At 66.9% G+C, this 55,024-nt stretch carries 59 protein-coding genes (1 of these 59 cut by a window edge); 25 read left to right on the forward strand and 34 right to left on the reverse strand.

The features are described 5' to 3' along the window. Positions 1–69: 69 nt before the first annotated feature. Positions 70–669 (forward strand): hypothetical protein, encoded by a 600-nt coding sequence (locus tag AO057_RS08295; RefSeq protein WP_057675180.1) that lies wholly within the window; start codon positions 70–72, stop codon positions 667–669. A gap of 12 nt (positions 670–681) precedes the next feature. Here AO057_RS08295 and AO057_RS08300 read toward each other — a convergent pair whose 3' ends face one another. Next, positions 682–1,107 (reverse strand): hypothetical protein, encoded by a 426-nt coding sequence (locus AO057_RS08300; protein ID WP_057675181.1) that lies wholly within the window; start codon positions 1,105–1,107, stop codon positions 682–684. 126 nt (positions 1,108–1,233) lie between these two features. Between AO057_RS08300 and AO057_RS08305 the strand changes: the two genes are divergently transcribed. Further along, on the forward strand, positions 1,234–2,787 hold the full coding sequence (locus AO057_RS08305; protein WP_057675182.1) for an alkaline phosphatase D family protein: 1,554 nt from the start codon (positions 1,234–1,236) through the stop codon (positions 2,785–2,787). Between the two features lie 21 nt (positions 2,788–2,808). Here the strand turns inward: AO057_RS08305 and AO057_RS08310 are convergent, their stop codons facing one another. Continuing rightward, positions 2,809–3,507: a glycine zipper 2TM domain-containing protein gene (locus tag AO057_RS08310; RefSeq protein ID WP_082605473.1), complete on the reverse strand. Its 699-nt coding sequence runs from the start codon at positions 3,505–3,507 to the stop codon at positions 2,809–2,811. 155 nt (positions 3,508–3,662) lie between these two features. Between AO057_RS08310 and AO057_RS08315 the strand changes: the two genes are divergently transcribed. Next, the gene (locus tag AO057_RS08315; protein ID WP_156404512.1) at positions 3,663–4,481 is read left to right on the forward strand and encodes an SGNH/GDSL hydrolase family protein; all 819 of its coding nucleotides are present in this window, start codon (positions 3,663–3,665) and stop codon (positions 4,479–4,481) included. A gap of 173 nt (positions 4,482–4,654) precedes the next feature. Then, positions 4,655–5,209 carry a hypothetical protein gene (locus AO057_RS08320; RefSeq protein ID WP_057675183.1) on the forward strand — a complete coding sequence of 185 codons (555 nt, stop codon included), beginning with the start codon at positions 4,655–4,657 and terminating at the stop codon, positions 5,207–5,209. Positions 5,210–5,223: 14 nt separating this feature from the next. Here AO057_RS08320 and AO057_RS08325 read toward each other — a convergent pair whose 3' ends face one another. Together AO057_RS08325 and AO057_RS18030 are read right to left on the reverse strand one after the other, a co-directional pair. Beyond that, positions 5,224–6,294, reverse strand: a complete 1,071-nt coding sequence (locus AO057_RS08325) for a ketopantoate reductase family protein (protein WP_057675184.1) — start codon at positions 6,292–6,294, stop codon at positions 5,224–5,226. A gap of 86 nt (positions 6,295–6,380) precedes the next feature. After that, positions 6,381–6,521: a hypothetical protein gene (locus AO057_RS18030; protein WP_168163359.1), complete on the reverse strand. Its 141-nt coding sequence runs from the start codon at positions 6,519–6,521 to the stop codon at positions 6,381–6,383. A 153-nt stretch (positions 6,522–6,674) separates the two neighbouring features. On the opposite strand from AO057_RS18030, the gene AO057_RS08330 reads away from it, so the two are divergent. Further along, positions 6,675–7,544 (forward strand): DUF3014 domain-containing protein, encoded by an 870-nt coding sequence (locus AO057_RS08330; protein WP_057675185.1) that lies wholly within the window; start codon positions 6,675–6,677, stop codon positions 7,542–7,544. A 6-nt stretch (positions 7,545–7,550) separates the two neighbouring features. On the opposite strand, the gene AO057_RS08335 is transcribed toward AO057_RS08330, so the two are convergent. Next, positions 7,551–8,675 (reverse strand): DUF2855 family protein, encoded by a 1,125-nt coding sequence (locus AO057_RS08335; protein ID WP_057675186.1) that lies wholly within the window; start codon positions 8,673–8,675, stop codon positions 7,551–7,553. A gap of 167 nt (positions 8,676–8,842) precedes the next feature. Between AO057_RS08335 and AO057_RS08340 the strand changes: the two genes are divergently transcribed. Then, the gene (locus AO057_RS08340) at positions 8,843–9,304 is read left to right on the forward strand and encodes a hypothetical protein (protein ID WP_156404513.1); all 462 of its coding nucleotides are present in this window, start codon (positions 8,843–8,845) and stop codon (positions 9,302–9,304) included. Positions 9,305–9,308: 4 nt separating this feature from the next. Here the strand turns inward: AO057_RS08340 and AO057_RS08345 are convergent, their stop codons facing one another. The 7 genes from AO057_RS08345 to AO057_RS08375 form a co-directional block, all read right to left on the reverse strand. Then, a complete protein-coding gene (locus AO057_RS08345) occupies positions 9,309–10,418 on the reverse strand; it encodes a hypothetical protein (protein WP_057675188.1) in 1,110 nt (369 codons plus the stop codon). A gap of 387 nt (positions 10,419–10,805) precedes the next feature. Further along, on the reverse strand, positions 10,806–11,222 hold the full coding sequence (locus AO057_RS08350) for a DUF6691 family protein (protein WP_057675189.1): 417 nt from the start codon (positions 11,220–11,222) through the stop codon (positions 10,806–10,808). After that, on the reverse strand, positions 11,222–11,692 hold the full coding sequence (locus AO057_RS08355) for a YeeE/YedE family protein (protein ID WP_057675190.1): 471 nt from the start codon (positions 11,690–11,692) through the stop codon (positions 11,222–11,224). Before AO057_RS08355 ends, AO057_RS08350 begins: the two co-directional genes overlap by 1 nt. Positions 11,693–11,741: 49 nt before the next feature. Beyond that, a complete protein-coding gene (locus tag AO057_RS08360; protein ID WP_057675191.1) occupies positions 11,742–12,971 on the reverse strand; it encodes a GGDEF domain-containing protein in 1,230 nt (409 codons plus the stop codon). Between the two features lie 102 nt (positions 12,972–13,073). Then, entirely contained in the window at positions 13,074–14,276 is a 1,203-nt protein-coding gene (locus AO057_RS08365; protein ID WP_057675192.1) for a hypothetical protein, read from the reverse strand. Between the two features lie 151 nt (positions 14,277–14,427). Further along, positions 14,428–15,669 carry a sensor domain-containing diguanylate cyclase gene (locus AO057_RS08370; protein ID WP_168163360.1) on the reverse strand — a complete coding sequence of 414 codons (1,242 nt, stop codon included), beginning with the start codon at positions 15,667–15,669 and terminating at the stop codon, positions 14,428–14,430. Between the two features lie 52 nt (positions 15,670–15,721). Continuing rightward, positions 15,722–16,330 carry a DUF938 domain-containing protein gene (locus tag AO057_RS08375; RefSeq protein WP_057675194.1) on the reverse strand — a complete coding sequence of 203 codons (609 nt, stop codon included), beginning with the start codon at positions 16,328–16,330 and terminating at the stop codon, positions 15,722–15,724. 186 nt (positions 16,331–16,516) lie between these two features. Here AO057_RS08375 and AO057_RS08380 point away from each other — a divergent pair, with 186 nt between their 5' ends. Then, entirely contained in the window at positions 16,517–18,205 is a 1,689-nt protein-coding gene (locus tag AO057_RS08380; protein ID WP_057675195.1) for a hypothetical protein, read from the forward strand. Between the two features lie 80 nt (positions 18,206–18,285). Then, positions 18,286–18,972 (forward strand): SOS response-associated peptidase, encoded by a 687-nt coding sequence (locus AO057_RS08385; RefSeq protein WP_057675196.1) that lies wholly within the window; start codon positions 18,286–18,288, stop codon positions 18,970–18,972. A 31-nt stretch (positions 18,973–19,003) separates the two neighbouring features. Here the strand turns inward: AO057_RS08385 and AO057_RS08390 are convergent, their stop codons facing one another. The 5 genes from AO057_RS08390 to AO057_RS08410 form a co-directional block, all read right to left on the reverse strand. Then, positions 19,004–19,252: a hypothetical protein gene (locus AO057_RS08390; protein ID WP_057675197.1), complete on the reverse strand. Its 249-nt coding sequence runs from the start codon at positions 19,250–19,252 to the stop codon at positions 19,004–19,006. 39 nt (positions 19,253–19,291) lie between these two features. Then, entirely contained in the window at positions 19,292–19,534 is a 243-nt protein-coding gene (locus AO057_RS08395; RefSeq protein ID WP_057675198.1) for a hypothetical protein, read from the reverse strand. Positions 19,535–19,537: 3 nt separating this feature from the next. Beyond that, positions 19,538–20,707, reverse strand: coding sequence for a GGDEF domain-containing protein (locus tag AO057_RS08400; protein WP_057675199.1), 1,170 nt, complete (start codon positions 20,705–20,707; stop codon positions 19,538–19,540). Between the two features lie 112 nt (positions 20,708–20,819). Further along, positions 20,820–22,697 (reverse strand): MORN repeat-containing protein, encoded by a 1,878-nt coding sequence (locus tag AO057_RS08405; protein WP_057675200.1) that lies wholly within the window; start codon positions 22,695–22,697, stop codon positions 20,820–20,822. A 101-nt stretch (positions 22,698–22,798) separates the two neighbouring features. After that, a complete protein-coding gene (locus AO057_RS08410) occupies positions 22,799–23,125 on the reverse strand; it encodes a hypothetical protein (protein ID WP_057677228.1) in 327 nt (108 codons plus the stop codon). A 219-nt stretch (positions 23,126–23,344) separates the two neighbouring features. Between AO057_RS08410 and AO057_RS08415 the strand changes: the two genes are divergently transcribed. Beyond that, positions 23,345–23,869 (forward strand): hypothetical protein, encoded by a 525-nt coding sequence (locus AO057_RS08415; protein WP_057675201.1) that lies wholly within the window; start codon positions 23,345–23,347, stop codon positions 23,867–23,869. Between the two features lie 21 nt (positions 23,870–23,890). Here AO057_RS08415 and AO057_RS08420 read toward each other — a convergent pair whose 3' ends face one another. The 8 genes from AO057_RS08420 to AO057_RS08440 are packed head-to-tail and all read right to left on the reverse strand — an operon-like array spanning position 23,891 to position 28,988. After that, on the reverse strand, positions 23,891–24,310 hold the full coding sequence (locus tag AO057_RS08420) for an OsmC family protein (protein ID WP_057675202.1): 420 nt from the start codon (positions 24,308–24,310) through the stop codon (positions 23,891–23,893). Then, positions 24,307–24,453: an addiction module protein gene (locus AO057_RS17465; protein ID WP_082605475.1), complete on the reverse strand. Its 147-nt coding sequence runs from the start codon at positions 24,451–24,453 to the stop codon at positions 24,307–24,309. Before AO057_RS17465 ends, AO057_RS08420 begins: the two co-directional genes overlap by 4 nt. Positions 24,454–24,502: 49 nt before the next feature. Further along, positions 24,503–24,667, reverse strand: a complete 165-nt coding sequence (locus tag AO057_RS17775; RefSeq protein ID WP_156404515.1) for a hypothetical protein — start codon at positions 24,665–24,667, stop codon at positions 24,503–24,505. Then, complete coding sequence (locus AO057_RS08430; protein ID WP_082605476.1) at positions 24,631–25,236, reverse strand: AAA family ATPase; 606 nt, start codon at positions 25,234–25,236, stop codon at positions 24,631–24,633. Before AO057_RS08430 ends, AO057_RS17775 begins: the two co-directional genes overlap by 37 nt. Before the next feature lie 6 nt (positions 25,237–25,242). Further along, entirely contained in the window at positions 25,243–25,524 is a 282-nt protein-coding gene (locus AO057_RS08435) for a DUF427 domain-containing protein (RefSeq protein WP_057675205.1), read from the reverse strand. Next, positions 25,521–26,228: a hypothetical protein gene (locus AO057_RS17780; protein WP_156404516.1), complete on the reverse strand. Its 708-nt coding sequence runs from the start codon at positions 26,226–26,228 to the stop codon at positions 25,521–25,523. The genes AO057_RS08435 and AO057_RS17780 overlap by 4 nt, the downstream gene beginning before the upstream one ends. Further along, on the reverse strand, positions 26,225–26,860 hold the full coding sequence (locus AO057_RS17470; RefSeq protein WP_168163361.1) for a biosynthetic peptidoglycan transglycosylase: 636 nt from the start codon (positions 26,858–26,860) through the stop codon (positions 26,225–26,227). The genes AO057_RS17780 and AO057_RS17470 overlap by 4 nt, the downstream gene beginning before the upstream one ends. 40 nt (positions 26,861–26,900) lie before the next feature. Then, positions 26,901–28,988 (reverse strand): glutamine--tRNA ligase, encoded by a 2,088-nt coding sequence (locus AO057_RS08440; protein WP_057675206.1) that lies wholly within the window; start codon positions 28,986–28,988, stop codon positions 26,901–26,903. 68 nt (positions 28,989–29,056) lie between these two features. Between AO057_RS08440 and AO057_RS08445 the strand changes: the two genes are divergently transcribed. The 11 genes from AO057_RS08445 (at position 29,057) to AO057_RS08495 (ending at position 40,031) form a co-directional block, all read left to right on the forward strand. Beyond that, entirely contained in the window at positions 29,057–30,151 is a 1,095-nt protein-coding gene (locus AO057_RS08445; RefSeq protein ID WP_057675207.1) for a hypothetical protein, read from the forward strand. Between the two features lie 132 nt (positions 30,152–30,283). Beyond that, positions 30,284–30,736 carry a hypothetical protein gene (locus AO057_RS18035; protein ID WP_057675208.1) on the forward strand — a complete coding sequence of 151 codons (453 nt, stop codon included), beginning with the start codon at positions 30,284–30,286 and terminating at the stop codon, positions 30,734–30,736. Positions 30,737–30,947: 211 nt separating this feature from the next. Continuing rightward, positions 30,948–32,567, forward strand: coding sequence for an efflux RND transporter periplasmic adaptor subunit (locus AO057_RS08455; protein WP_168163362.1), 1,620 nt, complete (start codon positions 30,948–30,950; stop codon positions 32,565–32,567). Between the two features lies 1 nt (position 32,568). Then, complete coding sequence (locus AO057_RS08460; protein WP_082605479.1) at positions 32,569–33,351, forward strand: ABC transporter ATP-binding protein; 783 nt, start codon at positions 32,569–32,571, stop codon at positions 33,349–33,351. Then, positions 33,348–34,577, forward strand: a complete 1,230-nt coding sequence (locus AO057_RS08465; protein ID WP_057675210.1) for an ABC transporter permease — start codon at positions 33,348–33,350, stop codon at positions 34,575–34,577. The genes AO057_RS08460 and AO057_RS08465 overlap by 4 nt, the downstream gene beginning before the upstream one ends. A gap of 135 nt (positions 34,578–34,712) precedes the next feature. After that, a complete protein-coding gene (locus tag AO057_RS08470; RefSeq protein WP_057675211.1) occupies positions 34,713–34,955 on the forward strand; it encodes a hypothetical protein in 243 nt (80 codons plus the stop codon). 138 nt (positions 34,956–35,093) lie between these two features. Beyond that, a complete protein-coding gene (locus tag AO057_RS08475; RefSeq protein ID WP_057675212.1) occupies positions 35,094–36,719 on the forward strand; it encodes an ATP-binding protein in 1,626 nt (541 codons plus the stop codon). After that, positions 36,712–37,317: a response regulator transcription factor gene (locus AO057_RS08480; RefSeq protein WP_057675213.1), complete on the forward strand. Its 606-nt coding sequence runs from the start codon at positions 36,712–36,714 to the stop codon at positions 37,315–37,317. The genes AO057_RS08475 and AO057_RS08480 overlap by 8 nt, the downstream gene beginning before the upstream one ends. A gap of 296 nt (positions 37,318–37,613) precedes the next feature. Further along, positions 37,614–37,862, forward strand: a complete 249-nt coding sequence (locus AO057_RS08485; protein ID WP_156404518.1) for a hypothetical protein — start codon at positions 37,614–37,616, stop codon at positions 37,860–37,862. Further along, positions 37,859–39,109: a putative Na+/H+ antiporter gene (locus tag AO057_RS08490; RefSeq protein WP_057675215.1), complete on the forward strand. Its 1,251-nt coding sequence runs from the start codon at positions 37,859–37,861 to the stop codon at positions 39,107–39,109. The genes AO057_RS08485 and AO057_RS08490 overlap by 4 nt, the downstream gene beginning before the upstream one ends. 88 nt (positions 39,110–39,197) lie before the next feature. Further along, a complete protein-coding gene (locus AO057_RS08495) occupies positions 39,198–40,031 on the forward strand; it encodes an undecaprenyl-diphosphate phosphatase (protein ID WP_057675216.1) in 834 nt (277 codons plus the stop codon). A gap of 46 nt (positions 40,032–40,077) precedes the next feature. Here AO057_RS08495 and AO057_RS08500 read toward each other — a convergent pair whose 3' ends face one another. From AO057_RS08500 to AO057_RS08525, 6 genes are all read right to left on the reverse strand, one after another. Continuing rightward, entirely contained in the window at positions 40,078–40,920 is an 843-nt protein-coding gene (locus AO057_RS08500; protein WP_057675217.1) for an alpha/beta fold hydrolase, read from the reverse strand. Further along, entirely contained in the window at positions 40,917–43,481 is a 2,565-nt protein-coding gene (gene mutS / locus AO057_RS08505) for a DNA mismatch repair protein MutS (RefSeq protein ID WP_205630008.1), read from the reverse strand. Before mutS ends, AO057_RS08500 begins: the two co-directional genes overlap by 4 nt. Before the next feature lie 65 nt (positions 43,482–43,546). Next, positions 43,547–44,329, reverse strand: coding sequence for a GntR family transcriptional regulator (locus tag AO057_RS08510; protein WP_057675219.1), 783 nt, complete (start codon positions 44,327–44,329; stop codon positions 43,547–43,549). Beyond that, positions 44,313–45,503 (reverse strand): amidase, encoded by a 1,191-nt coding sequence (locus tag AO057_RS08515; RefSeq protein ID WP_057675220.1) that lies wholly within the window; start codon positions 45,501–45,503, stop codon positions 44,313–44,315. Before AO057_RS08515 ends, AO057_RS08510 begins: the two co-directional genes overlap by 17 nt. After that, positions 45,500–46,423 carry a polysaccharide deacetylase family protein gene (locus tag AO057_RS08520; RefSeq protein ID WP_057675221.1) on the reverse strand — a complete coding sequence of 308 codons (924 nt, stop codon included), beginning with the start codon at positions 46,421–46,423 and terminating at the stop codon, positions 45,500–45,502. The genes AO057_RS08515 and AO057_RS08520 overlap by 4 nt, the downstream gene beginning before the upstream one ends. An 11-nt stretch (positions 46,424–46,434) precedes the next feature. Then, the gene (locus tag AO057_RS08525) at positions 46,435–46,866 is read right to left on the reverse strand and encodes a nuclear transport factor 2-like protein (RefSeq protein WP_057675222.1); all 432 of its coding nucleotides are present in this window, start codon (positions 46,864–46,866) and stop codon (positions 46,435–46,437) included. 230 nt (positions 46,867–47,096) lie between these two features. Between AO057_RS08525 and AO057_RS08530 the strand changes: the two genes are divergently transcribed. The 4 genes from AO057_RS08530 to hpxZ all read left to right on the forward strand — a co-directional run bounded on the left by AO057_RS08530 (position 47,097) and on the right by hpxZ (position 52,185). Then, a complete protein-coding gene (locus tag AO057_RS08530; RefSeq protein ID WP_057675223.1) occupies positions 47,097–48,281 on the forward strand; it encodes an ABC transporter substrate-binding protein in 1,185 nt (394 codons plus the stop codon). 80 nt (positions 48,282–48,361) lie between these two features. After that, a complete protein-coding gene (locus AO057_RS08535) occupies positions 48,362–49,240 on the forward strand; it encodes a branched-chain amino acid ABC transporter permease (protein ID WP_057675224.1) in 879 nt (292 codons plus the stop codon). Then, positions 49,237–51,768: a branched-chain amino acid ABC transporter ATP-binding protein/permease gene (locus tag AO057_RS08540; protein ID WP_057675225.1), complete on the forward strand. Its 2,532-nt coding sequence runs from the start codon at positions 49,237–49,239 to the stop codon at positions 51,766–51,768. Before AO057_RS08535 ends, AO057_RS08540 begins: the two co-directional genes overlap by 4 nt. Positions 51,769–51,789: 21 nt before the next feature. Continuing rightward, positions 51,790–52,185, forward strand: a complete 396-nt coding sequence (gene hpxZ / locus AO057_RS08545) for an oxalurate catabolism protein HpxZ (RefSeq protein ID WP_057675226.1) — start codon at positions 51,790–51,792, stop codon at positions 52,183–52,185. A gap of 3 nt (positions 52,186–52,188) precedes the next feature. Here the strand turns inward: hpxZ and AO057_RS08550 are convergent, their stop codons facing one another. Genes AO057_RS08550 through AO057_RS17475 form a run of 3 tightly spaced genes read right to left on the reverse strand, consistent with a single transcriptional unit; the run spans position 52,189 to position 54,338 of the window. After that, a complete protein-coding gene (locus AO057_RS08550; RefSeq protein WP_057675227.1) occupies positions 52,189–52,575 on the reverse strand; it encodes a DUF2237 family protein in 387 nt (128 codons plus the stop codon). A gap of 54 nt (positions 52,576–52,629) precedes the next feature. Continuing rightward, positions 52,630–54,180, reverse strand: a complete 1,551-nt coding sequence (locus AO057_RS08555) for a cryptochrome/photolyase family protein (RefSeq protein WP_057675228.1) — start codon at positions 54,178–54,180, stop codon at positions 52,630–52,632. Next, the gene (locus tag AO057_RS17475; protein WP_082605637.1) at positions 54,177–54,338 is read right to left on the reverse strand and encodes a DUF2256 domain-containing protein; all 162 of its coding nucleotides are present in this window, start codon (positions 54,336–54,338) and stop codon (positions 54,177–54,179) included. Before AO057_RS17475 ends, AO057_RS08555 begins: the two co-directional genes overlap by 4 nt. A gap of 262 nt (positions 54,339–54,600) precedes the next feature. Here AO057_RS17475 and AO057_RS08560 point away from each other — a divergent pair, with 262 nt between their 5' ends. After that, positions 54,601–55,024, forward strand: the 5' portion of a protein-coding gene (locus tag AO057_RS08560; protein ID WP_057675229.1) for a sensor domain-containing protein. The gene runs 2,546 nt beyond the window's last position; the window shows 424 of its 2,970 coding nt (coding positions 1–424); its start codon is at positions 54,601–54,603; the stop codon falls past the right edge of the window.

A 55,024-nucleotide genomic window follows, 5' to 3' on the forward strand; every position in this document is an offset into this window, starting at 1 on the left:
CGTCGCGCGCCTAGATTGGCGCGGTTTTAACCACGTTCGCACTTGAGAAATCAGTGTGAACAGGCCCTAATGCAAAAGCCGACCGACTGCCTGCTGCTGCAGTTCACGCTGGAGCCTGCGCCCGCCGACCGCCTGGCCGCCGCCGCGGCCCAGTGCTGCGCCGACAGCGGGCTGTCGCTGCAGCGCCTGGCCCGTGCGCAGCAGGACGGGTTGGCGTATCTCTACGCGCGCCTGCCGCAGCGCACGCTGCTGGGCGAGGAGGCCCTGCCGCCCCTGGCCGCCCTGCTGGGGCGGCGCATCCCCGTGGCACGCGACATCCGCGTCTCGCGCCTGCAGCAGGTCTACACGGCACCGGGTCATGCCCACGGCGAAACCGCTGTTTTCCACTACGTGGTCGAGACCGATCCGGAAGCCGGCTGGTTGCCCGAACTGGAACGCTGGTACGACCAGGAGCACATGCCCGGCCTGGCCCGCGTGCCCGGCTGCATCCTGGCCCAGCGTTATTACAACCACGACCAGGGCCCGCTCTCGCTGGCCTGTTATGACCTGGTCTCCGAGCAGGTGCTGGGCTCGCCGCCCTGGCTGGCCGTGCGCGGCACCCCCTGGAGCGACATCGTGCGTCCGCATTTCACCAACACCAGACGCACCATGTTCCGCGCGCTGGGCTGAATCGGAAGGATCTCAACGCGCCCGGCGCAGGCAGTCCATGCGGGCGTCCAGGATGCGGGTCTCCGCCTCGCGGTAGGCGCGCTGCTGCTCGAAGCTGGGTTTGGGAGGCAGCTTGATCTGATCGATCTCCCGGTTCGCCGTGTCCGTGCACTGCCTTTCGCGGGCCACGGCTGCCTGGGCCGCCGGGCTGCCGGGCCTGGGCCGGCTGGCCTCTTCGCAGGCACGAGCCTTTGCTCCTGCGGCTTCCAGCGCGGCATGGATGGGCGCCATGAACTGCCGCTGTGTCTCTTGATCGCTGCCGGGGGCCGGCGCACGGGCCATGGCCTCGCGCTGGATGCGTGCCGATTCGGCCTCGAATTCGGCGATGCAGCGCGGGTTCTCGGCCCGGGCCGTGGTGGCCAGCAGCAGGCTGCAGATAAGGGCAAGGACGTACTTCATCGCGGGTCGCTCCCGTGAGGGTGATGGGGAAACATTGTGCGTTATGGCGACACCTCCCACGTTCAGGGGATGACGGCTCAGGCTCGAGAGGCTAAGCTCGCGCGAACTCGCAACAGGGAGCACACCATGAAACGACTCGGACCCGTCCTGCAATTTCTCGGCTGCGAACAAGGCCAGTGGCGTGTCAGCGCCCTGTGGGCGCAGGACAGCGCCGACGCTGCGCCTGTGCTCACGGCCGGTGGACGGCCGGTGCAGCTTGCGCAGGCCAGCGTGCCCGGCAGCACCTGCACCGCCTGGCGTTTCGAGTTCGCGGTGGCGCAGACGGCCGCGGTGCAGGAGGTGGCCTACAGCATCGGCGGCGAGCAGCACGGTTTCTGCGTGCCGGCGCGCGACACCATGCCCTCGATGGCCTATGCCTCGTGCAACGGCTTTTCCGATCCGACCCTGATGAAAAAGGTCAAAGAGCCCAACGCGCTGTGGGCACGCCTGGGCCGGCTGCACGCAGGCACGGACCGCGTCGATAGCCAGAGCTACGGCCCCCTGCACCTGCTGCTGCTCGGCGGCGACCAGGTCTACAGCGACGCCATGTGGGCCGTGATTCCCGAGCTCAAGGCCTGGTGCGCGCTGCCGCGCGACAAGCGCTTCAAGGCCGCTTTCACCGCCACCTTGCGCCGCAAGATCGAGGCGCATTTCAGCAGCATCTACCTGGACCGCTGGTCCCAGCCCGAGGTGGCGACCATGCTGGCCCGCCTGCCCACCGTGATGATGTGGGATGACCACGACATCATGGACGGCTGGGGTTCCTACCCGGCCGAGCAGCACCAGTGCCCCGTCTACCAGGGCATCTTCGAGGTGGCGCGCAATGCTTTCGCGCTGTTCCAGCGGCAGGCCCTGGGCGCGCTGCCGCCGGCCACGTTGCCGGGGCAGGACCAGCACAACAGCGCCTGGCGCATCGGCGAGCTGGGCCTGCTGGTGCTGGACATGCGCAGCGAGCGCCGCCCGCGCTCGGGCGACGCGCAGGCCACGGGCGGCGTGCTGCAAGCCGAGCAGGTGCTCAGCCCCAAGAGCTGGGCGGCCGTCTACCAGTGGCTGGCCGGACAGGAGGCTGCGGGTGGTTTGAAACATCTCTTTGTCATGAGCAGCATTCCCGTGGTGCATCCGGGTCTCGACCTGATCGAGAAGGTGCTGGGCGTGCTGCCGGGCCAGCAGGAGATGGAGGACGACCTGCGCGACCACTGGGCCAGCGCGCCGCACAAGGCCGAGCGCCTGCGCCTCATCCACCGCCTGCTGCAGGTCGCGGCCCGGGGCGTGCGCGTCACTCTCCTCTCAGGCGACGTGCATGTGGCGGCGCTGGGGGTGATCGAGTCCACGCGCGAGGGCGGCAAGGCCTGTGTCATCAACCAGCTCACCAGCAGCGCCATCGTGCACCCGACCTCCTCGGCGATGGAGGTGTTCGTGCTGGAGCACGTGGCCCGGCACGAGGAACAGGTCGACCGCGGCATCACCACCCGCATGCTGGAGTTCCCCACCACCAGCCGCTGCATCAAGGCCAGCCGCAACTTCCTCACCCTGCAGCCCGATGCTGCGGGCGGCGAAGACCGCTACTGGGCCAACTGGTGGGTCGAGGGTGAGCCCCACCCCTATACCAAGGTGGTCCACACCACCACCGCACCTGCATAAGGGCGGGTGGAGCGTCGACGCTCAACGCCGGCCCATGTGCCCGGGGTTGTGGCCATGGCCGTGGTGGCGAGGGGCGCCGTGCCGCGGGTAGCCGCCACCGAAGTGCAGCTGCACCCCCACGGACGGGGGGCGATAGTACGGGTAGGGATAAGCATAGGGATAAGGGCGCACGTAATAGACCGACGGCGCAACGACCACGGGTGGCGCATACACCGGGGCCGTCGTCACCATGGGTTCGGGCGGCGGTGCGCCAGGCTCGCCCAAGTCCGCCGGTGACACGCGCAGCGCGATGGTCTGGCCCGGGTCGTAGGGCAGTTGCACCGTGTATTCCTTGTCGGCGTAGATGTAGATCACGCGGTAGCCCACCGTGCGGTTCTCGTAGAAGGTCTGCATGCCGCAGCGTTGCACCTCGTGCAGTTCGGTGGGCGGGGCTCCCTCGATGCGGTCGCCGATCACTGCGCCACCGATGGCGCCCAGCACCGTGGCCGCGCCCGAACCTTGGCCGGCCGCATTGCCGACGATGCCGCCAGCGACGGCGCCGATGACTGCACCCGCGCCGCTCCTGGGCGGTTGCACCGCAACGCGCTCGGTGCTGCACACCTGGCGCGGTACCGGCACCTGCTGCACCACCGGGGTGGCCGACAGCACCAGCCCCTGCTCCTGCGCGGCGCACAGGCCGGCGGCGAGCAGGGCGCCGGCCAGAACCAGCGTTTTCTTCATGGTCTTGCTCCTCGTCATGCCCTGTCTAACGCGGCCGGCCGGTGCCCAGCCGACGGACAGCCCTGTCTTTTGCCTGTCGCGTGTGTAAAGACGGTCGGGGCGCGGCGGCGGTGTAGAGTTTGCTTGTTCCGGTCTCACAACAACGAGGAGAAATCATGATCCGCATGCATGCCGCCCGGCTCCGGGCCTTCCTGGGTATCGCTTTCCTGTCCCTGGCCGCCTTGACGGCCGGCGCGCAGACCAAACCCCGCGTGCTCGACGCCGGCGTCGTCAACCCGGCCTCGGCCATCTACATCGGCAACAGCTTCTTCTATTACAACAACAGCCTGCACGGCCATGTGGGCCGGCTCATTGCAGAGGGCATGCCGGGCCACCGCCACCGCGCCAGCTCGGTCACCATCAGCGGTTCGGGCTTCGACTGGCACGACGTCGACTCCTACTTCCGTCCCAACGCCATCGGCGGCTACTCCTTCGGTCCCAACAACGTGGTGAGCTTCAACAAGCTCGACAAGCTGTTCGACGTGGCCATCATGATGGACTGCAGCCAGTGCCCGCTGCACCCGCAGCTCAAGACCGTGTTCAAGGAGTATGCGAAGAAGCACAGCGACACCGTGCGCAAGCACGGCGCCAAGCCCGCGTTTTTCATGTCCTGGGCTTACCAGGATGCGCCCGAGATGACGGCCCAGTTGGCCGAGGCCTACACCCAGGCCGCCAACGAGAACGACGTCTTCGTCATCCCCGCCGGCCTGGCCTTCGCGCGTTCCATCGCACAAAAGCCGGATCTGAACCTCTACGTCGCCGACAAGCGTCACCCCAGCCTGGCCGGCACCTACCTGGCGGCCTGCACGGTGTATGCCTCACTGTTCAAGAAGTCGCCCGTGGGCCTGGCCTACAACGCTGGCCTGAGCCCGGAGGTGGCGCGCCACCTGCAGACCGTGGCCTGGGAAACCGTGCAGGCCTATCACCAACCCTGAGACGGGGCGCTCCGGCCATCGCGCGGTGGCCCCCGTTCGAGGGCCGTCCGCTTGCCGCGGACGGCGCAGGCCTGCAAGCAGGCGGGCGCGAAGCCGGATTGAGGGCCGGCGTCCGGTCCTCGTTTTCTCGCCTGCGGGACCGTTAAGATCGCCCGTCAGGGAGGAACATCAAGATGACCGAAGTCATAGGCCGCTTTTTCAAATACCTGCTCGTGGTCGTGCTGGGCGCCGGTGGACTGGTGCTGGCCCTCAGCCATGACCGTCTCCATGTCTACCAGAGTTCTTTGGGCGAAACCTCGCCGCAGATCACCATGCGCTACGAACAACTGTCCGTGGACATGGACGAAGCCGCCGTGCGCCGGCACTTCACGGGCGTGAACCTGGATTGTTTTGGCCAGCCCAAGGAGGCCAATGGGCTGGGCGACCGGGTCTGCTATGCCCCGATAGACGCAGTGGACGGCAATGCAGCACTGACGCTGGCACTCTTTTTCAACAAAGGCCGCCTCAGCGTGGCCGTGGTGCATGTGCCCTGGTGGCGGCATCTGGGCATGAAGAAGCGCCTGCTGGCACGATACGGGGAACCCGGTTCCGGCGGGGTGACCGACAAGGGCACCCCCGTCCTGCGCTGGAAGTTGCCTAACGGCGACCTGGACTTTATCCGCGACCGCGACCTCAATCCCCTGAACTGGAGCGGTGTGGTCTGGCTCGGCAAGGACAGCAGCCGCTGAGGCGCTGGCGCGACCTACTTCTTCGCCGCGCGGTTGCGTTCCAGCTGCGCGTCCACCAGCGCCACCACCTCGTCCACAGCGGGGTGGCGTAGGCCCTTCTGTGCAGCGACGGCCTGCACGAGGCGGTCCACGCGTTCGATGTTGGGCGCGCCGGCGTACAGGGCGCGCGCAGCAGAGGACGGGCTGGCCAGTCCCTGCGCGGCCGCGGCGTATTTCTCGAAAGGCACCAGGTCCTCGTCCTTCGCGCCGAGCGACTTGCACAAGTCACCGACCCAGTTGTAGACCGCGCGCGAAGTGGCCAGATCGCTGTGCACCGCTTCCTTGATGGGGCGCACGCCCTGCGGCGTCACGCAGCGGTAGTTGCCGGCCAGCAGCATGCTCCACTTGGCCAGCGGCACGAAGACCGAATCGTGCACCTTGAGCTTCACCGGCAGTTCGGTGGGCTGGCCATCCACCTCGAAGCGGATCGCCTCGATGTCGGCCTGCAGGCGGCGCAGCATGGCGGTGTGCGTGTCGGAGACGAAACGCGCCGCCTTGAAGTTGGTGGGCAGGCGCACCTGCAGCACGTTGACCTGTTCCTCCGGCGGGCGGAAGGCCTGCGGGTCGGGGCTGCACAGTGTCATGCTGGCCGGGTCGAAGCTGTCCCACACCGTGGGGTCGGTATAGGCGCTGCGGCAGGCATCGGTGGCCACGCCGGGCAGGCGCGCCAGATAGGGCAGGGGCGGCATGTTCATGATGGACATGCAAGGCACCTTCGACTTGGCCACCGCGTCGAGCAGCTCCCGCACGCCGGGGCTGCGGTACTGCGGCTCCTGCATGGCCAGGCCTACCAGGTCGTAGTCGGCCGGCTTCACGTCGGCCGGGCCGGCGGCCAGGAGCTGTCCCGGATAGCGGCGCGAATCCAGTTCCACCAGGCCTTCGCGGCCCTTGAGGGGCAGGCGCACGCGGATGCCTTCGCGGTTGATCAGCTCCACTTCATTGGGCAGGCACACCAGGGTGACCTGGTGGCCGGCCATGACCAGCTTGATGCCCAGCAGCGAACCGTAGGACGCGCCGAGGATGAGGATCTTGCAGGGCTGGCTCATGATGTCTCCTGTTGGGGGTCGCCCCCGCTGTCGTCAGGGTGAACCGGCCCTGGCCCCGTGCGCTGGCGGGCGCCGGCTGGCGGGTCTTATTTGTTCTTTTCCTTGCCGCGCGGAATGACGGCCGTGATCGGCGGCATCGGGCGGTCGGAGGTTGAAGTCTTGGGCGGCGAAGTGTCTTTCTTCGGTTTCTTTGCCATCTTGTTGCTGCGTTGTTCACCTTTGGCCATAAGTCCTCCATGGGTTGCGGTCCCGGAACGGCACCTGACCCGCATGGTAAGCCAGAAAACCGGCCGCATTACAAATCGACACGCACATCTCTTGGAGTCGTCATGGCCTGGTGCTAGCATGACCGTCCCGCAACCCTGCATCGGCGTGCGTCCATGAACAGAAGCAGCAGAATCGTCCTGGCCTTCCTCGTCACAGCCGTGCTGGTCGGTCTCATCGCCTGGCTGCTCTGGCCCCAGCCGGCGCCGCCCGCGCCCAAGCCGGTGCCCATCACCCTGCCGGTCAACAGCGGCGCAGAGGTCACGGTCTCGCCCGTGCCGTCCAACGATCCCATCCGCCATCCGGTGCAGGCCATCGAGGCCACCGAGGCGTCCCCGCGGCCGCTGCCCGCCCTGGGCCAGTCCGACGCGCGCCTGCAGCAGGACCTCAACGCCCTGGTGGGCCGCAAGAACGTGCAGACCTTCGTGCTGCTGGAGAGTTTCGTGCGCCGCGCCGTGGCCACGGTGGACAACCTGGGGCGCGAACACGCCGCGCCCAGCATGTGGCCCGTGCACCCGACCGCCGGGCGTTTCACCACGCTCAAGCAGGGCGAGGGCGAAGTCATCAACCCCGACAACGGGCAGCGCTACGTGCCCCTGGTGCAGTTCATCGAATCGGTGGACAGCCGCAAGGCCGTGCAACTCTACGTTTCGCTCTACCCGCTGTTCCAGCAGGCCTATGTGGAGCTCGGCTACCCCAAGGCTTATTTCAACGACCGCCTGGTCGCCGTCATCGACCAGCTGCTCAGCACCCCGGTGATCGAAGGCCCGCTGGCCGTGACCCTGGTGGACGTGAAGGGCCCCATCGCTTCCGAGCGCCCCTGGACCCGCTACGAGTTCTCCGACGAGAAGCTGCAGTCGCTGGCCGCCGGGCAGAAGATGCTGCTGCGCACCGGCCCGGTCAACCACCGCCGCCTCAAGGCCAAGCTGCTCGACATCCGCAAGCTGCTGACCAAGGCCGAACTGCCGGCCAGCGTCAAGCCCTAGCCAGTTTCAGGGCGCCAGCATCAGCCCGGCACGCGGATCGCTGCGCCCGGCCAGCAGTTGTTGGTAGGCCGCGCTCACGGCCTCGGCCCCCCGGTCGGCGTGGATCACCAGCCAGGGCTGCGCGGGGTCGTTCACCTTTTGCATGAACGCCGACCAGGCCTGGTCCAGGCGCTCTTCGAAACCCGCCGCTCCCCAGCCCTCGGGCGGTGGTGCACTGCGTTTCTTGCCCTGGGCCGGGGCAAAGAACAGCTCGGGCCGCGGCCCGGGCAGGCCGCCGGCACCGCCCAGCGCTTCCCAGTGGCTGCCGCCCACCGAACAGCTGTACTTCAAGGCCGTGCCGAAATGCTCGTGGATCGTGCGGCGCAGGCCGGCATCGCCGGCGAAGTCGATGTAGACCGTGGGCAGGTCCGGGTCCAGGCTGGCCACCTCCTCGTAGCGCGTCACGGCGCCATAACAGCCCAGCCCGCGCGTGAAGTCCAGGTTGCCGGCCGAGGTGAGCCCGTGCACCGTGGGGCCACCGGCGCGGCGCGCGAGACAGAAGGCCGTGCCGTAGGCGGTCTTGCTCGATGCGCTGGACAGCAGCAACTGGTCCGCACCGAAGAAATCGTGCTCGGCCATGAAATCGTCGATCAGGAAGGAGGTGGTGAACAGCGGGCGCAGCACGGCCTGCTGGCCTTCGAGTGCGGGGTCGTAGGCCGGGTCGGCGGCGCAGAACACCAGCTGGTTGTAGACCACGGCCAGCTCGCGCCGGTGCGCCGCGGCGTCCATGAAACCGCGCGGGTTCACGCGCGCGGCTTGCACCACCAGGTAGTGGCCCATGGGCAGATAACCATAGACGCGCTGGCCGGTGGCCACGTCCGCGTTGCGCGACTCCACCACCTCGGCAAAACCCCAGACCGGGATGCAGCCCCAGCCCTCGGCCCCGCTGGGGAAGAACTGCCAGTACTTCATCTTGTCGCCGAAGGCGGCGTAGGTGATGTTGTTGGCCGTCAGCGCGAAGGACAAGACCCGCAGGCGCACTTCGCCCTCGGCCAGGGCACGCGTGGCTGGCGTATCGGGATCGGGCAGCAGGCGGGTGGCGTGCAGGTCGGCGCGGCTGACGCAGAAACGCGAGGCAGTGGTGGCATTCATGGCTGGTTCCTTGCTGAGCAAACCAGAGCATGCCTGTGCCCGGCCCGCGCCGCTGTCACCGAGGCGATGGGCTGGGCATCACCCTTGCGCAGCACCACGCTGCGGCGCATGATCGGTGACCGGGTTCTCCGGGTCGAGTTTCCTCTGATCACACACGGGAGCAAGGCATGAACAAGCTGATGGTGGCTGTTTCGTTATGGATGTTGGGTGGCATGGCATGGGCCGAGAGCGGGCCTGCCTGCCTCTACACGCCCGCTGATCTGAGTGCGGCCCTCGGGCATACGCCCCAGGAAGGGGTGGCCAGCAAGGACGGGCTGGGCATGCAGTTGTGCCGTTACGTCGGCAAGGACTCCCCGAACAGGAAGTTTTCAGTCCGCATCAAAACCAAGTGCGATCAGCAGCGATTTGAAATCCACGCCAAGACCATGCAATCCATCAGCGGCAAGGCCAACAAGCCGCTCAGCGGTATTGGTGATGGTGCGTATTTTTCCCCGGGCGGTACCGCCGCCATGCGCCTGGGCGCCCAGTGTGTCGAGTTGAGCGGCCTGCGTGTCGGCGCCAAGCGTGTGCTCACCGAGGCCGATGCCGGGCAGCTGCTCAGCCTGGCCGCTACCCGCCTCGGGAAATAGGGCTTCAGGGTCGCGGTGCGCCGGGGCTGACGATACGCCCCACATCGGCCGCCCCGCTGCCTGGTCCCCGGCGCTGCCCGGCCTCGCCGGGTTGACCGGCCAGCCCCTCGCGCTGCCCCAGCCCGGGTTGGTTGGTCGAGGTGCCGCCCTCTCTGCCCGGCTGAACCAGCCCGCCCACACCTCCTCCGGGCCGACTGCCGCCGCCACTGCTGCGGGCACCGCCTTCGGAGGGCATGGCGCTGTTCTTGTCGGGCTTGCCCGGTTTGCTATCGGGCTTGTCCGGTTTGCTGTTGTCAGGTTTATCGGGTTTGCCTGCGGGCTTGTCAGGCTTGCTGTCCGGTTTGTCAGGGTTGCCCGCGGGTTTGCTGTCGGGCTTGCTATCGGGTTTGACACCGCTGCCCCCGCCGGCCGGTTTGGGATCCGGCTTGACGGCCCCGCCACTGCCGCCAGATGACCGGGGTTCCGGCTTGGCGCCACCACTGCCACCGCCAAACGGTTTGTCGTCGGGTTTCTTGCCGCCCTCTGACCTCGGCTTGTGCTCCTGGGGTTTCCCCATGCTGAAGCCGCCCGCCCTGCCGTCACTTTCCTGCGCCGCGCCACCCCGGTTCACACTGCCGGGTGCGGCATTGCCTGGCCCACCGCCACCCGGCGTTCTGCCGGCGCCGGGGTCGCCCATGCCGAAGTTCCCGCGCGCACCACCGCCCGTCCCGGCATTGCCTTGCCGGTCGCCGCGTTGTGTGTTGCCGGCGCCAGGCTCGCCCCTGCCGAAATCGCCGCTCGCGCTACCGCCAGGCCTGCTCTCGCTGCCACTTTCGCGCGCCATGCCGCCGCGCTCCATCCCCCCGGGGCGGGCACTGCCTTGCCCGGCACCACCGGGCATGCCAGCGGCCCCCTGCATCTCCCGGGCGCTTTTCATGTCCTTGCCTGCCTGCATGTCTTTGCGCTCAGGCGACACCGCAGCTTTTTTGTCCACGTCCGAACGCTGCGGGGCTGCCTTTGGCGTGGCCTTGACGGCTGGCCTGGCGGCGGGCGAATCTTCCTTCTTGAGGGCTTGCGCCAGCGCAGCGCTGCAGGCCAGCACACTGCACAAAACAAAGACCGGTCTGATCAGCATGGTGGCTCCTTGGGGGACGGGGTGAGGCAGGACGTCTGCCGGGTCAGCGAGGTTCAGTCGCGAGTGGCCGATGTTGCGGCCAGCAGCCCGGCCCCAAGCCAGGCCGCCCACACGCCGGGCGTGCCGCTGCCGCAGTCCAGAGATTCATCCGCATCGCGGCCTCCCTTGCTTGATAGGCTCTGCTGACAGAGGCGTCTTGCTGCACCGCAAGCCCATTATTCGCCCGGCGTTTCTCGGGTGTCAAACCCGTCGGTCCATGGCACTCACGCCACCTGTATGCCACTGCACAACGCAAGGCGGGTCCAAAAGGACGACAGGGTTTTCCTGCCTGGGCGGCAGGGCCCCGACGATCTGCATGGCCCGATCGACCGGCTTCTCAGCCCGGTGTCATCTGGCGCGCAGCCCCTGCACCAGCGCGCCCAGGGCGATGCCGCCCAGCGCCCACAGCAGGTCCCAGTTGCCCGTGCCCAGGCCGGCAATCGCCGGGCCTGGGCATACGCCGCACAGGCCCCAGCCCACGCCGAACAGCGCAGCGCCGACGGCGGTATCGCGGTTCCAGTTGCTGGGATGGGTGTGGAAGTAGCCGCCCAGCAGCGGGCGGTTGACAAAGAGGGGCAGCACCTTGTAGGCCAGCAGGGTCACCAGCACCGCGCCGCCCATCACCAGCATCAGGCCCCAGTCTTCAAAGCGCAGGAAGCTCAGCACCACCTCGGGCTTCACCATGGTGGAGTACGAGAGGCCGAAGCCGAACAGCGCACCCGCGGCCAGCGTGGCCAGGGCGCTCTTGACATTCGTCGTGTTCATCACAGCCACCTCGCTGCCAGGTTCGCCGTGAGGAAGGCCGTGGCCATGAAGGTCAGCACCGCGCCCAGCGCGGGCAGCTGCAGCGAACCCAGGCCACAGATGCCGTGGCCCGAGGTGCAGCCATTGCCCAGGCGTGCGCCGTAGCCCACGAAGAAGCCGCCCACCGCCAGTTGCCAGGCCGGCACCTGCGTGCCCTGCGCGGCACCGCCGGCAAAACCCAGCCACCACACCAGTGCGCCGACGATCAGCCCGGCCGCGTAGACCAGGCGCCAGCCGCGGCTGTCCACGAAACGCGGCTGCTGGAAAAACGGCCGGCGCACCAGGTACGACCAGCTGCTGGAAAACACCGTGCTCATGCCGCCGATGCGGCCGGTGAAGAGAAAGAGCAGGGCCGTGCCCAGCCCGATCAGCAGGCCGCCCAGCAGATAGTGCTGCCAGCCCAGGGGGAAGAGGGTGGTGAGGAGGTTCATGGCACGGCATTATCCGCGCTGCGGCCCCTGGGAGACCGTGAACAGGCTCTTACCAGGCGGTGTCGATCGCGTCCTGGGACGGGCGGACGGAAGGTGGCGAGGTGACGTTGCCGCCGTCCGAGCCCAGGGACAGGCGCTCGGCCTCGTTGAGCATGTCCAGCGGCACGGCATCGCCCGGCTGCTCCAGCGTGACGATGCCCATGCCCAGTTGCGGCGTGTAGTCGTGCCGGCTCTGGTCGCGGCCCACCACCATCAGCGGTCGGCCCACTGTGGCGCGCAGCCGCGCTATCGTCTCGTTGACGAACTCGTGGCGCGAGTCGGTGGAGATCACCACCACGAAACAGCGCGGGTGGTACAGACCGACCACGCAGCGAAAGCCCGCCGCGCGGCGGATGCGCGCCGCCATCGCTGCCAGGATCTGGTGTTCCACGCCGTGGCCGGCCGCCTGGCCCAGCTCGTAGAGATTGCGCAGATGCAGGCACACCACGGTGCAGCTGCCGTGCAGGCGCGCCGTACGCCAGAAGGCGTGTTCCACCTCGGACAGCAGCAGCGAGCCGGTGGGCAGGCCGGTGGCCGGGTCGGCGCCGACCTGCAGGCGCGACAGCCGCGTGAGCTGGCGCTGCTGGCGGTTGCGCACGAAGACCAGCACGCTGCAGGCCAGGAAATACACCACGGTGATCGTCGCCGTAAAAATCCAGGTGCCCAGGCCAAAGCCGGGCACGTTCAGCCCGCGCAGGTACAGGCCCCCCACCAGGGCGGCCAGCAGCACGCAGGCCAGCACCATCCAGCGCGCCAGCGGGTCACCCAGTGTGGCGGCGCGCAGCGTGGCCACCAGGCCCAGCACCGCAGCCGCCATGTTGACCACGGCCGTGACCAGCAGCAACTGCTGGAATTCCTCGGGGCTGGCGCGCGCCACCATCGCGGCCAGGGCCAGGGACGCCAGGAACAGCACGCCGGCCCCCCAGGTGGTGATGCGGTAGACCGTGCGGTCCTCGCGGCTGCCGCCCAGCCAGATGCCCAGGTAGTTCAGGGCCATGGCGCCGGCCAGAGGCCCCAGGCTGCCCTTGAGCAACTGCAGCAGCCACTGCGGCAGGCCGGGCCACAGCACCTCGGGCAGGCCGGTCATCACCACGCAGCTTGCGCCGGCGATCAACACGAAGACCAGATTGCGCAGCGAGCCACGCTTGCGGTTGAACAGCGCGTCGGCCATGGCCAGCGCAGTGAGGGTCAGCAAACCCCCGAGCATGGAAGACCAGACGGCGACTTCGGAAACGGGCATGCGGCATTATGAAGGGACGCCAGCGGGGTTTGACGAAATTTATTGCTCGTTTTCACGGGGGACTACCCCGGGGAGCACAGCAGCAGGGGCTGCTGCTGCGGTCTACCAGGTCGTGTCGACCCGGTCGGCAGGCAGCGGGCGACGAACCTGCTGCATGGCCTCGTGCTCCACCTCGTCGATCACGTCCTGCGGCACGGAGTGGTCGGGCTGCACCGTGCGCAAGGCAATGCCCACCTGGGGTACGAAGGGCTGGCGCTGGTCCTTGCTGCCCACCACCTGCAGCGGCTGCGTCACCAGGCCCAGCAGGCGGGCGATGTAGGTCTCGTTGAAGGTGCGCTTGCGGTCGATGGAGAACACCACGATGAAACAGCGCGGGTGATAGATGCCCACCACACAGCGAAAGCCCGCCGCACGACGGATGCGTGCGGCCGTGGCGGCCAGGATCTGGTTGTCGCTGGTGCGGCCCATGGAGTCGCCCAGCTCGTACAGATTGCTCAGGTAGATGCCCACCACGACGCAATGGCCGTGCAGCCGGCCGGTGCGCCAGAAGGCGTGCTCCACCTCGCTCAGCAGCTTGGCGCCGGTGGGCAGGCCGGTGGCCGGGTCCCAGCCCATCTCCAGGCGCGACAGCCGGACCAGCTGGCGCTGCTGGCGGTTGCGCACGACGATCAGCACCATCACGATCAGCAGGAAAAGCACCGCGCTCGTCGCAGTGAGGGCCTGCAGGCCCAGGCCGATGCCCGGGACCTTCAGGGCATGCAGGTACAGGCCGGCCATCAGGCCCGTCAGGATCAGGCAGGCCAGCACCAGCCAGCGCGCCAGCGGGTCACCCAGCAGGGCGGCGCGCACGGCGATCACCATGCACAGCACCACCGCAATGGCGTTGAGGCCTGCCGTCAGCATCAGCAGGCCGTGGAAGTCCTGGGGGGCCACCAGCGTGGCCAGCACCGTCGTCACCAGCGATGCGATCAGCATGCCGTAGGCGCCCCAGACCGTGAGGCGGTGGACCAGGTAGTCCTCGCGGTCGCCGCCGGCCCAGATGCCCAGGAAGCGCAGGCCCAGCGCGCTGCTCAGCAGGCCGAAGCCCGCCTTGAGTGCCATCATGAGACGTTCGGGCAGGCTGGGAAAAAGCGTTTCGGGCAGGCCGGAGAGAAAGATGCAGGCACTGCCGATCGCGAAGATCAGCAGCATGTTGCGCGCCGCGCCCAGGCTGCGTGTCACCACGGTGTCGGCGGCGGCCAGCAGGACCAGCGACAACAATCCGCCGGCCATGATGGCCCAGATTGTGTTCTCTGCCATGTCCATGCGGCAATTATCCCCATCTTGTCAGGATGACACGCTGTTGCAGTGTGACGAAGTTGGCAGCAAGCAACGATTTCGTTGCTACAAAAAAAGAAGCGCGCAGCGAAAGCAGTGCCTGGGCCTCGCGGCGGATACCCCGGTGCGTGTCCGGTGTCTACAGCGCGGCGCTGTCCGTGGTGGCCAGGCTGTCGCTGGGCCGGGTCGCGATATTGTCTTCCGACCGGCCATGCCGCAGGGGCGGGCCCAGGGCCTGCCGCTCGGCCTCGTCGATGGCATCCATGGGCTGGGCACGCTGCGGATGGAGCGTGACGACCCCGCAGCCGACCCGGGGCCAGAAATCCTGTTGCGTGCCGTCCTTGCTGGTCACGGTCAGCGGCTCGGCGGCCAGGGTCCGCAGCCGCGCCACGGTCAGCCCGACGTACTGGCGGCGCTTGTCCGCGGAGATCACCACGACAAAGCAGCGCGAGTGATAAAGCCCCACGATGCAGCGAAAGCCTGCGGCGCGCCGGATGCGGGCCGCCATGATCGCCAGGATCTGCGGCTCCACGAGACGGCCGTCGGCTTCACCGAGCCCATACAGATTGTTCAGGCGCAGGCAGACCACCGTGCATTCGCCGTTCAGGCGGGCCGTGCGCCAGAAGGCGTGCGCCACCTCGGACAGCAGCATGGAGCCGGTGGGCAGGCCCGTGGCCGGATCGGTCCCCGTGGGCAGCGTGGCCAGGCGTTCGAGCTCCCGGGTTTGCCGGATGCGCTTGATGACCACTACGGAGCCGACCAGAAAATAGGCCACGGTGCACACCGCCGTCAGGATCCAGGTGCCCAGGCCGAAGCCTGCCAGTTCCAGGCTGCGCACCCACAGCCCGAGCACCTCCAGGGCCAGGCAGATACCGGCCAGCACCACCCAGGGGGCCAGCGGGTCGCCCAGCAGCGCTGCCCGGACCGAGGTGGCCAGGCCCAGCATCACGGCGATCACCGTGATGACCGCAGTGGCGTTCAGCAGCTGATGAAACTGCTCGCCGGGCGTCAGCGGCAGCAACAGGCCCAGCACCAGCGCGGCCGCCAGCATGAGGCCGGAGCCCCAGCGCGTGATGCGATGGGTGACCGGGTCCACCTCCGGGCCGCCCAGCCAGATGCCCAGGTAGTGCAGCACCAGGGCGGCGCTCAGCGGTCCCGTGCAGACCTTGAGCAGGTCCAGCACGCCTTGTGGCGCGCCAGGAAAGAGCACTTCGGGCAGGCCGGTGCGCACCAGGCTGCTCGCGCCGGTGACGACCACAAAGACCAGATAACGCAGGGAATTGATGTTGCGCGTGGCCAGGGCATTCACCATGGCGATCGCAGCCAGGGTCAACAGACCACCCAGCATGGCAGACCAAACGACAAATTCTGTGGTGTCCACGCCGTCATTATCAGGGGCGTGCTTACGCCGAACGGACAGCGCCCGCCAGTTCTCAGCCCGGTCGTTGCCAGACCAGCAGCAGGTTGTTGGCCGGCATGGCATGGCGCGCGGCCAGCTGCAGGCCGGCGGCGTGGGCCACGCTCTCCACGTCCTCGCGCCGGCGGATGCCCCAGTCCGTGTTTTCGGCGCGTAGCGCGGCGTCGAACTTCAGGTTGCCCTCCGCAGTGGGCACCTCGTCTTCCAGGTAGGGCCCGTAGGTCACCAGCCGCCCGCCCGGGGCGAGATGCTCGGCGGCGCCGCGCATCAGGCCCGCGCAGCAGGCCCAGGGCGCGATGTGCAGCATGTTGGCGCAGTAGATCAGGTCATGGCGCTCGTACTCGTTGGGCCAGGAACCGGTCAGCACGTTGAGCAACTGCGGCGGCTGCACGTTGACCAGCCGCGCTTCACCGATGCGCACCATGATGTCCGGAAAGAGATCGGCCGTCTGGTCCGTGGGCTGCCACGTCCACTGCGGAAGGTTGGCGGCGAACCAGACCACGTGCTGCCCTGTGCCGCAGGCGATCTCCAGCGCGCGGCCCTGCGCGGGCAGCAGCGTGCGCAGCACGTCCAGGATGGGTTTTTTGTTGCGCTCGGCAGGCGCACTGAAGGCGAGTTCGTTCATGCCATGTTTGTACCTCAGCTTCGCGCTCCGGGTGACATTCCGCATACGCGATGGCCTCCCATGAACATGGGGGACCCCATGTTCATGGGGTAGTAAAAGCACCAACGCTTCCTAGAGTGAAACCAGCGCATGGAAGAGGAGCCGTGCAGCGCATCTCCCCACACATCACATCAAGGAGGTCTTTCCATGCATACCGTCAGAATACTGATCGTGACCGACGGCGGTGGCGGCTACCAGCGCCCCACCGCCATCCCGCCACCCGGCAACACCGCCTTCCATCTCGGCGAATTCGTCCAGGTGCTGCAAGACACCGACTGGGTGGGCTTCAACCTGCAGATCACCAAGGCGCACCGCCGCAACCCGGCGGGGGCCGGCGCCGACGTGGTCGACCTCAGGTTCGACACGCACGACCTCTCGCAGTACGACGAGATCCTGCTCTTTGCCATCGAACGCGACGATATGGTCTCCAACCGCGCCACGGCGGCCGAGGTGCAGGCCATCTCCAACTTCATGGACGCGGGGGGTGGCGTCTTCGCCACCGGCGACCACGAAGACCTGGGCGCCGGCCTGTGCCGCGAGATTCCGCGCGTGCGCAACATGCGCCGCTGGTACTACGACACCGCGCCGGCCGGTTTCCCCGTGGCGCCCTCGGGCAGCTCGGCCGACCGGCACGACACCACGCGCCAGGGCTTCGACGCGTTCTACCAGTTCAGCGACCAGTCCGACACCATTGCCCAGGAGATCACCCCCCGGCTCTACTTCGGCGGCGGCAACCGCTACTTCCACTGGCGCTACCCGCACCCGCTGCTGTGCAGCCCGCACGGCGTGGTGCGCCACCTGCCGGACCATCCGCACGAAGGCCAGTGCGAGGTGCCGGCCAACCTGGGCCTCACCGTCCTGGGCCAGGACGAATACCCCGTGCTGCCCGGCAGCAGCACGCGCCTGGCGCCCGAACTCGTGGCCACCGGTCGTGTCATCGGCGGGCACAACCTGCTCAACAACAGCGGGGGCGAGTTCAAGCCCACCGTCAATGAAAAGACCTTCGGTGTGATTGGCGCCTACGACGGCCATCGCATCGTGCGTGGCAGCACGCGCCTGGGCCGTGTGGTGGTCGACGCCACCTGGCACCACTTCTTCAACGTCAACCTGATGGGCGCGCAGACCGCCGGCGTCGATGGTTCGGGTGGCGACTTCGTCAAGGAGCGCGGCTTCTACGCGCCGCTCAACCCGGGGCAGGCCGACCACTACCGGATGATCAAGCACTACTTCCGCAACATCGTCTACTGGCTCATCCCGGCCGGCCGCTACCGCTGGATCTTCGACATCTTCGACCGCTTCGTCGCCTCGCCCTTCTTCTACGAGGAGTTCCGTTTCCCCTTCCGCGACCATGCGCACATTCCGATCCGCATCCACTTCGCCCTGGCGCAGCTCGCCGAGCAGTACTTTGCCTCGGTGCACGGCGCCTGCTCGGTGCCCCTGTTCGTGGGCGTGCTCTGGCGCGAGATTCAGCCGCTGCGCCCGATCTGGGACAAGCTCCAGCCCCTGCTCGACCCCTGGCAGCCCGAGCTGCCCCAGCCCAAGCCGGGCCCGGACCCGCTGCCCTGGGCAAGCAGCGGCCCCACTCCGCAGGACCTGATGCGCCTGCTGCTGGGCGTGACGGTTGCCAGCGCCGTGCTGGCGCAGCGCGAACTCGAAGGCAGCAAGGCCAAGGACATCACGGCCAAACGCGCCGAGCTCTTCGAGAAACTGCTGCCCAAGGTGGCCGACCACGCCATCGGCGAATTCCGCGAGGCCCTCAAGGCCCAGAAGAAGGAACACAGCCAGTACCTGGAGGAGATGGACGCCCTGGTGGGCGTGGCCGGCAAGCGCGGCTGAAGCGTGCCGCAGCCCGGTCTGGCGCCCCGGGCTGCGTGCATTTCCCGGGGTGTCGTGCCGCCGTGCGATAGCATCGCCCCATGAGTTTCCAATACGAGAGCGTTCAAACCGCTGCGCTGTACCCCGACGTTTTCCGTGTCGCCGCGCCCGCAGTCCCTGTGGAGCGGCAGGTGTGGCCCCGCAAACCCGGGGTGTTCATCCGCCTGGCGGCCGCTCCGGCGCAAGCCGGCGAAACGGGCGCCGAGGTCGCCCCCCCGGTGCGCGAGCTGGTGGCCGGGCAGCTGGGCCTGGTGCCGCGCTGGGTCAAGTCGGCCTCGGACGCCAAGTTGCGCTCGACCAAGCTGGATGTGGCGCGTTCGGAGATCGTCACCACCTCCAACAACTTCCGCGATGCCTGGCTGGCCGGCCAGTTCTGCATCGTGCCCATGATGGCCTTCCTGGAAGACGACTGGCGCAGCGGCAAGGCCGTGCCCACCCGCATCGCCCGCGTGGACGGCCAGCCCATGGGGGTGGCGGGCCTGTGGGAGCGCTGGGTGGGGGCGGGGGGCGAGGACATCGTCAGCTACACCCTGCTCACGGTGAACGCCAACAGCCACGCCCTGATGCACCGCTACCAGCAGCCCGGCAGCGAAAAACGCATGCCGGCCATCCTGAACGAAGGTGCGTATGAGGCCTGGCTCGGCGCGCGCCCCGAGAAGGCCAGGGAATTCATGCGGGCCTATGCGGCCAGCGCGCTGACGGCCAACCCGGTCGAGAAAACCCGCTGAGCTGCACCCGGCCCGCTGCCGGGCTCACCCGCTAGTGGGTGACGAACTCGTAGACGATCTCTTCGCTCTCCACCATGTCCAGGATGTCGTTCAGCATCTCGTCGCTGTCCGTGCTGCTCCAGGTCTCCTCGGGGTCGCTGGCGAACAGCGGCTCGATGGCCAGGTCCATGAACTGGCCGTTGGGCAGCTTCAGGACAGGCGTGCCCTCGGAGGTCTGGACCAGCTCCCAGTCGGCGGGGACGGTCATCTCCAGATTGATCTGGACCTTGAGTTTTTTCATGGGGGTTCCTTGTGTGTGTGGCTGTGTGTGGCCGCGAGCTTAGCCCAGTGGCGTGACATTGAGTTTGGCGCTCACCTCGGCGGCATCCGGGGCGGCAAAGGGCGTGTTGTGCTTGTCGGTGAGCGGGCCGCCCCCGGGGATCACCTGGCCCGCGGCGTCAAAACCGATGGCCTTGAATTTCCAGACCGCGCCGATGCGCTTGAGATAACCCAGGTGCGCACCATCGGGCCCGTGCACGCTGCGCACGTCGGGGTTCACCGGGCGCAAGGTGAGGGCCGCCACGTTTCAGCCCGCCCGTGTCTCGGCGGACACCATGTGGCCGCGGCCGGCGTGCTTGGCGCCATAGAGCGCCGCATCGGCGCGGGCCATGAGCGACTCCAGCGTCTCGTGCCGGTCACGGCACAGGGCATGGCCGGTGCTGAAGTCCAGGTTGAAGTGGATGGCCTGCGGTGCGGCCTTGGCCAGTTCGGCACGCAGGCGATGGTCGAAGGCCTGTGCGGCGGCGGTGTCGGCGTGGGCCAGCAGCACGCAGAACTCCTCGCCGCCCAGGCGCGCATTCACGTCGCCTGCGCGCTGGCACTGTTTGAGCAGGTCGCCGAAGAACACCAGCGCCGCGTCACCGGTCTCGTGGCCGTAGGTGTCGTTGATGCGCTTGAAGTGGTCCAGGTCGATCATCAGCAGTGACAGCGGATACCCGTGGCGCTGCGCATAACGCAGGGCCCGGTCCGCCTGCTCGGCCCAGCCGTTGCGGTTGACCAGGCCTGTGAGCGCATCGGTGACGACCAGGGTGCGCAGCTTGTGCTGCGCCTCTTCGCGCCAGGCCGCCAGGATGGCGATATTGATCAGCACCAGCGTCACGTTGGCGGCCACCAGCGCCGTCAGGTTGACCGGCGTGGGTGCGCGGAAAAAGGGGTAGAGCTCGGTGAACCAGGCGCCCAGGATGCCGCGCAGCGCGGTGAGGATGGCCATCAGGCCGACACAGCCGAACAGCAGGAAACGCCAGTTGCCCTGGCCGAACTCGCGGTTCACCGGCAGCAGCGCGGCGCGCGCCAGGATCAGCAACTGCCCCGCGATCAGCAGGTTGGCCCAGCCCACACGCACCGGGTAGCTGCCAAAACTCAGGGCGTAACCCAGCGGCGTGGCCAGCACCAGCACCAGCAACAAGCGGCCCAGCGGGCGCGGTCCCAGCCAGTGGCTGAGGGCGCGATAGACCAGCCAGTTGCTCAGGCTCAGCAGTCCCATGGCCACGCTGGAGAGCAGCCAGTCGGGCCACTGCTCGCGCCAGAAGCCGGCAAAGATCAATGCCAGCCAGGCGGCCCCGTTGATCATCAAGGAGGCGCGCGCATTGTGCGCGGCCGGGCTCAGGTTCTGCCCCATCACCAAGGGCAGGGCCAGCGACATCGCCAACAGGTTGGCGACGTTCAGAAAAATCAGGGTGGTGGGGTCGAGTGACACGGGCGGAGAGCGGGGCGGTAGGCCCGACGCGACCGCCAGTTTAGTCGACATTCCGCACACTGAGCCGTGTGCATGCCGCCCGGGCTATGGGCCAGGCTCCCGGCGCACGCCCTCAGTTGCAGGCGCCGCACTTGTTCGGGTCGACCCGCAGCGCGCTGGCCGTGCCCTTCATGCGGCGGCAGGACTCCTGGCGCTCGGCCTCGTAGCCGTTGAAGTTGAACTTGCGCTTCACGCAGGCGTTGCTGGAGGCCAGCACGCAGAAAGTGTCGAGCTGGGAGTCGCCATAGGGGCGGGCGCCGGACATGGCCTCCTGCTGGCAGGCCAGTTCGCCTGCGTCGAAGGTGGCCTTGGGCACGCCGCCCTTCATCGCGCCGCCGCTGCCGGACCCGCCGCCGCTGTTCGAGCCGGCACCCGTGCCGGCGCCAGCCACGCTCTGCTGGAAGTTGGACACGCCGCTCTGCCCGGCCATGCTGTCCTGCAGCACCCCCGAGATCACCCGGGCCTGCTGCTCTGACGGCAGCTTGTCCAGCCCGCCGATGGCTGCCCCACCCAGCAGTGCCGCCGCCTTGCCCCACTGGAAGCCCGAGGACTCCTGGCGTTGCGGCTGCGGGGCCTGGGCCTGCTGCTGCGCGGCTGCGTCGGCGCGCTTGCCGTCCACCCAGTTGCCGGCGTAGCGGGTGCCGTCCTTGTAGGTCATGACGCCGTAGCCCGTCTCCTCGCCGTTCTCGTAGTTGCCTTCGTAGCGCTGGCCGCTGGGCCAGGTGTAGACCCCTGGGCCCGAGAACTTGTCGTTTGCATAGCCGCCCACATGGCGGTGGCCGCTTGCGTAGGTTCTCACGCCCTGGCCGTGCCGCTTGCCGGCGACGAAATCGCCCTCATAGCGGTCGCCGTTGGCCGCGACGAAGACGCCCTTGCCGTGGTACCTGTTGTCCGCCACGTCGCCCTCGTAGCGCTGGCCGCTGGGCCAGGTGTACACGGCCTTGCCGGCGCGATTGCCATTGACGTAGTCGCCCTCGTAGCGCATGCCACTGGCGTGGACCACCACGGCCTTGCCGTGGAACTGGTCCGCCAGGAAATCGCCCTCGTAGCGGTCGCCGGTGGCCCAGGTGAAGACGCCCTTGCCCTGCTTCTGCCCGTTGACGAAATCGCCCTCGTAGCGATTGCCCGAGGCATAGGCCACGCTGCCGCGGCCGGTCTTCTTGGCGTTCACGAACTCCAGGTCCACCGGCATGCGCTCGCCGCTGGCGCTGATGCGCGTGCCCTGGCTGACGACGTCGTTCACGAAGCGGCCTTCGAAGCGCGAGCCGTCGGCGTACTGCAGCACCGCGTTGCCCTCGCGCTTGTTCGCGACGAACTCGCCCGTGTAGCGGTCGCCGTTGGCCAGCGTCAGCACGCCCTGGCCGTGGAACTGGCTGTTGACGTAGTCGCCTTCATAGCGCTGGCCGTTGGCCCAGACCTGCAGACCTTTGCCCTGGCGCTGGTCCGCGACGAAATCGCCCTGGTAGCGCATGCCGTCCGCCCAGGTGTAGACGCCCTTGCCCTGGTAGTTGTCCGTGATGAAGTCGCCCTCATAGCGGTTGCCGCTGGCCATGGTCTGAACACCCTTGCCATGGCGCTTGCCTGCGGCGAAGTCACCCTCGTAGCGCGCACCGTCCTTCCAGATGAACACACCCTTGCCGGAGCGCAGGCTCGCGGCGAAGTCGCCCTCGTAGCGGTCGCCACTGGCCAGGGTCAGCACCCCCTTGCCCTGCATCTGGCCCTGGACGAAATCGCCCTCGTAGCGTTGCCCGCTGGTCCAGGTCATCACGCCAGTGCCCTGGGGCTTGCCGTTGGCCATGCCGCCTTCGTAGCGGATGCCCTGGTCCCAGACATAGATCCCCTGGCCCGTGGCCGGGTCGAAAGAGACCAGCTTGTCGGCCAGGGCCGGGCCGGCGGCCAGGACGGTGAAAAGCGATGCAATGCCGATCAGGACGGAAAGACGCAGGCGCATGGGTGGGCTCACTGGGTGGTGTGGATGAGGTGGAAATGACTATAAGCGAGCCCCCGGCCCGGCCGGCGTGAAAAAAGCACGGCTTGCGCGCCCGGTGGCGCTCAGGCCTGCCAGACGCCAAAACCCGCCGAGCGCAAGTCGATGCCGATCTCGATTTCCTTGTCCACGGCGTCGTCGTAGCGCATGGGGTTGAAGCCCTCGTACAGATCGGGCAGCAGGCGCAGGCCGTATTTCGTCACGTAGCTGTTGGCCTGGATGCCGGCCATGTGCTTGTCGAAACGCACATCCGGGTCCAGGCCCGTCATGCCCACGTAGACGCAGGGCCTGCCGTCCACGTAGCCCGGGTTGTTCTTCCTGAACCTGGCCTCCAACAGCACGTCCTTCGACAGCTCGATGACGTAGACGTGGTAGTGGGGACGGCGGGCCATGGTGGAGGGGCGTTGCTTGCCCGCCATTATTGATGCGGGCCGCAAGACACGGCGGCTTGCTGTGCCGCCCTTGTTTTTCTGCCAGAAACCATGGCGCTGCGCAAAGCGGTAATAGTTCGCATCGTTATCGCGGCGATGTGTGAACTACGCCCGTGCGGGGGGATGCCAGATGCGCGCGGGCTGCCCATACTGACTCCATCGGCCTCTGAGGAGCACATCATGAAGTTGACCGCCCTGCTTGTTTTCGTCACCGCGCTTGCCGCTGGCGGACCCGCGTGGTCCGATACGGTGCGCCATCCAACGTCGGCCGAAACCTGGCTGGCCCAGCGCCAGGCGCAGGAGCAGCAGGACGACACCCGCTACCGGGTCTGTGACGCGCAGCGCGCCGACAACCCGGCCACCCGCAGCGTCGACTTCACCGCCGCCGGCCGCCGTTGCCTGATCGCCGCGCTGGGCCAGGCCGCCTCGGTGCAGGGCACGCTGGTGCTGCTGCGCAATGCCTCGGTGGCCCTGCGCAAGAACCCCGCGGATCAAGCACTGCGCAAGGCGGCACAAGGCGCCGTGGACCGGGCCCGCGTCAAGCTGGCCGCCGATCTGCCGGGCCTGCGCGAGCGTTTCAAGGAAGACGCCGCCGCGCTGGACCTGGCCGAGTTCTCCATCCACCTGCCGCAGCTGCATGAGCAGCAGCAACAGTGGCGGCTGAAGACCTACCTGGCAGCGTCGAAGGCATCGGGTCAGGACTGAACCGGCGCACAGCGCGCGCGGTCACTTGCGGCGCAGCGTGCCCGCCAGTTCGGTGCCGGGTGCCACGGTGTTGAAGACCGTGCCGTATTTCTTCACGTTCTCGTGCAGCAGGGCCAGGCGCTGCTCGCTCTCGTCCGTGTCCACGATGATCTCGTAGCGGATGCTCTCCATCTTGGGTGGCACGTCCTGGCGCACGCCGTCCACCACCACCTCCACGCCGCGCAGCTGGAACTTCAGGATGGGCACCACCCGCTCGATGCCCTTGACCATGCAGGCCGAGAGCGCGGCCAGCAACAGCTCGGCCGGGTTGAAGGCGGCGGGGTTGCCGGCCAGGTCCGTGTCCAGCGCGATCTCGGCGCTCTTGCAGACAGCGCGGCTGCTGTGCGCGTCCACGCGGCGGGTTTCCACGTGGAAGGTCATCTTGGCGGGAGGGGTCGTCATGCGTCCGTCTGCTTGATCGCGTATTTCGCCAGCACTTCGGCCAAGGGGATAGCGGGTAGTTCACCGCGGCGGTAGGCGGCCAGGCGATCCTCGGCCTCTTGGGCCCACAGCTCATCCAGGGTGGAAACTGGCGGGTTGCTCATTTCGTTACCTTCACACCCCTCCAGAAGACCGTGCGGCCTAAGCTTGATGTCAGCTGGCTTTGCGGGAAACCGTTTTGCTTGAGGCCATCGGCACCTTGACGCCAAAGGCCTTCGCAAGCCGCTGGGCGTTCTGTGCAGACTGCACCAAGGCCTTTTCGAGCGCCTTGGGGGAGGGCATCAGAAGCGATTCGCCATTTTTTGCAGTTTGTGCCATGTGGTGGTCTCGATGATGCTCAGATTATCACCTTCGTTGGTGGCAACCAGGCGAGCATGAGGTGTTCGCGAATTGTCAAAGATTGCCCAGCGGGATGCAAGCGGTGCGTAGAGGCTGAAAAAATTGGTGAGGCTGCGGCCAAAACGCCTGCGTACCACGTCGGTGGGAACATCATGACCGCCCATCGCCACGCGCGCCTTCACGCGGCGCACCGCCAGCTGTGCGTTCGCCAAGGAGAAGTAGTAGATGGCGACACCATAGCCCTGTGCCCTCAGGCCGCGCAGGAAAGGTGCGAACGTGCGGCTTGAAAGGGTGCTTTCAAACGCGAAGTCTTCTTTGGCCTCAGCCAACTGGTGCAGGCGCTCCAGCATGATGCGCCCGGCGGTGAAGGTCACCGTCTCGGTGTGTCGGCCCGATAAGCCACGGGCAATGAAATCGGCATTGACAAAAGTGGTGATGCCGAGCGTGGCCAGAATCGCATCCGCGTGTGTGGACTTGCCGGCGCCATTGGGGCCGGCAAAAACGACCACGCGCGGGGCGGGTTTTCGGCGGGGCCGGGCAGTTGCCATGACTGCCTATTCCTCGATCTTCACGCCCTTCCAGAAGGCCACGCGGCCCTGGATGAGGTGGGCTTCGGGCTTGGGCTCGGGGTAGTACCAGACGGCGTCGGGCAGCATGTCGCCGTTGACCATGAGCGCGTAGTAATGCGCCTCGCCCTTCCATGGGCAGGTGGTCTTGTGGTTGCTGAAGGTGACGTACTCGCGCTTGAGCGTGTGCTCGGGGAAGTAGTGGTTGCCCTCTACCAGCACGGTGTCGTCACTCTCGGCGATGACGGTGTTGTTCCAGGTGGCTTTCATTTTGCGCCTTCCGCGACTTGCTGGTTTAGTAGATTTGTTTTCAAAAGGCTTAGATTGAGTTTGAGTTGTCTAGCGAGGGCTTCCCAATTTTTGTAGACCCTTACAGACGAAGGTTTGACGATGTAGCCCTCAAGCTTCAGTTTGTCAATAATGATTGACATTTCATTGTGAATTATCGAGTTCAGAACATATTGATCAGCGGCTGGAATATGTTTTGTGTCGATCAGAATGTTGCGCCGAAGCTGTGCAGCAACAGTCTCTCGTGCATCTCTATATCTATCGGGCTGGTTAGTGGAGAAGGTGAACTTTCTCGCTTCTGAAGAGATCGCTTCGAATAGATCTGTATTGACGACAAATAGATCTAAGTCCGATTGCTCCCCGAAAGGGGCGCCAAATTTCTTTGGCGATGCCGAGAAGCCGATGTTTGCGCTACCGCTCAACCCGAATTCCCAAAGGGAAATACTACATCCTCCAATCGAGTTAATACGAGAACTGAGCCATGCTCTCAATGCTTGCCAAAGCATTGGTTTGTCTGCAAAAGCTGCTGGCGGTCGATCTCGAAAATATGCTTGGACTAGGTAGGGGAGCCTTTCTTCATCGATGCTTAATAGGAATCTTTTAAAAGAATTTGCATCAGACGAAATCCCGGGAAAGTTGCGTTCATTAACGCTTAGATCGAACTTTGTGTCGCGCAGGCTCTTCATCTTGGCATCCCATCATCTTGCATTAATTCAAGTATGTGATTGACTCGCGCTTCGATTTGCAGAGTTTGAAATTGGGACGGTCGGTGCGGCTCCGGGTACTTCAGTCGCGCAATGATTTCGGCAGCTTGTTTTCCTGAGAATGGTGCAACGTAGCCTAACCGATCAGTTGCTTGATTGATGCCATTCATCTTCCAGCCGAAGTAAGCCCTAAAAAGATAAAGCTTGATCTGATCGTTTTTGGATAAGAGGTCATCAGCTAGCGATGCCAGCATGATCTCTTTGAGTTTGCGACTGATTGAATAGCGATAGTCGCCAGAATAAACTCTTACCGGCTGTTGGGTAATCGTGCTGGCGCCTTCTATGCTTTTTCCGGTAGCAGCTCGATAGAGCGCGCGAGTAATGGAATAGAGATCAATTCCGTAGTGACTGAAAAATCTTCTGTCTTCACCTGCCACTAATGCCGTCGGGATAAGACCCAGGTCAAATGGCAGGAGTTTTTCGGCCGCTGATTTGCTGGCGGTAAGACGGGTTCTCAGCGCATCCCACTGAGCAGCATAAAAAATCCGCGCCGCAATTCGCGCGAACAAAGCTGCAAAGTAGTTGAGTGCTTTTACAAGTGCCGAAGATGCCAATTTGATTGGGTCAAGCTAGCTGTGTAACCGACCTGTTCCTCTATTTCCCCCAACTATCCTTCAAACCGGTGACACGGTTGAAGACGGGCTTACCCTTGCCATGGTCCAGCCGGTCCGCCACAAAGTAACCATGCCGCTCGAACTGGAACTTGTCGTCCACCGTGGCCTGGGCCAGTGAGGGCTCCACATAGGCGGTGACGGTCTTCAGGCTGTCCGGGTTCAGGCTGGCCAGGAAGTCCTTGCCGCCGGCATCGGGCTGTGCTTCGGTGAACAGGCGGTCATACAGGCGCACTTCGGCGGCCACGCCGTCGGCCACGGCCACCCAGGTGATGGCGGCCTTGGCCTTGACGCTGTCGGCACCCGGGGTCCCGCTCTTGGTGCCGGGGATGACCTTGGCGTGCACCTCGGTTACTTGGCCTGCCGCATCGCGTAGACAGCCGGTGCACTCGATCACGTAGCCGCCCTTGAGGCGCACCACATTGCCGGGGAACAAACGTTTGTAGCCCTTGGGTGGCACTTCTTCAAAGTCTTCGCGTTCGATCCACACCTCGCGGCCGATCAGGAAGCGGCGCAGCGCGGGGGCCACCTGGCCTTCCTCCACGTGGGGCAGTGCGGGCAGCGTGCATTCCTCGGTGGTGTTGTCGCTGCCAAAGGCTTCGGCCCAGTTGGAGAGCACCAGTTTCACCGGGTCCAGCACGGCCATGCCGCGGTGGGCCTTGTTCTCCAGGTCTTCGCGCAGGCAGCCTTCCAGCGTGGAGTAGTCGATCCAGCTGTAGTCCTTGGTGACGCCGATGCGTTCGGCAAAGAGCTGGATGCTCTCGGGTGTGTAGCCGCGGCGGCGCAGGCCGACTATTGTTGGCATGCGCGGGTCGTCCCAGCCGCTCACACGCTTTTCCGTCACCAGCTGGGCCAGCTTGCGTTTGCTGGTGATCACGTAGGTGAGGTTGAGGCGGGCGAATTCATGCTGGTGCGGCAGCAGGAAGACGTTAGGGCGCTGGCCGTCCAGCGCGTGGGCCAGCAGGGGGGTGAACTGCGCGGTGTCCTTCTTGAGCAGGGCGAAGAAGGCGGGCAGGTCGTGCAGCACGGCGTCGGGGTTGTGGCCCCACTTGGAAAACATCGTGCGCAGCTGGGCTTCGGCCTCGCTGGCAAAGAGCTTGTCGGCGTGGTTGTGGCAGTGCAGGGCAAATTCCTTGCCGGCTTCCAGGCCCTGGCCTTCGATCTTCTCGATCAGCTCCCTGGCATGTGCAAACTGCGGCGCGCGCAGGATGGGGACGATGCGCTCCAGCGTCCAGTCGTAGAAGGGGCGCTGGTCTTCGAACTCCAGCGTACAGATGCTGTGGGTGATGTTCTCCAGCGCGTCCTCGATGGGGTGGGCGAAGGAGTACATGGGGTAGATACACCAGGCGTCACCCGTGTTGTGGTGGGTGGCGCGACGGATGCGGTAGATGGCCGGGTCGCGCAGATTGATGTTGGGGCTGGCCATGCTGATCCTGGCGCGCAGCACCATGCTGCCGTCGGCATGTTTGCCGGCGCGCATTTCGCGGAAGCGGGCCAGGTTCTCGGCCGGGGTGCGGTTGCGGTACGGGCTGTCGGTGCCGGGCTTGCCGAAGTCGCCGCGGTTGGCGCGCATCTCCTCGGGCGTCTGCTCGTCCACATAGGCGTGGCCCGTCTCGATCAGGTACTCGGCGGCGCGGTACATGAAGTCGAAGTAGTTGCTGGCGTAGTAAAGGTGGCTGTCGCCATGGGCGTCCCAGCCGAAACCCAGCCACTTCACCGCGTCGGTGATGGAGTCGACGTACTCCTGCTCTTCCTTCTCGGGGTTGGTGTCGTCGAAGCGCATGTGGCACACGCCGCCGTAGTCGCGCGCCAGGCCGAAATTCAGGCAGATGCTCTTGGCGTGGCCCACGTGCAGGTAGCCGTTGGGTTCGGGCGGGAAGCGGGTGCGGATGCGGGCCGGGTCGGCTACGCTGCCGGCGGCCTGCTCATGCTCGGTGGCGGTGCCGGGGGCATGGCCCCAGCGGCGGCCGCTGTAGGTGCCGGCGGCCAGGTCGTGCTCGATGATCTGGCGCAGGAAGTTGCTGGCTTTGGCGGGGGCTTCTTTGTTCTCGGGGGTGCTGGGCTTGCTCATGAAGCCATTTTAGATGCCGCTCCCCGGGCCGTGCGGGCTTGCTACCATGCACGGCACAGGAGGGCGCCATGAGCGAACCGCAAAGCGACAGTGTCACCGTCTCCCCAGCCGATCTGCAGGCCGCCGTGCACGACGGGCTGATCACCGGCAGCCAGTCGGCGGCGCTCTGGGCGCGCTGGGGGCAGCAGGTCCGGCCGCCGGCTGCGGCGCCTGCCGGGCTGGCCCCGGGGCCGCGTTTCGGCTTCACCAATGTGCTGTATTACTTTGGCGGCATGGTGGCCATCGGGGCCATGACGCTGTTCATGACGCTGGGCTGGCAGCAGTTCGGCGACTGGGGCCTGCTGGCCATTGCCCTGGCCTATCTGGTGGCCAGCCTGCTGGTGGCCGACAACCTGAAGGGCCGGGGGCTGGGCACGCCGGCGGGCATTCTGGCCACGCTGGCGGTCTGCCTGGTGCCGCTGGCGCTGTGGGCCCTGCAAAGCGGCCTGGGCCTGTGGCCGCCGGGCGGGCCGCAGAGCTACCGGGCCTATCACACGCACATCGACTGGCGCTGGCTGACGCTGGAGTTCGGCACCCTGGCCGCCGGGGTGGTGATGCTGTGGCGCTACCGACTGCCTTTCATGGTGATGCCCATCGCGGTGACGGTCTGGTACATGTACATGGACGTGGCCAGCCTGCTGATGCAGCAGGCCAGCTTCGACTACCGCTTCATGCGCGACATGTCCCTGGTCTTCGGCATCGGCACCTGCCTGATCGCCATGTGGGTGGACACACGCAGCCGCCTGGCCCAAGAGGCCGAGTGGCGGCAGGACTACGCCTTCTGGCTCTATATCTTCGGCGCCCTCATGTTCTGGGGCGGCCTGAGCCTGCAGAACTCGGGCTCGCAGCTGGGCAAGGCCCTGTACGCGCTGATCAATGTGGGCCTGATCTTCGGGGGCGCGGCCATCGGGCGGCGGGTGTTCACCGTGTTCGGGGCCCTGGGGGTGGCGGGTTACCTAGGCTACCTGTCGCACCGCATTTTCCAGAACAGCATGCTGTTTCCGTTTGCGCTCACTCTCCTGGGGCTGGCCGTGATTGCGCTGGGGATCTGGTGGCAGCGGCATGAACAGGCCATCGAGGCACGGCTGGGCGGCTGGCTGCCGGCGGGGCTGCGGCCGCGCTGACATATAAGCCGCGACTTCAATAGGCGGGTTACATCCCGTAACCTCCTTCACCGGCGCTTCGCAGCCGGGCCGGGGGTGAGGGCGTTGAGGGTACAGGGCAGCCCACCGGCGGCCCGGTAAAGGAGAACCTTCATGACGAAACAAGCCAAATCTTCCGCTGCTGCCCTGGCCCTGGTGGCCGCACTGGGACTGGGTGCCAGCGGTGCCGCCCAGGCCGGGCACGACGATGTGGATGTGTTCTGGTCCATCGCCATGTCGCAGCCGGGCATCCATGTCGGCGTGAGCAATATGCCGGCGGCGCCGGTGGTGGTGCACGAACGCCCCCATGTGCATGCGCGGCCCATCTATGTGCCCCCGCCCCGCGTGGTCTACCTGCCCCCGCATCCGGTACACCGCGTGCACCCGGGCTACTACGGCCATGGTTATGGCCATTGGAATGACCGTCACGACCGCCGGGATGACCGCCACCATGGCCGCCACGACGATCGCCGCCGCGGCGAACACCATGCCCAGCGCGGCGGTGACCGGGGCGACAGGGGCCAGGGCGGCCGAGGCCCTGAGATGCACATGGGTAACCGACGGTGATATCCTGCGGTTGAGCTGCGGTCCTCCCCCGCAGCTGATCGTGCCTTTGCACGGTCATTACACGGCGCTCTTACGAGCGCCGTTTTTTATGGTGCCGCCAGGCCTGGCTTGCCTGCGTGGGCCGGGAAGCAGCAGTCGGGTTTGCCGCGTCTTTACACAGGCGACACCTGCCCACGGCACGGGACATGGCCTTCTTCCTACAATCGGCCGTATGAAAAAGACATATCTGGCGGCGGGCGCAGTGGCACTGGTGCTGGTGGGAGCCCTGGGCTGGTGGTGGACGCAGCGCGGCGGCGGCACCGAGGTGCAGTACCGCAGCGGCAAGATCGAGCGCGGGCCGCTGCAGTCGGCGGTGTCGGCCAGCGGTTCGGTGAGCCCGGTGACCCAGGTGACGGTGGGCACGCAGGTGTCGGGCCAGATCAAGGACCTGTATGTGGACTTCAACTCAGAGGTCAAGGCCGGCCAGCTGCTGGCCGTGATCGACCCCGAGACGTTTGAGTACCGCGTGCGCTCGGCCCAGGCCGACGTGGACGCCGCCCGTGCCGTGGTGCTGACCGCCCAGGCCAATGTGGTGGCCAGCCGCGCCCAGGTGTCGCGCGCGATGACCGACCTGGCCGAGGCGCGCCGCACGCATGAGCGCAACCTGATGCTCGTGGGCAAGGGCTTCATCGCGCAGAGCACGGCGGACCAGTCCAACGCCCTGGTCAACACCAGCAATGAATCCGTGAAGGCGGCCGAAGCCCAGCTGGGCGTGACCGATGCGCAGGTGAAAAGCGCGCAGGCCAGCGTGGCCCAGCGCGAGGCGGCGCTGGCGCAGGCCCGCATCGACCTGGCGCGCACCCGCATCACCTCGCCGGTCAACGGCATCGTGATCAAGCGCGCCATCGAAAAGGGGCAGACCGTGGCGGCCAGCCTGCAGGCGCCCGAACTCTTCGTGATTGCGCGCAACCTGCGCGACATGCAGGTGGAGGCCAGCATCGACGAGGCCGACGTGGGCCGCATCCGCAACGGGCAGAAGGCCAGCTTCACGGTGGACGCCTTCCCGGGCCAGACCTTCGAGGGCCAGATCTCGCAGGTGCGCAAGGCCGCGCTCAATGTCTCCAACGTGGTGACCTACGTGGCCGTGGTGACCTTCTCCAACACCGACGGGCGCCTGTTGCCGGGCATGACGGCCAATGTGCGCGTGGTGACCGACATGCGCGACAACGTGCTCAAGATGCCCAATGCCGCGCTGCGTGTGCGCATCGCCGGCGTGGAGCCGGCGGCGACCGCGGCTGCTTCAGCCTCGCCCGCGCCGATGGATGCGGCCTCGGCGCCGGCCGCCGCACCTGCTGCGCCCGCCGCGGCCGGCGCCGCCAATGCGATAACGGAGTTCCGCAACCGCCTGGTGCGCGAACTGCAGCTGAACACGGCGCAGACGGAGAAGGTGGACGCCATCTACGCCAGCGCCCGGCCGAAGTTCATGGCGCTGCGCGAGTTGCCCGAGGCCGACCGCAGCAAGGCGCGCGAGCGCATCACCGCCGACATCCGTGCGCGCATCGCCGAGGTGCTGACGCCCGAGCAGAAAAAACGTTACGCCGAGATGCAGGCCGAACTGGCGGGCCGCACCATCACCCGCGGGCGCATCTACGTGCTGGGTTCCGATGGCAAGCCGAAGGCGCTGAACGTGCGCCTGGGGATCACCGACGGCAGCCAGACCGAGCTGGTCGTGGGGCCCAACTCGCCGGAAGCGGCCGAGCTGAAAGAGGGCGCCAGCGTGATCACCGGCGTCAGCGGCGCGGCCGGCGGCACGGCGCGCCCGGGCGCCACCGGCCCGCGGATGATGTTCTGACATGACGCTGATCGAAGCGCGCGCGCTCAGCAAGACCTACACCATGGGCAACACCACCGTGCACGCGCTGCGCGAGGTGTCGCTGGACATCGCCGAGGGCGAGTTCGTGGCCATCATGGGGGCTTCCGGCTCGGGCAAATCCACGCTGATGAACATCCTGGGCTGCCTGGACCAGCCCAGCAGCGGCCAATACCGACTGGCCGGCGAAGAGGTGGAAACCATGACGCCGGAGCAGCTGGCGTCCATCCGCAACCGGCGCATCGGTTTTGTCTTCCAGCAGTTCAATCTGCTGCCGCGCACCAGCGCGCAGGAGAACGTGGAGTTGCCCATGGTCTATGCCGGCGTGAAGTCGGCCGAGCGCAAGGCACGCGCCCTGGCTGCGCTGCAGACCGTGGGCCTGGGCGAGCGCTGGCAACACACGCCCAGTGAACTCTCGGGCGGGCAGCAGCAGCGCGTGGCGATTGCACGCGCGCTGGTGAACAACCCGCAGCTGATCCTGGCCGACGAGCCCACGGGCGCGCTGGACACCAAGACCAGCGAAGACATCATGCGCATCCTGGCCGACCTGAACGCCCGGGGCATGACGGTGGTGCTGGTCACGCACGAGGCCGACATCGCGGCCTGGGCGCGCCGGCGCCTGGTGTTCCGCGACGGGCAGATCGTGGAGGACGTGCGCCAGCCGGGGCATGCGCCGACCGCCACCGTTCGCCCTGAGCTTGTCGAAGGGCCCGTGGAGGCAGGGCTTCGACAGGCTCAGCCCGAACGGACCGGAGTGACTCCATGAACTGGTTCGCCGCTTTCCGCACGGCCTGGCGCGCCCTGGCCGCCAACACGCTGCGCAGCATCCTGACCATGCTGGGCATCATCATCGGTGTGGCAGCGGTGATCACCATGATCGCCGTAGGCAGCGGCGCCACCGAGCGCGTGCAGGAGCAGATGAAGGGCCTGGGCTCCAACGTGATGCTGGTGCTGCCGGGCAGCCTTTCCGCAGCCGGTGTCCGCCAGGCGGCGCAGACGCGTTCGCGCTTCACGGAAGAGGATGCCGAGGCGATTGCCATCGAGATCCCCGAGGTGCAGGCCTCGGCGCCGTCTTCGCGCACCACGGCGCAGGCGGTGGCGCAGAACGCCAACTGGAACACCAATATCTTCGGCACCACCAACGACTACCTGGAGGTGCGCGACTGGTCGCTGGAGAGCGGGCGCCTGTTCGAGGCGGCCGAGCAGTCGGGCTCGGCCAAGGTGGCCTGGCTGGGGCAGACGGTGGTGCGCGAACTCTTCGGCGACGATGACCCGATCGACCAGGTGATCCGCGTGCGCGGCGTGCCCTTCACCGTGGTGGGCGTGCTGGCACGCAAAGGACAGAACAGCATGGGGCAGGACCAGGACGACGTGGTGATCGTGCCCATGTCCACCTTCCGCAACCGCATCTGGAACGCGGGCGGCAACGTCAAGCGCATCTGGACCATCCACGTCAAGGTGCGCGAGGGCCAGAGCATGAAGCTGGCCGAGGAGAGCGTGCGCGAGCTGCTGCGCCAGCGCCTGAAGGTGCCGCCCGGCGGTGACGACACTTTCAATGTGCGCAACCTGTCGGAGATCCTGCAGGCGCAGGAGGAGGCCAGCCGCATCATGACGCTGCTGCTGGCGGCGGTGGCCGGCATCAGCCTGGTGATCGGTGGCATCGGCATCATGAACATCATGCTGGTCAGCGTGACCGAGCGCACGCGCGAGATCGGCCTGCGCATGGCGGTGGGCGCGCGCCCCAAGGACATCCTGGCGCAGTTCCTGATCGAGGCGGTGACGCTCTCGCTCTTCGGCGGCGCCCTGGGTGTGCTGCTGGGCGGGCTGGCGACCTGGGGCGTGGGCGTGCTGGCCGGCTGGAACGTGAACATGTCGCTCGGCGCCATCGTGCTGGCCGTGGGCTTCTCGGCCCTGGTGGGCGTGTTCTTCGGTTTCTACCCGGCGCGGCGGGCCGCGCACCTGCTGCCGATCCAGGCATTGCGTTACGAGTAGGCCGGGAAAAACCACACCGCCAGGAGACATATTGATACAGGGCCTGTGTCTGTCCGCGGCAGAATAGGCGGGTCAGCAGATGAGGAAATCAAAGTGCCCAGGTTCAGACCCAGCGGCTGCGGATTCGAGCAGTCCATGCAGCAAGTCCAGCGAGTGGAGGACTTCCGCCAATTGCTCCAGGTCATCTCTTCCTACGTGGGCCGCAAGGTCAACCCCGAGGAGATCAAGATGGACCCCTACGGCATGGACCCCCGCAACCGATGGGACACCTGGGCGGTGATCCTGGTGGACGTCGGCCCGATCGGTTTCACCAACGCCTGCCTGGACCCGAACTTCAACCCGGAACAGAGCCAGTTCTCGGGGCTCGCGCCGCTGTAGGGCCTGCCGCCCGCTGCCTTCTCATCGGCGGCGTGTTGCATGAGGCCTGGGGCAACCCGGCGGCACGCAGCCTTGATGTCTGGGTGGCGCGCAAGTCACGCGCCAGGGCCATCCCGATTGGATGGAGAATCGGGCTCCATGAGCAACATGCACCCGACGGCCACGCCGCCAGCTTCGCTGGGGTTTTCCTGGCTCGTGGGGCTGGGCTACGTGCTGCTGTTCGTGCTGCTCGACTGGGCGAGCTACATCCGGCCGTTCCAGGGCCTCAACATCACGCCCTGGAATCCACAAGCGGCGCTCGCTGTCGGCTTGCTCCTGTGGAACAGGCGCTGGATCTGGATGGTCTGGATGGGCCTGCTGGCTGCCGAAGTGGTGGTGCGTGGCCTGCCCGCGGACGGGTTGGCACTTCTGACATCAACGGGTGCGCTCTGCCTGGTCTACGCCGCCATGTCCCAGGGGCTGACGACCATGCTGGGACGTCCGCCTGCGCTGGCCACACGGCGCGACCTCCTCTGGTTCACAGGCATCCTGGTGGCCGGGGCACTGCTCAATGGGGTGGTCTATGTCACGACCTTGTCGGCAGCCGGGCTGGGGCCCACCGGCCCGATCTACGAAGCCATCATGAGGTTCTGGATCGGCGATGCCGTGGGTCTTGTCGTCGTGCTGCCGATGCTGCTCGTCCTGATGAATCCATCGCGTCGTGCCGCCCTCGTTGCATCCCTCAAGAGTCCGCGCTGGTGGGGCGTCACGGTTCTTCTGTGCCTGCTTCTGTGGATCGGCTTTGGCCGCTCCGGGCCGGAACACTACAGGTACTTCTACCTGCTTTTCCTGCCGGTGGTATGGATGTCTGCGCAGCTTGGGGTGGTGGGGGCCGTGCTTGCTTCCGGCCTCACGCAAATCGGACTGATCATCGCCGTTCAGTCACTGCCTCACCAGGACCTGGCGGTTTTCGAGCTTCAGGTGCTGATGGCGGCCGTTTCCATGACCGGCCTGCTGCTGGGTGTCGTGGTGGACGAGAGGGCCCGGGCCGCCGTGGAGCTTCAGAGCAGTCTGCGGCTGGCGGCGGCCGGTCAGATGACGGCGTCGCTGGCGCATGAATTGAGCCAGCCGCTCACGGCCTTGAGCAACTACGCGCACGCATGTCAGATGCTGGCGGCCGAATCGCGCGGGCTGCGGGCGGAGGAGCGCGATCGCCTGGTCGAGGTGACCCGGCGCATGGTGGAGGATGCGGCGCGTGCAGGGGCGGTGGTCAAGCGCCTGCGCGACTTTTTCAGAACCGGTTCCACCCATCTGGAGGCTGTGTCGCCGGCCGCCCTCCTCGGTGAGGCGATCGATGCGCATACGCGTCGCGCCGATGTGCTTCAGATCCGGATGGAAAGCCGGATAGAGGAAAAATTGCCTGCGGTGTGGATCGATCCGATCCAGATTGCCGTCGTGTTGCGAAACCTGATTGCAAATGCCATAGACTCCGCCTCTTCTGCGGGCAGGAGCGGGCACATCCTGGTCAGCGCCGCGATCGCTGATGACGAATTGCGGATCGAAGTACAGGATAGCGGCCCTGGCGTTGACACCGCCCGGGTGCAAACCCTGTTTGAGCCCGGCGCATCAGACAAGCCGGGTGGCATGGGCATCGGTTTGAGCATCTGCCGCGCGATCGTCGAGGCCCATGGCGGCAGACTCTGGGTGGAAACCGGGTCTGGCGGGCGTTTCTGCTTTACGCTGCCCATGGATAAGGAAGGTCATTCCGGAGTGACAAATGCATAAAGAGACGGTGTTCATTGTCGATGACGATGCATCGGTTCGAGATTCCCTCTCGCTCCTGCTCAGCCTGCAGGGGTATGTCTCGGCGTCGTTCGCCAGCGCTGAAGATTTCCTGAGTGCGCTTCAGCCGGATTGGCGGGGCTGCCTGGTGGTTGATGTCCGTATGAACGGCATGTCCGGCCTGGAGCTTCAGCGCTGCCTGCAGGAACGCGGGCCGACCTTGCCCGTCATCGTCATCACAGCCCATGGGGATGTGGCTGCGGCCCGGCAGGCATTTCTGGCAGACGCCGTTGATTTCATCGAGAAACCTTTCGATGGAAAACAGATCCTCGATGCACTCGCGAACGCCTTTGCCAGCTTGCGGGCGGTGGCCACCGCCCAGGAGGCGAGCGTGGAGGCGACCCCGGTGCGAAGCCAGCTCTCGACACGTGAACGCGAGGTCATGAAGCTGATCGTCGAAGGGCTCCATAACCGCCATATCGCCGACAAGCTGGGCATCAGCCCCCGGACGGTGGAAGTCCACAAGGCGCGCGTGATGGAAAAGCTGGGTGTGCAAAACATCGTTGAACTCGTCCGCCTGGCAGACAAGGGCCTGATCTGAGAACCCCGGTCAAACCGCAGCGGCGCCAGAGGCCTGCGTGATCCCCGTACGTGATAAGCGTACGTTGGTGCCCGAATTTCCTTTTGTGCCGCTGATGGATAACCTCAAGCTGATCCGAGGTTCAAGGTCAAGAACTGACAACCTCTTATCCAACGGAGGTTCAGCGTGTTCGGCAGGCAAGGCGTATTCAACCAGGATGGCAGGCACTTCCGTGTCTCGGCAAACCTATGATCCGGCTCTGGTTGGTGCTGTTGCCCGAGCTTCGGCAGTTTCCTGAGGGAAAACAGGACAAGGCGTTGCAACTTGCGCGCGGCTGCGAACTGGAGCCCCTGGAGCTCATCGGCATCGCGGTCTGGCTGGTGCCGGTGATGACACTCGCCAAGTACATCCTCAGCCAGGCCTCGCTGGGCGAGGACGCCTTTGCAACGCTGGTGATGAATGTCTTTGTCGTTGTGCCGCTGCTGGCCGCAGTGTTCGCACCCATCCACATCCGCCGCCTGCGCCGCGGCCTTCGCAAGCAACTGACGCAGCAGGGCCGGACGTGAGTGTGATCGAGTGGGTTGGCGCAGGGCTTTTCGCCCTGGCTCTGGTGCATACGTTTTCGACGAAATTCTTCGAACGGATGGCGCATCGCCGGCCGGACCATGCCGGCATCTGGCACCTGCTCGGCGAAGTGGAGGTCGTCTTCGGCTTCTGGGCCATGGTGCTGGTGCTGGCCATGGCGGCCCTGCAGGGTACCCAGGCGGCGACCAGCTATCTTGATTCGCGGAACTTCACCGAGCCGATGTTCGTCTTCGCGATCATGGTCGTCGCTGGCAGCCGGGCCGTTTTGCAGCTGGCCCGTAGCAGTGTGAACGCCATCGCCCGGTTCATCCCGCTGCGAGGCGGTATGGCGTTCTATTTCGTCGGGCTGTCGTTCGTGCCGCTGCTCGGCTCTCTGATCACCGAGCCTGCAGCCATGACCTTGGCGGCACTGATGCTGCGGGAGAGGATCTTTGGTACCAACGCCTCGACCAGGCTGAAGTACGCCACCTTGGGTGTCTTGTTCGTCAACATCTCCATTGGGGGTACGCTCACGTCCTTTGCCGCCCCGCCGGTCCTGATGGTGGCTTCCAAGTGGAACTGGGACAGCTGGTACATGTTCGCGCACTTCGGCTGGAAGGCGGCCATCGCCGTCGTGATCAATGCCCTGGTCACGACACTGGTCTTCAGGGGCGAGCTTTCCCGTCTGTTGCGGACCGTGCCGGCGACCGAGAAGAATCTGCCCCTGTGGGTCGGCGGGCTGCACATCCTGTTTCTGGCGGGTGTGATTGCATTTGCCCACCATCCTGCCGTTTTCATGGGGCTCTTCCTGTTCTTCATGGGTTTTGCAGCGGCGTACCCGCAATTCCAGGACCGCCTCATGCTGCGCGAAGGGCTGCTCGTAGCCTTTTTCCTGGCTGGCCTGGTGGTGCTTGGCGGGCAGCAGCAGTGGTGGCTTGAGCCGCTCCTCAGGGGCATGGACTCCACGACCGTGTACTTTGGCGCCACGGTCCTGACGGCTGTGACCGACAATGCCGCGCTTACCTACCTCGGCTCCCTGGTCGAGGGTCTGAGCGACAGCTTCAAATATGCGCTCGTGGCCGGCGCCGTGACAGGGGGTGGCCTGACGGTCATTGCCAATGCCCCGAACCCTGCCGGCTTTGCCATCCTGCGTGGCAGCTTTGAAGACGAGGCCATCCACCCGTTGGGACTGCTCGTGGCGGCGCTGCCGGCGACATTCACGGCGATACTGGCCTTCCAGCTGCTGTGACACGCAAGGGCCGCTGACGCGTCTTGCGCTGTGCTGCCGGGCCGCGCCCGAAGGCCAGCGATAATCCACGGTCTTCTCTGGAGTCCCCGTGGATATCACCCTGTTGATCAAGGCCGCCCTGATGGGCATCGTCGAAGGCCTGACCGAATTCCTGCCCATTTCCAGCACCGGCCACCTGATCCTGGCCGGCGCGCTGCTGGGCTTCGATGACGAGAAGGCCAAGGTCTTCGACATCGCCATCCAGACCGGCGCCATCCTGGCCGTCATCCTGGTCTACTGGCAGAAGCTGCGCGCCACCGTGGTGGCCCTGCCCACCAGCCGGCAGGCGCAGCAGTTCACGCTCAATGTGCTGATCGCCTTCGTGCCGGCCGTGGTGCTGGGCCTGCTGTTCGGCAAGGCCATCAAGGCGAACCTGTTCACGGCCGAGGTGGTGGCGACGACCTTCATCATCGGCGGTTTTGTCATCCTCTGGGCCGAGCGGCGCCAGGCGCGCGCCGAGACCGCGCCGCGCATTCTTGATGTGGACCAGATGGGCTGGAAGGACGCCGTGAAGGTGGGCCTGGTGCAGTGCCTGGCCATGATCCCGGGCACCAGCCGCAGCGGCGCCACCATCATCGGCGGCATGTTGCTGGGCCTGTCGCGCAAGGCGGCCACCGACTTCTCCTTCTACCTGGCCATCCCCACGCTGATCGGCGCCGGCGCCTACAGCCTGGTCAAGGAGCGCGCGCTGCTGTCCCTGGCCGACCTGCCCATGTTCGGCGTGGGCCTGCTGTTCTCCTTCATCAGTGCCTGGCTATGCGTGCGCTGGCTGCTGCGTTTCATCTCTACCCACAGCTTTGTCGGGTTTGCCTGGTACCGCATCGTCTTCGGCATCGTGGTGCTGGCCACGGCCTGGAGTGGTGCGGTGAAGTGGAGCGCCTGAGTCCCGGGTGCTGAAACAAAAGGCCGCAATTGCGGCCTTTTGTTTTTTACGCGCTGTGGTTCTTGAGCTCGCGCACGCGCTGCAGGTTGAGCAGCGCGGCCTCCATGGCCGCAGCCGTGGTGACGGGCTGCTCCATGGGGAAGAGATGCGAGCCGTCGAGCATGCTGATGCGGCCCTTGGTGACCTTCTCGGTCATGGCCATGCCGACCTGTTTCATCTCCACCGAATGGCGCCCGCCGATGAAGGCCACCGGGCACTTGAGCGGGTGGCGCTTGAGCAGGTTGTCCAGGTGGTCGGGGATGGTGTTGTAGATGGCGGTCTCGACTTCGCGCGTGAAGCTCAGCACGCGCTTGCCGTCCTCGTCGTGCATGCCGTGTTCCACGTAGTCGCGCAGCACCTGTTCGTCCCAGTGGGCGAAGGCCTTCTTGTGGCGCAGGTGTTCGAAGGCGGTGTCGGCGTCGGGCCAGCTGTTGCGGCGTGCCTTGCTGATGGCACCGGGCGAGACCGCGCCGATGAGCTGGGTGCGCTTGGCCACGTTCACGCTGGTGGCGCGCCAGCCGCCCAGGATGGGCGAGTCGATCAGCAGCACGCCGCAGGCGAGTTCGGGGTGGCGCGCCGCCGCCATCAGGCTGAGGAAACCGCCCAGCGAGTGGCCGACCAGGAAGGCGGGCTCGCCGCTCTTGTCCACTTCGGCCGCGGTGAAGTCGGCCAGCTGCTGCACCAGGTGCGGCCAGTTGCTGGTGACGGGGTAACGCTCGTCATGCCCGAACTTGTCCACGGCCTTGATCTTGAAGCCGCGGCGGCGCAGCTCGGCGAAGAGCACGCGGTAGGTGCTGGCCGGGAAGCTGTTGGCGTGCGAGAAGATGATCTGTGGCAGATGGGAATTCATGGACGGTCAGCGATTTTCTTCAGGGCGTAGAGCGCATCGAGCGCGTCGCGCGGGCTCAACTCGTCGGGGTTGATCTCGGCCAGGCGCGATTCAACGGCGCTGGGCGTAGTGTGCTCCACCACCGGCGGCGCGGCAAACAGGTCGACCTGGGCCTGGCTCTGCGAGGCGCTGGTCTCCAGCGCTTCGAGTGCGTGGCGCGCATGGTTGACCACGGCCGCCGGCATGCCGGCCAGGCGCGCGACCTGGATGCCGTAGCTGCGGCTGGCCGGGCCGGGCTGGATCTCGTGCAGGAAGACGATGTCGTGGCCCGACTCGGTGGCGCTCACATGCACGTTGATGGCGGCGTGGTGTTTGGCCGGGAACTCGGTGAGCTCGAAGTAGTGCGTGGCGAACAGGGTGTAGGCCTGCGTCTTGTCGTGCAGCTGGGTGGCAATGGCGCCGGCCAGGGCCAGGCCGTCGAAGGTGGAGGTGCCGCGGCCGATCTCGTCCATCAGCACCAGGGACTGCGGCGTGGCCGCGTGCAGGATCTGCGCGGCCTCGGTCATCTCCAGCATGAAGGTGGACTGGGCGTTGGCCAGGTCGTCGGCGGCGCCGATGCGGGTGTGGATGGCATCGATCGGCCCCAGGCGGCAGGCGCTGGCTGGCACGTGGCTGCCCATGGAGGCGAGTAGCACGATGAGGGCCACCTGGCGCATGTAGGTCGACTTGCCGCCCATGTTCGGGCCGGTGATGATCTGCATGCGCTGCTTCGGCCCCAGGCGGGTGTCGTTGGCGATGAAGGCACCGGAACTGGTCTCGGCCAGGCGGGCCTGCACCACGGGGTGACGGCCGGCCGTGATCTCGATGCAGGGTTCGTTGGCGAAAGTCGGTGCGCACCACTCCAGCGTGAGCGAGCGTTCGGTCAGGGTGCACAACACGTCCAGCGTGGCCAGGGCGCGCGCGGTGCGCGTGAGCGCGGGGATGTGCGGCGCCAGCTGGTCCAGCAGTTGTTCGTAGAGCCACTTCTCGCGCGCCAGGGCGCGCTCCTGCGCACTCAGGGCCTTGTCTTCGAAGGTCTTCAGTTCGGGCGTGATGAAACGTTCGGCGTTCTTCAGGGTCTGGCGGCGGCGGTAGTCTTCGGGCACGCGGTCCAGGTTGCTGCTGGTGATCTCGATGTAGAAACCATGCACCTTGTTGAACTGCACACGCAGGTTCGTGATGCCGGTGCGGGCCCGTTCGCGGGTTTCGAGGTCGAGCAGGAAACTGTCGCAATTGGTCTGGATGGCGCGCAGCTCGTCGAGTTCGGCGTCCAGGCCGTCGTTGATGACCCCACCGTCGCGCACCAGGGCGGCGGGCTCGGGCAGGATGGCGCGGGCCAGCAGTTCGGCGCAGCCCGCGGGCGGCAGCAGCTGTTGCGCCAATTGGGCCAGCAGACCCGTCTGGCCCCGCAGCACCGGTGCCAGATGCTCTGTTTTTTGTAGCGTCTGTTGCAGCGCGACGAGTTCGCGCGGGCGCACCTGGCGCAGGGCGATGCGGGCCGTGATGCGCTCCACGTCGCTGCAGCCCTTGAGCTGTTCGCGCAGTCTGGGCCAGGGGCCCGAACGCAAGGCGGCAAGGGCGTCAAGCCGCTGCTGCGCCGGGGCGCGGTCGCGCGCGGGCTCCAGCAGCCAGCTTTTCAGCAGGCGGCTGCCCATGCCGGTCATGCAGGTGTCGAGCAGGGAGAAGAGGGTGGGGCTGTCTTCGCCGCGCAGGGTCAACACCAGTTCGAGGTTGCGGCGCGTGGTCTGCGGCAGGTCGATCAGCTGGTCGTTGCGCTGCACGCGCACGTTGTGCACGTGGCTCAGGGCGCGGCCCTGGGTGTGTTCGGCATAGGCCAGGAGCGCGGCGGCGGCGGCGTGGGCCTGCGGCAGGTCCTGCGCGCCCCAGCTGGCCAGGCTGGCGGCCTTGAGCTGTTCGAGCAGCTTGTTCTGGCCCAGGGCGCTGTCGAACTGCCATTCGGGACGCAGGGCTAGGGCCATGCCACTGGCCTGCTTGAGCGCCTGCAGGCGCTGCTCAAACGCCGGTGTGCAACCCGCGCTGTAGATCAGCTCGCCGGGGGCGATGCGCGCCAGCCATTCGGGCAGCTCGTCTGGATTGCATTCGGCCAGGTTCACCTCGCCCTGCGTGACGCTGAGCCAGGCCAGGCCCAGGGTATTGCGCGGGCCCTGGTGCACGGCCAGCAGCATGGATTCGCTCTTGTCGCTGAGCAGGGCGGAATCGGTGAGCGTGCCGGGCGTAACCACGCGCACCACCTTGCGCTCCACCGGGCCCTTGGCCGTGGCCACGTCGCCCACCTGCTCGCAGATGGCCACCGATTCCCCCAGCTTGATGAGGCGGGCCAGGTAGGTCTCGACCGAATGGAAGGGCACACCGGCCATGACCACGGGCTGGCCGCCGGACTGGCCGCGCTGGGTGAGGGTGATGTCGAGCAGGCGGGCGGCCTTCTCGGCATCGGCGTAGAACAGTTCGTAGAAGTCACCCATGCGGTAGAACAGCAGGGTCTGCGGGTACCCGGCCTTCAGGCCGAGGTACTGCTGCATCATGGGGGTGTGGGGGGCGGCCGGATCTGACATCCGGGCGAGTCTATCAACACCCGGCGTGCCGGTCTTCAGGCCAGGCCGAGCAGGCGGGCCAGGCTCTGTTCGTTGCCCGGCGCTTCGATCATCAGGTGCTCTTCCAGCTCGCGCAGGTGCTGGTCCATGAGCTTGACTGCACCTTCTGCGTCGCCCTTGGCGATGCAGTCCACGATGCGTTCGTGTTCGTCGTGCTCGCAGGCCGCGTTGCCCGGGGGCTGGTGCACGGCGACGATGAGCGAGCAGCGCGAGACGATCTCGGCCAGGTAGCGCTGCAAGATGTCGTTGCCTGACAGTTCTGCCAGGCGCAGGTGGTAGGCGCTGGCGAGTCTTGCCCAGGCGGGCTGGTCGAAGCGGTGCATGGCCGCGTGTTCTTCACGCAGCTGTTCGCGCAGGCCCTTGAGGTCGCGCGCGGTGGCGCGTTCGGCCACCAGGCGCACGATGGCGGCTTCCAGCGAGCGGCGGGCTTCGAAGATCTGGCGCGTTTCCTCGCGGGTGGGCACGGCCACGATGGCGCCGCGATTCGGGCGCAGCTGCACGATGTGGTCGTGCTCCAGTTTTTGTAGCACCTTGCGCACCACCGAGCGGCTCACACCAAAGAGTTCACACAGCGGCGCCTCGGGCAGTTTGGTGCCGGGCTTGAGGCGCTGGCTCATCACGCTGTCGAAGACGGCACGGTAGATGCGCTCTTCCACGTCGCCGCTCTCGTCGTTCTTGAGCAGCGTGTCTTCCACGCGCGGCGCGGCCGCGGTCTTGCGGTTGGTTGCCACCGGGTGGGAGCGCCGGGCGCGGGTGGAGGTGTCAGTCGATTTCGGCATGCAGGGTACGGGCCAGTCTGATCAGTGCCAAGTCGCTGCCAGCGGGCCCCAGCAAGGAGATGCCCAGCATATCACCGGAGGGCGCACGCACCGGCAGGCTGACCTGGGGCAGACCGCTCAAGCCCGCGATGCAGGTGATGGCCATGGTGCGCAGGCGCACGGCGTCCACGTCGGCCGGGTCGGCGTCGCGCCGCGGGGCCAGGCTGGCGGCCGAGGGCAGCACCAGCACACCGTCCGTGCCGACCAGGCTGCGCACCTGCGCGCGCATGGCGGCCGCGGCACCACGTGCCGTGGCGGCCGCCTCGGCCGTGACGGTGCTGGCGTTGTGCCAGCGCGCCGCAATGGCCGGGCTGAAGGCGGGCTGTGCGTCGCGTATCCAGGCGCCGTGGGTCAACCAGCCCTCGTAGGCGCCGGCGGTCATATAGGTCTGGCGCCATTGCGTCAGGCCCTGGGGTTCGGCGACGCGTTGCCCCTCGGGCGCCACCTTCAGTTGCCGCGCCAGGGCGTCGCGCACGCGTTGCAGGGGCTCGGTGAAGATCGGGTCGGCCAGGTCCCAGGCGTCCTGGGCCACGAGCAGGCGGCGCGGCGTGTAGTTGCTGGCGGGCAGCAGCACAGCGCCCACGCGCTCGAACACCTCGCCATCGGCTGCCAGCCAGGTGGCGGTGTCGAAGCTGGGGTGCAGGGGCACCAGGCCGCGGGCCGAGACCAGGCCGTGCGTGGTGCGCAGGCCCCACAGGCCGCAGTAGCTGGCGGGCACGCGGGTCGAGCCGCCGGTGTCGGTGCCCAGGGCGAAGTCCACCAGGCCGGCAGTGACGGCGGCGGCCGAGCCGCTGGACGAACCACCGGTCACCCGCTCCGGGTAGCGGGCGTTGAGGGGCGTGCCGTAGTGGAGGTTGTCGCCGTGCAGGCTGTAGGCCAGCTCGTCGGTGAGCACCTTGCCCATGAGGGTGGCACCGGCGTCCAGCAATTGGGCCACTACGTCGCTGTGGCGCGTGGCGGGGCTGTGGGTGGCCAGCCAGCCGGGGTTGCCCGCGCCGGTGGTGTGGCCGGCCACGTCGAACAGGTCCTTGGCGGCGAAACGCAGGCCGGCCAGCGGGCCGGTGGGCTGGCCTTCGACGACGAAACGGCCGTGCGGCACCCAGGCGCCGACGGTGTCTGTGATGGGGAAGTTCATGCGTGGTCCTCGGGGTGCTGGCGGGCCAGGCCCTCCATGTGCTGGCAGATGGCGCCGGGGGTGGTGAACCAGACTTCACCGCGGTCGCGCGCCGCAACCAGATGCTGCAGGGCGCGGCGCAGGTGGCGCAGGCGGTAGGGCTGGCCCACCAGGTAGGGATGCAGGGCGATGCCCATGACCAGGGGCTGGGTGCGCGACTGATCGAGCATCTCGTCGAAGTTGTCGATGATCATCTGCGCGAAGTCCTTGCCGTCGAGCTGGCGGCCCACGATCATGGGGATGTCGTTGAGCTCCTGCGGGTAGGGGATGGACCACAGGCCGCGGCCATCGCGCGTGCGCATGCGCACGGGCTGGTCATCGTGGCACCAGTTGAGCGTGTAGCGGTAGCCGGTTTCGGCCAGCAGGTCGGGGGTGAGCCTGCTCTCGCTGATCCAGGGCGAGAGCCAGCCGCCCGGGGTCACGCCGCTGCGCAGATGCATGCGCTCGCTGCACAGCTGCAGCAGCTCGCGCTCGCCGGCTTCGTCGAGCGCGCCCTGGCGTTCGGCATTGCTGTGGCCGTGGCCCACGAGCTCGTCGCCGCGCGCCACGAAGGCCGCCACGAGTTCGGGGCAGTGGTCGTAGAGCGCGGTGTTGATGAGCGCGGCCGCGGGCAGGCGCAGCTGGTCGAACAGCTCCAGGCAGCGCCAGGCGCCCACGCGGTTGCCGTATTCGCGCCAGGAGTAGTTGAGCACGTCGGGCTGGGGCGAGGCCGGGCCGATCATGGCGCCCAAGCCTTCGCCGAAAGCGAAGTGTTCGATATTGAGCGCCAGGTAGACGGCCAGGCGCGCACCGCCGGGCCACTGGTAGTCGGGGCGTTGCGTGATGGGGCGGTAGGGGAAACGCCCGTGGTCGGGGAGCAGGCCAGGGTAGATCGCCGGCATGGTGCTGTACCTCACAACGTCGCCAGGCCGGCGCGCACGAGCAGCCATTCGGCGCTGTCGTTCCAGACCTCCATCTGCGTGATCAGGCCCTGCTTCACGACGTAGCGGTCCACGTAGCGGTTGCCTTCGAAGGGCGTGCCGTCGGGCCAGGCGCCGTAGAGCGTGCCGCGGCTATAGACGATGGTCTCGTCGGCGCTGCCGCCGGTCACGGTTTCGGTGGCCTCGATGTTTTTCTTCACCCACTGGTAGCGCGTGGCGTTGAAGGCCGCGCATTCGGCCGGGGCCTTCATGGCGCGCCCGCCGGTGAAGCGGATGCGCAGGCCCGGCGCCACAAAGCGTGCTGCCGCGGCCGGGTCCGGGATCATCAGCAGGCGCAGGTACTCGTCCACCACGGCGGCGGGGCTGGCGGGTGCCTCGGTCTGGTTCATCACCTTGTTATCCATGGTCCATTTCCTCTCGTGTATCCCCCTTTTGGTGCCGGATGCACCATCCGGAGCCGCCAGGGCTGTGCCATGCATGTGCTCGCAAAAGACATGCCATATTGTTGACAATCTGATCATATATATGAAAACAAAGTAATTGCCATCGTGGCGACACTGGCACGCGACTTGCATGGAGGTAGGAGCCCGCGGGCCAACCCGCTTTCTGTCCTTCCACTCACAGGAGTACCGCCATGAACCCTTGCTCTTTCTCCGCGACCCGTCGCACGCTGCTGGCCGCCGGCCTGGCCCTGGCCGCGGCCGGCCCGGTGCTGGCCAATGAACCCATCAAGATCGGCCTGGTGACGGCGCTGTCGGGCCAGTCGGCCCTGGCGGGCGAGGCCATCACGCGCGGCATGCAGGTGGCGATGGACGAGATCAACGCCAAGGGCGGCCTGCTGGGCGGGCGCAAGCTGGAACTGGTGCGCCGCGACGACGAAGCCAACCCCGCCAAGGGCGTGGTGGCTGCGCGCGAACTGATCTACCGCGAGAAGGTGGCCGTGGTCTTCGGCGGCCTGGACACACCGGTGTCCATGGCCATCGTGCCGCTGATGAACCAGGAGAAAGTGCCGTTCATGGGCCCCTGGGCCGCGGGCACGGGCATCACCAAGAACGGTGCCAACCCCAACTTCGCCTTCCGCGTGTCGGCGGTGGACGAGATCGTCGACGTGGGCATGCTGGCCTACGCGCAGAAGAACTTCAAGAGCGCCAAGCCCGGCCTGATCCTCGTGAACAACCCCTGGGGCGAGAGCAACGAGAAGGGTCTGAAAGCCGCCATGGCCGCCAAGGGCGTGACGCCCGCCGGCGTGGAGAAGTTCGAGGCCAACGACGTGGACATGGTGCCGCAGCTCACGCGCCTGAAGGCCGCGGGCGCCGACACCCTGTTCATGGTGGGCAACGTCGGTCCCTCGGCCCAGGTGGTCAAGTCGCTGGAGCGCATGGGCTGGAAGGTGCCGGTGGTCTCGCACTGGGGTCCGGCCGGTGGCCGTTTCACCGAACTGGCCGGTGCCATGGCCAAGGACGTGCACTTCGTGCAGACCTACAGCTTCTTCGGCAAGCAGACGCCGGTGGGTGAGCGTGTGATCAAGGCCCTGATGGCCAAGTACCCGGCCATCAAGGGCCCGGGCGACATCTCGCCCGCTGTGGGCGTGGCCAATGCCTACGACGCCATGCACCTGACGGCGCTGGCCATCCAGGCCGCGGGTTCGACCAGCGGTGACGCGGTGCGCCAGGGTTATTACAAGATCGACAAGTACGAAGGCCTGATCAAGACCTACGTCAAGCCCTTCTCGGCCGAGGTGCACGACGCCGTGCAGTCCAGCGACTACGTCTGGGCGCAGTTCATCGACAACCGCATCGTTCCGGTAGGAATGAACTGAGCTGCTTCGGCAGCGTAGGCAACGCGGGTCATCGTCTGCTGAGGACGGACCCGCTTTTTTGGGTTTGAAGAGGACGAGATATGTCGGAGTTATCCGCGCTGGTCAGCGGCCTGGGCCTGGGCAGCATGTACGGGCTGATGGCCCTGGGTTTTTACGTGACCTATGCCGTCAGCGGCACGGTCAACTTTGCCCAGGGCAGTTCCATGATGCTGGGCGCGGTGCTGACCTACACCTTTGCGCAGACGCTAGGCTGGCCGGGCTGGGCGGCGGTGTTGCTGGCCCTGGCGCTGTGCGCGGTCTACGGCCTGATCGTGGAACTGCTCGCGGTGCGGCCCTTCGTGAATCGCGGCTCGGACGCCTGGCTCATGGCCACGGTGGCGCTGGGCATCGTGCTCGACAACGTGGTCATGGCCACCTATGGCAAGGAGCCGCGCAGCCTGCCTTCCCCGCTGGCGCAGTCGCCGCTGGAGGTGGCGGGGGTGGGCCTGGGGGTCTACCCGCTGCAACTGCTGATTCCCGTCGTGGGGCTGGCACTGGCTGCCGTGCTGCACACGCTGAGCCGGCGCACGCGCTGGGGCACGGCCATGCTGGCCGTGGTGCAGAACCGTGCGGCCGCGCGCCTCATGGGCATCCCGATCCGGCGCGCGGTGGCGCTGGCCTTTGCGCTCTCGGCCCTGTTCGCGGGCATTGCCGGCGTGCTGATCGCGCCGCTGACCAATGTGCATTCCGACATGGGCACGCTGTTCGGCCTCAAGGCCTTTGCGGTGGCCATCCTGGGCGGCATCACCAGCGCCTGGGGCGTCATGCTCGCCGGCCTGCTGTTTGGTGTGGTGGAGGCGCTGATCACCGCCACGCTGGGCTCGGGGTACACGCAGATCCTGACCTTCGCGCTGGTCATCGCGGCGCTGGCCTGGCGGCCCAACGGCCTGTTCGGTCGCGCGGAGGTGAAGAAGGTATGAACGTGTCTTTTGTGAAACGGCCCGTGCTGGGCCTGGGCACGCCGCTGCAGATTACGGCGCTGCTGGTGGTGCTGGGCCTGGGCGCCGGCCTGGTCCTCTCGCTCAACGGTTACTGGGTGTTTGTGTTGGCGCAGGTGGCGCTGCTGACCCTGGTGGGCGTGGGCCTCAATGTGCTGCTGGGGCTGACGGGCCAGGTGTCTTTCGGCCATGTGGGTTTCTACGCCATCGGCGCCTACACGGTGGCCATCCTCACCACCAAGGCAGGGTTCAGCTTCTGGCTGGCTTGGCCCCTCGCGGCCCTGATCGGTGGCGCTTGCGGTGCGCTGCTGGCAGTGCCGGCCCTGCGCGTGAAGGGGCCCTACCTGGCGATGATCACCATCGCCTTCGGTTTCATTGTCGAGAACGGCATCATCGAGGCCGGCGCGCTGACCGGTGGGCAGAACGGCATCATGGGCCTGACAGCTCCGGCGCTGGGTGGCCTGGCCCGGGGCGAACGCGCCGTGGCCTTGCTGGCCATCGCCGCCGCCGGCCTGGGGCTGGCAGCCTATGCCTGGCTGGCGCGCGGCACCTGGGGCGCGGCCATGCGCGCCGTGCGCGACGCCGAGACCGCCGCCGAATCGGTGGGCCTGAACCCGCTGGTCATCAAGACCGTGGCCTTTGCCGTTTCCGCCTTGTGCGCGGCGGCAGCGGGTGCGCTGTTCGCGCCGCTCTCGGGCTTTGTCACGCCGCATACCTTCGGTTTTCTGCAATCCATCCTCTTTGTGCTGGTGGTCATGCTGGGCGGTGCCGGCTCCGTCACCGGCCCGCTGGTGGGCGCGCTGCTGGTAGGCCTGCTGCCCGAGCTGCTGTCGGGGCTGGAAGAATTCCGCCTGCTCTTCTTCGGCGTGCTGCTGCTGGTGGTGCTCTGGGTGGCACCCGGCGGGGTGGTGGGTGGCTTGCAGCGCCTGCGCGCCCGCTGGCAGTCGGCCCCGGTCAACGTACCGCGTGTCCAGACGGCTGGCAGCCTGGCCTTGCCGGCGCGTGCGCGCCTGGGTCTGCAGGCCCAGGGCCTGAGCATGCAGTTCGGGGGGGTGCGCGCCGTGTCGGAATTGAGCTTTGAAGCGCAAGCCGGTGCGGTGACCAGCCTGATCGGCCCCAACGGCGCGGGCAAGTCCACCGCGCTGAACATGCTGGGCGGTTTTTACCTGCCCACGGCGGGCGCTTTTGCGCTGGGCGGCGAGGCGCTGGCCGGCCGCAGCGCCATGCAGATCGCGCGCCGGGGTGTGGCGCGCACCTACCAGACCTCACAACTTTTCGGTAGCCTCAGCGTGCTGGACAACGTGGTGCTGGCCATGCAGCGCGGCCGCCTGGGCCCGCTCTTGGGTGCGGCACGCCGCCATGCGCCCGCGCACACGGCGCGTGCGGCCGAGCTGCTGGCTTTCTGCGGCTACGGTGGTGACCCGGCTGCGCTGGCGGCGGACCTGCCGCACGTGGACCGGCGCCTGGTGGAGATCGCCCGCGCTCTGGCTACCGACCCCGAGGCCCTGTTGCTGGACGAACCTGCCGCCGGCCTGTCGCGCGAGGACAAGGAGCGCCTGGGTGCGCTGCTGCGGCGCATTGCCGTGGCTGGCATCACCGTGCTGCTGGTGGAACACGACATGACGCTGGTCATGGGCATCAGCGACCACGTGGTGGTGCTCGACGCGGGTCTGCGCCTGGCCACCGGCACAGCGGCCGAGGTGCAGGCCAACCCCGCGGTGCAGCAGGCCTACCTGGGTGAATCGCTCGAAGGGGATGCCGCAGCACGCGTGGTCGACACCACCCAACGCCCCGAGATGCTGGGTGTGGGTTCATTGGTGGCTGGTTACGGTGCCGAGCCTGTGCTGCACGGCATCAATCTGCAGGTGCGCCAGGGTGAGGTGGTGGCTTTGCTGGGCGCCAACGGCGCGGGCAAGTCCACGCTGATGAAGGCGCTGGCGGGCCTGCACCGGCCCGTGCAAGGGGGCATCCATCTCGAAGGCCGCGAGCTCAAGAACCTGGGCGCCGAACAGGTGGTGGCCCAGGGTGTGGTGCTGGTGCCAGAGGGACGCCAGGTCTTCCCCGAGCTCAGCGTGCTGGACAACATCCGCCTGGGCGCCTTCCTGCACCCGGCCGATCGCGATGCGCGGGTGGAGGAACAGCTGCAGCGTTTCCCGCGCCTGCGCGAGCGCCTGCACCAGCGCGCCGGCCTGCTCTCGGGTGGTGAGCAGCAGATGCTGGCGATTGCGCGCGCGCTGATGTCGAAGCCGCGTATCCTGCTGCTCGATGAACCTTCTCTGGGTCTGGCACCGAAAATCATTGCCGAACTGTTCGCCGCGCTGGACCAGTTGCGGCGCGAGGGCATGACCCTGCTGCTGGTGGACCAGATGGCCGGGCTGGCGCTGGCGCTGGCGGACCGCGCCTATGTGATCGAAGGCGGGCGTATCGTGGCGCAGGGCACAGCGGCCGAGATTGCGGCCGATGGCGCCCTGGCCCAGGCCTATCTGGGCGAGCAGGTAGGGCATCACTGACAACCGGGAGTGAAGATGACGATGGAGATCAATGCGCCGGCCGTGCTGGCCGAAGTCACGGCGGCTTTTGCGCGCTACGAGGACGCGCTGGTGCACAACAAGGTGGAGGTGCTGGACGAGCTTTTCTGGGACAGCCCGTTGACCCTGCGTTACGGCGTCACCGAGAACCTCTACGGCGCTGCCGAGATCCAGGCCTTCCGCGCGGGGAGGCCGTCGGCGGGGCTGATGCGCGAGCTCACGCGCACGGTGATCACCACCTACGGCACCGACTACGCCACGGCCAACACCGAGTTTCGCCGCGTCGGCAGCGAGGCCATCGGCCGCCAGAGCCAGACCTGGCTGCGCACGCCCGCGGGCTGGCGCGTGGTGGCCGCGCACGTCAGCCTGCTGGCTGCGCCGGCGGTCTCGGCGCGCTGAGGCTCAGGGCTGGGGTTCGCGCTTGCCGGGCACCAGCGCGTGCGCGCGCAGCTGGTCCAGCGTGACGTAGTCCAGCGCGCGCAGGTGCGTGCATTCCAGCACCACGGGCGGGGCGACACCGGCCTCCAGCGCCTCTTTCCAGCGCAGGGCGCACAGGCACCAGCGGTCCCCGGCTTTCAGACCGGGGAACCGGTACTCGGGGCGCGGGGTGACGAGGTCGTTGCCGCTGGCCACGGAGAAGTCGAGGAAGGCCTGGGTCAGACGCGCGCAGATCACGTGCGAGCCCAGGTCGTGCGCATCCGTCTTGCAACAGCCGTCACGGTAGAAGCCGGTGAGCGGATCGTAGGAGCAGGGCATGAGCTCGGAGCCCAGGACGTTCAGGGTGGTCATGGCCTGAGCTTATGGCAAAACGCCCCGCTTGGCATGGGTCCGGGCATCGGGCGCTCAGGCCAGGGTGCCGACCTCGCCCCGGCGGATGGCGGCCGCACGGTCCTGGATCGCGCTGCGCTCGGTCTCGTCAAGCCGGGCCAGGTTCCTGACCTGCAGCGCGGTGCGCGGGTTGCGCGCCAGCAGCGTTTCGTGGCGCAGCAGGAAATCCCAGTACAGCGTGGTGATGGGGCAAGCGCGCTCGCCGGTGCGCTGGGCCGGGTCGTAGCGGCAGCCCTTGCACAGCGGGCTCATGCGTTCGATGTACTTGCCGCTGGCGATGTAGGGCTTGCTGGCCATCAGGCCGCCGTCGGCATACTGGCTCATGCCCAGGGTGTTGGGCAATTCGACCCATTCCACCGCGTCCACGTAGATGCCGAGGTACCAGGCGTGCACCTGCTTCGGTTCCACGCCATAGAGCAGGGCGAACAGGCCGGTGACCATGAGGCGCTGGATGTGGTGGGCGTAACCGTGTTGCAGCGTCTGGACTATGGCGTCGGCCAGGCAGGCCAGATCGGTTCGGCCGTCCCAGAACCAGCTGGGCAGGTCCTCTTTCGCGTCGAGCGCATTGCCTTCGAGGTACTGCGGCATCTGCGTCCAGTAGATGCCGCGCACGTACTCGCGCCAGCCCAGGATCTGGCGGATGAAACCCTCGCAGCTCTGGATGCTGGCGCGGCCGTCGCGCCAGGCAGCTTCAGCGGTAGCGACGACCTCGCGCGCGCCCAGCAGCTTGAGATTGAGCGCGGCAGCGAGGTGCGCGTGGTAGAGCCAGGGCTCACCCGGCCAGATGGCGTCTTGCCAGTGGCCGAAATCAACCAGGCGCTGGTTGACGAAATCATCGAGCGCCTGCAGGGCCTGCTCTCGCGTGACGGGCCAGGCAAAGCTGTCGAGGGCGCCCGGGTGCGACGCAAAACGCTGCTGCACCAGCGCCATGACTTCAAGCGTGATCGCGTCGGGCGCGAACTGGCTGCGCGGCGGCACGAAACCCGGGCCCTGGGGGCCGAAGGCCTGGCGGTTGTCTGCATCAAAATTCCACTGGCCGCCGGCGGGCTGATCACCCTCCATCAGCACCTGGTGTTTCTTGCGCTGCTCGCGGTAGAAGTACTCCATGCGCAGGCTCTTGCGGCCTTTGGCGTGGGCGGCGAAGTCGCGCACCGTGGTGTAGAAGTGCCGGTCATCGCGGATCTCCAGCGGGACGCCTGCCGCCGCCGCCGTGGCCTGCAGGGCCTTGAGCACGCGCCAGTCGCCCGGCGCGGTCATGATGAGTTGCTGCGGCTGCAAGGTGGCCAGGTCATGCGCCAGCTGGGTTGCCAGGCTGCCCTGGTTGCCCGCGTCATCGAGCCGCACGTAATGCAGCGGCCGACCGGCCTGTGCCAGTGCCTGCGCGAAATGGCGCATGGCGCTCAGGAACAGCACGGTGCGGGGCTTGCTTGAGGGGATGTGGGTGGATTCCTCGGCCACCTCGGCCATCCAGACGCGGTCCTGCGCGGGGTCGAAGCCGTCGAAGGCGGTCGCCTGCAGGTCGAGCTGGTCGCCCAGCACCAGAACGAGCGAGCGCAGTGCGTTCATGCGGCGGGCCGGGCGCGGCGGCAGGCTTGAGAGCAGTACTTGACCTGCTCCCAGTTCTTTTCCCATTTCTTGCGCCAGCTCATGGGGCGCCCGCAGACGCAACAGGGTTTGCTGGGCAGGGACTGCTTGTTGCCCTTGAAGTCTTTGGACGGGGTCATGGCCTGCGGGTGGATGCGGGGTGCAGAGCCGAATGTAGCGCTTGCCCGGCTTTCCCGCTCCCGCCCCGCGCATGACCCTGTGCTGCCGCCGGCTGGCCCCCGGGCTGTTGGATGCAGCAGGAATACCGGCTTTCAGGACTTATTCCCGCGGTGCCGGGGAGCCCCTGGCCCCAACTCGATTAACATCGTCCAACACTTCTGGGCAGCGTCCAGGGGCGCAGCCATCAGGCTGTGCGCGGGACGCTGCCGACCGGCACATTTCATGGGTTCTTCTGACGACAAGGACGAGATCACGCGAGTGCGCGCGCAACTGCGCGAGGTTGAGCTGCGTTTGCAGGAGCGCGAGCGTGACTGGGCCTTTCTGGAGAGCCAGCGCCACCATACCGAGGTGCTGTTCACCGCAGCCTTCGACGAAAGCCCCGAGGCCATTGGCCTGTCCCGACTGAGCGATGGCCTGATCGTCGATGTGAACCAGGAGTGGCTGGCTGTCACCGGCTACACCCGCGAGGAGGTGATCGGTCACACGGTGGTGGAGATCGGCCATTGGCCGGACCAGGCCAGCCGCGAAGCCGCCGTGGCCGCCTTGCGCGTCAGCGGCCGTCTGCGGGACTACGAGGCCATCGTCCATCTGAAGGACCGGGGCAAACGCCTGGTGCGCCTCAACGGCACGCTGATCGATGTGCGTG

Origin of the sequence: Curvibacter sp. PAE-UM, from assembly GCF_001432305.1 — a bacterium.
Lineage (GTDB): Bacteria > Pseudomonadota > Gammaproteobacteria > Burkholderiales > Burkholderiaceae_C > Hylemonella.

Coding starts and splice junctions, on each gene's coding strand:
- AO057_RS08295 (WP_057675180.1), top strand. CDS start 70: ATGCAAAAGCCGACCGACTGCCTGCTGCTGCAGTTCACGCTGGAGCCT.
- AO057_RS08300 (WP_057675181.1), bottom strand. CDS start 1,107: ATGAAGTACGTCCTTGCCCTTATCTGCAGCCTGCTGCTGGCCACCACG.
- AO057_RS08305 (WP_057675182.1), top strand. CDS start 1,234: ATGAAACGACTCGGACCCGTCCTGCAATTTCTCGGCTGCGAACAAGGC.
- AO057_RS08310 (WP_082605473.1), bottom strand. CDS start 3,507: ATGAAGAAAACGCTGGTTCTGGCCGGCGCCCTGCTCGCCGCCGGCCTG.
- AO057_RS08315 (WP_156404512.1), top strand. CDS start 3,663: ATGATCCGCATGCATGCCGCCCGGCTCCGGGCCTTCCTGGGTATCGCT.
- AO057_RS08320 (WP_057675183.1), top strand. CDS start 4,655: ATGACCGAAGTCATAGGCCGCTTTTTCAAATACCTGCTCGTGGTCGTG.
- AO057_RS08325 (WP_057675184.1), bottom strand. CDS start 6,294: ATGAGCCAGCCCTGCAAGATCCTCATCCTCGGCGCGTCCTACGGTTCG.
- AO057_RS18030 (WP_168163359.1), bottom strand. CDS start 6,521: ATGGCCAAAGGTGAACAACGCAGCAACAAGATGGCAAAGAAACCGAAG.
- AO057_RS08330 (WP_057675185.1), top strand. CDS start 6,675: ATGAACAGAAGCAGCAGAATCGTCCTGGCCTTCCTCGTCACAGCCGTG.
- AO057_RS08335 (WP_057675186.1), bottom strand. CDS start 8,675: ATGAATGCCACCACTGCCTCGCGTTTCTGCGTCAGCCGCGCCGACCTG.
- AO057_RS08340 (WP_156404513.1), top strand. CDS start 8,843: ATGAACAAGCTGATGGTGGCTGTTTCGTTATGGATGTTGGGTGGCATG.
- AO057_RS08345 (WP_057675188.1), bottom strand. CDS start 10,418: ATGCTGATCAGACCGGTCTTTGTTTTGTGCAGTGTGCTGGCCTGCAGC.
- AO057_RS08350 (WP_057675189.1), bottom strand. CDS start 11,222: ATGAACACGACGAATGTCAAGAGCGCCCTGGCCACGCTGGCCGCGGGT.
- AO057_RS08355 (WP_057675190.1), bottom strand. CDS start 11,692: ATGAACCTCCTCACCACCCTCTTCCCCCTGGGCTGGCAGCACTATCTG.
- AO057_RS08360 (WP_057675191.1), bottom strand. CDS start 12,971: ATGCCCGTTTCCGAAGTCGCCGTCTGGTCTTCCATGCTCGGGGGTTTG.
- AO057_RS08365 (WP_057675192.1), bottom strand. CDS start 14,276: ATGGACATGGCAGAGAACACAATCTGGGCCATCATGGCCGGCGGATTG.
- AO057_RS08375 (WP_057675194.1), bottom strand. CDS start 16,330: ATGAACGAACTCGCCTTCAGTGCGCCTGCCGAGCGCAACAAAAAACCC.
- AO057_RS08380 (WP_057675195.1), top strand. CDS start 16,517: ATGCATACCGTCAGAATACTGATCGTGACCGACGGCGGTGGCGGCTAC.
- AO057_RS08385 (WP_057675196.1), top strand. CDS start 18,286: ATGAGTTTCCAATACGAGAGCGTTCAAACCGCTGCGCTGTACCCCGAC.
- AO057_RS08390 (WP_057675197.1), bottom strand. CDS start 19,252: ATGAAAAAACTCAAGGTCCAGATCAATCTGGAGATGACCGTCCCCGCC.
- AO057_RS08405 (WP_057675200.1), bottom strand. CDS start 22,697: ATGCGCCTGCGTCTTTCCGTCCTGATCGGCATTGCATCGCTTTTCACC.
- AO057_RS08410 (WP_057677228.1), bottom strand. CDS start 23,125: ATGGCCCGCCGTCCCCACTACCACGTCTACGTCATCGAGCTGTCGAAG.
- AO057_RS08415 (WP_057675201.1), top strand. CDS start 23,345: ATGAAGTTGACCGCCCTGCTTGTTTTCGTCACCGCGCTTGCCGCTGGC.
- AO057_RS08420 (WP_057675202.1), bottom strand. CDS start 24,310: ATGACGACCCCTCCCGCCAAGATGACCTTCCACGTGGAAACCCGCCGC.
- AO057_RS17465 (WP_082605475.1), bottom strand. CDS start 24,453: ATGAGCAACCCGCCAGTTTCCACCCTGGATGAGCTGTGGGCCCAAGAG.
- AO057_RS17775 (WP_156404515.1), bottom strand. CDS start 24,667: ATGGCACAAACTGCAAAAAATGGCGAATCGCTTCTGATGCCCTCCCCC.
- AO057_RS08430 (WP_082605476.1), bottom strand. CDS start 25,236: ATGGCAACTGCCCGGCCCCGCCGAAAACCCGCCCCGCGCGTGGTCGTT.
- AO057_RS08435 (WP_057675205.1), bottom strand. CDS start 25,524: ATGAAAGCCACCTGGAACAACACCGTCATCGCCGAGAGTGACGACACC.
- AO057_RS17780 (WP_156404516.1), bottom strand. CDS start 26,228: ATGAAGAGCCTGCGCGACACAAAGTTCGATCTAAGCGTTAATGAACGC.
- AO057_RS08440 (WP_057675206.1), bottom strand. CDS start 28,988: ATGAGCAAGCCCAGCACCCCCGAGAACAAAGAAGCCCCCGCCAAAGCC.
- AO057_RS08445 (WP_057675207.1), top strand. CDS start 29,057: ATGAGCGAACCGCAAAGCGACAGTGTCACCGTCTCCCCAGCCGATCTG.
- AO057_RS18035 (WP_057675208.1), top strand. CDS start 30,284: ATGACGAAACAAGCCAAATCTTCCGCTGCTGCCCTGGCCCTGGTGGCC.
- AO057_RS08455 (WP_168163362.1), top strand. CDS start 30,948: ATGAAAAAGACATATCTGGCGGCGGGCGCAGTGGCACTGGTGCTGGTG.
- AO057_RS08460 (WP_082605479.1), top strand. CDS start 32,569: ATGACGCTGATCGAAGCGCGCGCGCTCAGCAAGACCTACACCATGGGC.
- AO057_RS08465 (WP_057675210.1), top strand. CDS start 33,348: ATGAACTGGTTCGCCGCTTTCCGCACGGCCTGGCGCGCCCTGGCCGCC.
- AO057_RS08470 (WP_057675211.1), top strand. CDS start 34,713: ATGCAGCAAGTCCAGCGAGTGGAGGACTTCCGCCAATTGCTCCAGGTC.
- AO057_RS08475 (WP_057675212.1), top strand. CDS start 35,094: ATGAGCAACATGCACCCGACGGCCACGCCGCCAGCTTCGCTGGGGTTT.
- AO057_RS08480 (WP_057675213.1), top strand. CDS start 36,712: ATGCATAAAGAGACGGTGTTCATTGTCGATGACGATGCATCGGTTCGA.
- AO057_RS08500 (WP_057675217.1), bottom strand. CDS start 40,920: ATGAATTCCCATCTGCCACAGATCATCTTCTCGCACGCCAACAGCTTC.
- mutS (WP_205630008.1), bottom strand. CDS start 43,481: ATGATGCAGCAGTACCTCGGCCTGAAGGCCGGGTACCCGCAGACCCTG.
- AO057_RS08510 (WP_057675219.1), bottom strand. CDS start 44,329: ATGCCGAAATCGACTGACACCTCCACCCGCGCCCGGCGCTCCCACCCG.
- AO057_RS08515 (WP_057675220.1), bottom strand. CDS start 45,503: ATGAACTTCCCCATCACAGACACCGTCGGCGCCTGGGTGCCGCACGGC.
- AO057_RS08520 (WP_057675221.1), bottom strand. CDS start 46,423: ATGCCGGCGATCTACCCTGGCCTGCTCCCCGACCACGGGCGTTTCCCC.
- AO057_RS08525 (WP_057675222.1), bottom strand. CDS start 46,866: ATGGATAACAAGGTGATGAACCAGACCGAGGCACCCGCCAGCCCCGCC.
- AO057_RS08530 (WP_057675223.1), top strand. CDS start 47,097: ATGAACCCTTGCTCTTTCTCCGCGACCCGTCGCACGCTGCTGGCCGCC.
- AO057_RS08535 (WP_057675224.1), top strand. CDS start 48,362: ATGTCGGAGTTATCCGCGCTGGTCAGCGGCCTGGGCCTGGGCAGCATG.
- AO057_RS08540 (WP_057675225.1), top strand. CDS start 49,237: ATGAACGTGTCTTTTGTGAAACGGCCCGTGCTGGGCCTGGGCACGCCG.
- hpxZ (WP_057675226.1), top strand. CDS start 51,790: ATGGAGATCAATGCGCCGGCCGTGCTGGCCGAAGTCACGGCGGCTTTT.
- AO057_RS08550 (WP_057675227.1), bottom strand. CDS start 52,575: ATGACCACCCTGAACGTCCTGGGCTCCGAGCTCATGCCCTGCTCCTAC.
- AO057_RS08555 (WP_057675228.1), bottom strand. CDS start 54,180: ATGAACGCACTGCGCTCGCTCGTTCTGGTGCTGGGCGACCAGCTCGAC.
- AO057_RS17475 (WP_082605637.1), bottom strand. CDS start 54,338: ATGACCCCGTCCAAAGACTTCAAGGGCAACAAGCAGTCCCTGCCCAGC.